This window comes from Spirochaeta isovalerica (assembly GCF_014207565.1).
Classification (GTDB): domain Bacteria; phylum Spirochaetota; class Spirochaetia; order DSM-2461; family DSM-2461; genus Spirochaeta_F; species Spirochaeta_F isovalerica.
The window spans coordinates 171,461-229,131 of the sequence record NZ_JACHGJ010000008.1 but is presented as its reverse complement, the minus strand read 5'-3'; the positions used below and the strand labels follow the sequence as shown (position 1 = coordinate 229,131).

Genomic DNA, 57,671 nt, shown 5'->3' with positions numbered 1-57,671 from the left:
GATGTATCATCACTGGTTTTTGATGAAATCGATACAGGTATTGGAGGAGAAGTCGCTCTTGCAGTCGGGGCTCATATGAGAGATCTTGCACAATATAAGCAGGTATTAAGTATAACTCATCTTGCATCTATTGCTGTATTTGCCGATAATCATATAATAGTGAAGAAAGATTTAATCGATGGCAGAACTGTCACATCTGTTTCCAATCTGGGAAAAGGAGAAAGAGCCGGTGAGATTGCACGGATGTTGTCCGGTGATCGTGACGGTACGGCATCTCTATCTCATGCGGAAGAGATGCTTCGAACATACGGTTCTGTTTAAGGTGTTGTAGATGGCAAGAGTCAGTGAGGAAGCGAAGAGGAAATACTCTGAGAAAATTAAAGTCTATAAAAAGAAAATCGATGATCAGCTTCAGAGTGAACAGCAGATTCTTCAGATGCTCAAAAGTGATGATAAAGGTGCCGGCTACAAGAAACTGATGCTGGCTAATGAGACTCTCAATGTTGTCTCCTACTATCTTTTAATGAATGAATTGTCCCTGGCTCTTCTAGGGATAAAAAATGATGCCTATATAAATGAAGGGCGAAAAGCCTGTTTTAAAGCGCTTATCTATCTCGAGGAAGTATTTTCCGATTACCTCGACGTTCCCTATTCGGAATATGAAGATAAACTGGAGGAGGTCTCCGGATTTTCCGATGATGACCGATTCAACCTTATCCGCAAAATAGGTTTTTCCATTGATGCCATAAACACTGCATTCGGCGAAGGTTCCAAATGGAAGTGGTCCTTTGTCGATATGAACGGAAGGCTCGCTGTAGTCGCAAAAAACTGTATGGACCTAAAGAAGATGGCCGCCGGTATGGATCCCAGGGTCCCCGGTTACCAGACACGGCTAAAACAGCTGAATCTGACGAGAAGGCTCCTTCAGCAATCTGCCGATGATTTTAGAAAAAAATACGAGTTGTCCACCTTTCGAATCGATGATTTTAAAAGGGCTATCGGTTTTCTTGCTTCATTAAAGAGATTATCTATTGTTTTGAAACGGAATAGTGATGTTGAGGCTCTTAAGAAGAAGATCGATATCTGGAAACAAAAAATGGATACGGATCTGAAGCGGATGGAAGACAAGCAGAAAAGGGCCCGTCTCGAAGCCGGCCCTTCTGAAGAATCCTGATTTCTTATTGATCCCTTAATTCATCAAGCGCGTTGTATGGAAACAGTTCCCCAATCGTTGACTCTGTGTAATTCTTGTCGTTTCCTGAAAAGAATATTGGAAAATCGCTTTCTGTGAATTCGCTAATGACCTGACGGCATGCTCCACAGGGGCTTACGGGATAATCAGCATCGGGACAGTGTATTGCCAGTGCTTTAAACTCTTTCTTGCCTTTAGACAGAGCTGTAAAAATGGCGCTTCTTTCGGCACAATTCGTCAGCCCGAATGATCTGTTTTCAATATTCGCACCGGTTATGATTTCTCCATCAGCACAAAGAAGCGCGGCTCCGACTCTGAACTTTGAATAAGGTGAATAGGAGTAATTGGCAGCTTTCTCAGCTTCAGAAAATAAGATATCTTTATTCACAGATGACTCTCCTTTTCTCTGTTTGACAGTTTAACATCTTGTTGATACTATAAAAGCTACTAATAATAAACAATTACGGGTCTATTGTACATGGGAAAAAAAGGCTATTTCGCGACACTTTTCGTATTACTGCTGCTTGTTTTCTTTCTTTTCCCGGCTTCTTCAGGGGAAGAGCGGTTCCTTGTTCCTCAGCAGGTTTTAGATCTCCAAACCCCCGGCAGCCTCGAGTTCAGTCGCAATTCCGGCAGAACATTTGCTTTCTCTCTGGGAAGATATTTCGGATATTTTACAAATGATCTGGATTTGTCCTATGCCGCCTCCAGTGATTTCGGAGTTGCTATTGGAGATGAAGCATTTATTAATTATAGCAAAGTACCCGGGATTCTCGATATTCAGGACAGCCTGGGAGAGGGCCGGGCTATTATTGAAACAACAGGTTACCCTGTCATCGAACAGAACCGGGTTGTCGTTCTTTCCGAGGATTATATCAGCCTTTTTGATCTGGATGGTAACCAGTTCTGGAAAAAGGAAATTCTTTCTTTTGTCACATCTCTTTCGATTATAGATGATCTGGTTCTCATCGGTTTTCTGGACGGATCATGCGAATTGATTTCCGATTCGGGAGAAACTGTTTTAAATTACCGCCCCGGAGGAAGCAGGATTGAAGCCGTTTATTCGGTCGCAGTATCTCCGGACGGTCAGACTATTGCGTTGATTTCCGGTCTTGATCCTCAGAGATTTGTCATTCTGGAAAAGAGGAAAAATGAGTATAAACCGGTTCATCATTTCGAGTTGAACTTTCAGTACAGACGAACTGTTGATATGTTTTTTTCTTCTGACAGCAGCAAGGTCTTTTTTGAGAATCCCCAGGGGATTAATGTCTATAATGTCATGTCCCAGGAGCTTAAAACCATCGGTGGATCCGGAAGACTCGAGAATATTTTCGTTGATGAGGAATCGGGATTCTTTTCTATGATGCTGAAAGAGGAAAATTACGCTGCTTTACGGGTTTTGACTCCGACAAATCGCAGTTTGCTGGAGCGGGATATACCGGGAGAGGATTTTTATTTCCGCAAAGAAGGTGACAATTATTATATCGGTTTTAATTCGAAATTGATGTTCCTGAAGATGGAGAATCTCTGATGCGAAAAGTATTGTCTGTTCTTCTATTTCTTGCAGCTTCGTCTCTTTTTGCATATCAATGGCCAATAGCTGGAGGGTTTTTAACGGCTTCATTCGGTGAAAACAGCAGCGATTCGTTCCTGAAGGGAATTCGTATCTCCGGTCCGGGCAGTATCGTCTCTCCTTTTCTTAAGGGAGAGCTGATCTATTATGGCAATGAAGAGGATCAGCAGGCTCCTGTTCTGGGAAATGTGAAGGTTCTGCATCATGAAAACGGTTTCAGGTCGATTTACGGACATCTCAAACCTTTTTTCGGAGAGCAGAAAGTTTTTCTGGAAGAAAGAGACCAACTCGGTCTTGTCGGCGATTCCGGTCGTACCGATGAGAAAAACCTGTTTTTTATGGTATACGATTCTGAAATGAATCAGTATGTCAATCCTCAGATAATACTTCCGCCGTCAGGAGATTCCGCTCCCCCGCGTATTGAAACCGTCACATTGAAGTCCGATAATAGCCTTATCCTTCTCAGTAAGAGCAACAGGCTTAACGCCGGAAGAGTGCAGGTCTATGTTGACGTTCTCGATTCCGATGGAAATTCTTCCCGGAATATCGATACCGTTCCCTACAGCATCACCATGTTTTATCTGGGTAATGAAATAAATCAGATCAAGTTTGACACACTGAAAGAGGAGAACGGAAAGCTGGTGCTCAGAGGTGGCAATCCTGTTTCGTTTAATGACCTTTACAGCGATGGTTCCCTATATCTGGGAGAGATATATCTCAGTAGCGGAGTCGCCTTTCTCGAGATTAGCGCTTCGGATATTAGCGGTAATAACAGTATCAGTACTTTCCAGCTGAATATAGATTGATGAAAACATTTTCCATAGTTCCTGAAAATAATGAAAAATCCGCAGAGATTCTCTGTCCTGTTTGCGGAGGCGCGAAATTTGATAGCCTGTGGGATTGTGACGGCTTTTCTTTTAAACAATGCCTTTCCTGCGGTTTGTTAATGCAGAATCCACAGCCATTATTCGAAGCTCTCGATAAAAGATATGATGAAGAATATTTCCGGTATGAACAGGAAAATGATCAGATATTTTTTGAACTCATGCTGAAAGGATTGTCTGATATAGGTTTTGATTCTCTCTATTCAGATCGCAAAGATAGTATGAGTTTTCTCGATATTGGCTGTGCGACAGGAGTTCTTGTTCGGCATTTTCAGGATCGGGGATGGATTTCCCGTGGTGTCGAGCTGTGCGGTCCTGCCGCAGAATGGGGATCGCGGGAAAGAAATATAGAAATTTTCAGCGGCACAGTCGAACAGGCTTCATTCGAGGACAATTCTTTTGATGTCGTTCATTGTTCTCATTTGATTGAACACCTTAACGACCCCTCGGCGTTTCTCGATGAAGTGTTCCGTATTCTCAAACCGGGAGGGCGGTTTATTTGCACGACACCCAATGCGTCGGGCTTACAGGCCCGTCTGTTCAAATCTAAGTGGCGTTCCGCTATTGCAGATCATATGTTCCTTTTTTCTGTTAAAACACTCTCCGGACTTTTAAGAGAAAAGTCATTTACAGTCGAGACAGTTAAAACCTGGGGCGGGCTCGGAAGAGGCTATGGTCCTGTATTATTAAAATCCATTCTCGATTATCTCGCTAAGAAACTGAATTTTGGAGATGTAATGATAATTTCATCACAAAAAAGATGAACATCTTCTTTTTTCAATGAAGCGGCGGTCTGTCTACCCCCTTGACTCATACCCCTGATTTTAACTAGGATAACATATTGAATAAAGTTAAACTGAGTTTGTTGAGGTCTGTATGACGAAAGAACGTTTGCAGTCGCTTTCTTATAAATCACTTCTGGAAATCGCAGAAAGAGACCATCTGGCTTACGACGAGGGAATAGAAAAAGAAGAGTTAATCGCTCTTGTTCTCGATTCGCTCGAAGAGGAGAGGCTGGATAGAGAAAGGCTGAATAATCTTGCAGTAAGAATTGAAGCCACTAAATACAATGTGTCACTTGATGAAGAATTCGACTTCAGCTCCGCTGAGGAGATCAATCTGCCTGAACGATACAATGAAACCAAGATAATGCTTATGCTGAGAGAACCGACTTGGGGTTTTGTGTATTGGGATTTGAAATTCGATACTGTCAAGGAACTGGAGAATGACCCTTCATTTCAAGGTCTTTTTCTGAGAATGGTGGAACTCCCCGAAGCTGTTTACTCCAAAGATGATATCCTCGATTACTTTGATATTCCCGTCAATCTTACCGACAGACGGCGATATATCAAATTCCCCACGGAGGATTCCTTTTATACAATCGAGCTTTTTTCCATTCACAATGAAGAGGAGAAGCTTATAATACGGTCCAATTTTATTGAGACTTCCCGGAATTATATCCTTCCTTCCAGGAATGCCGAAATGAACAACAGCGATGAGCTTGTGAGGCTATCAGGTTTTTCTTCGGAATTCGGAGCTGCAGTTCCTGTGGCATCCTATATAAAAATACCTCAGCGAATTTTACCTTTAGATGCTGAAATCTCTGAAGAGGATTATTAATGATCGATAGTTATACAGATAAAAAAGGTTTGATTTCCATGGTTCTCCATGCTCATCTGCCCTTTGTAAGACACCCCGAATACGAAAGTTTTCTTGAAGAAAGCTGGCTGTTTGAGGCTCTGTCCGAAACCTATCTGCCTCTGCTGAGAGTATTTCGTTCTCTTGAAAAAGATTCCGTTCCCTTTCGAATGGTCATGTCGATTTCACCCACCCTGGCTTCTATGCTCAAAGATGATTTTCTTCAGGAGCGTTACATCGCCCATTTGAATAAAATGCTTGAACTGGCGGAAAAGGAAGTAGAGTTTACAAAGACCAATGAACCGGAATCACATGAACTGGCTCTGATGTACAGAGAGCTTTTCGCCAGAAATCTGAAAGATTATACAGAGGTATATGACAGAAATCTGATAAGGGAGTTTTCCTATTTTCATAAGAAAGGCAACCTGGAGTTGATGACGACAACAGCAACCCATGCCTTTTTGCCCTGTTTCCGTGAATATCCCGAGATGATAAAAGCCCAGATTCTTACTGCGGTTGAATCGCACGACAGAATCTTCGGCGTCATGCCTGATGGGCTCTGGCTTCCGGAGTGCGGTTATTTTCCCGGTTTGGAAGAGTTTATCAAGCCGTTCGGCCTGAGATATTTCGTCTCATCTTCCCATGGAATCCTCTATGCTGACGATAGACCGGAGTACGGCGTCTACGGACCTCTGAGTTGTCCCAACGGTGTACATGTCTTCGGCAGGGATAAAGCCTCTTCACGGGCTGTCTGGAGTACTGAAGACGGCTATCCCGGGAATGAAGTTTACAGAGATTTTTATAGAGACATCGGTTTTGACCGGCCGAGGGATTACATCGATCCCTATACGAACGCTGGAAACCGTGTAAATACAGGTTTTAAATATTATGCTATTACTGACAAGGAAGATCTTGGCAACAAGAAATTCTACGATATCTCCGTAGCTGAGAAACAGGTTCTAGCCGATGCCGGTGATTTTGTACAGAAACGGGTCGAGCAGGTCGAAGTCCTGTCCGGGCTGATGGATCGCAAACCTGTAATCCTCTGTCCCTATGACGCCGAACTTTTCGGGCACTGGTGGTTTGAAGGCCCCCGCTTTATCGAAGAGGTTTTCAGGGGGATTGCAAAAACAGAACTCGTGGCAGCTACACCTCTCGATTATCTTGAAATGTATCCTCACAATCAGAAAGCCACGCCGGCTTTTTCCAGTTGGGGCGATAAAGGATACGGCCAGGTGTGGATTGACGGATCTAATGACTGGATCTACCGGCATCTTCATAAAGTTATCGAAAGGATGATGGAGCTTGTTGAGCGTTACCCCGATGAATCCGGATTGAAAGAGAGAGCGCTGAATCAGGCAGCGAGAGAGGTCCTTCTCTCTCAGGCTTCTGACTGGCCTTTTATAATGAAGACCGGAACAACAGTTCCCTATGCTGTGAAACGGGTGAAAACCCATATTCATAACTTTAATTTTATATATGATTCTCTTTGCAGGAATGTGGTTAAAACCGAATGGTTGACCAAGCTGGAAAAGCGGAACAATCTTTTCCCCGGAATCAATTACCGGATGTTCGGGAAGGAATATTTATAGAAAGCGGGCCCGGCCCGCTTTTTTTTTGCTTTTTTTCCGGCACTTAAGTCTTTTTTTTACTTCACTGTGGAAAATTTCACTAATCTCACAATTAAGGCATACATGCGTATAGTGTATTCGCTCGAATTTTCATAATGGCTTCTTAGAATCTCTTTTCATTGTTGACAATGGAATTTACGAATCTTAATATGGTAATATTAGTGGGATAAAGTGGTAAATTGTAGGTATTTGTGGAAATTAGTGGTTTAAGTGGACAATTTAACAGTACTCTGGATGAAAAAGGGAGAATCCTGTTGCCTTCGAAGCTGAGAGAACAGCTGGGAGGGTGCTCTTTGGTTTTAACCCGCGGAGTCGATAAATGTCTCTGGCTTTTTCCCGGAGAAGAGTGGAGTAAAGTCTCAAAGATTTTACTGGAAAATTCCTCTCTGTTCCGTGCCCGTTCCCAAATGATTCAAAGACGCCTTCTGGCTCCGGCAACCGACCTGGCTGTCGATAAGAACGGTCGGATAAATATACCGTCATCGCTGCAGAAATCGGCTGGTCTGGTGCGGGATTGCATCTTCATCGGTCTCGATGATCATGTGGAGATCTGGGATGAGGAACTTTATCTCGAATTTGAAGAGAAATGCGAGCTTGATATCAAGGATGCCTGGGAAGAGCTGGGCAGCCTCGGGGATTTGGGCTGATTATGGATATTGTTCATTATTCGGTTCTGAAAGAGGAAGTCTGTGATTATCTGAAGCCCGATAAACCCGGCCAGCTTTTTATAGATGGAACCATGGGAGAGGGTGGACACTCTGAGATGTTCCTTTCCCGCTTTGATGATTTGAAGGTTATCGGTCTGGATGCGGACCGTGAGATACAGCAGATAGCTATGAAAAGACTGGAACCTTTCGGAGATCGGGTCGGTTTCAGGCACACATGGTTTAATGAATATTTTCGGGAATATCCCGAAGAGGAAAAACCGGACCGGATCCTTCTCGATCTGGGTATTTCCGTTTTTCACTATGAGAAAAGCGGCGCCGGGTTTTCTTTTTCCCGCGATGAGAAGCTGGATATGAGGCTGAACCGTGAAGCGGGGCTGTCGGCTGAAGACGTTGTCAATGATTTTGATGAGAAAGAGCTGGCTGATCTGATTTATGAACTCGGTGAAGAGCGCTTGTCCCGAAGAATTGCCGCCGCTATCTGCCGGGAGAGGAAACAGAATCGTATAACTTCTTCGCTGCAGCTGGCGGAGTTGATCAAGGGTGCCGTTCCCTCTTCATATCGGCACGGAAGAATCCATCCGGCGACCAGAACTTTTCAGGCGATCAGAATCGCCGTAAATTCCGAACTGGACAGGCTTGCTGATGTGATGATGGAAGCTCTGGATGTTCTTAAGGTCGGCGGAAGGCTGGGGATCATTACTTTTCATTCTCTTGAAGACAGAGCTGTTAAGCTTTTTTTCAGGGAAATGGGAAAGAAATGTGTTTGTCCGCCCGAACTGCCCCGGTGCGAGTGCGGCGGAAAACCGGTTGTCGATGTGTTGACGCGCAAACCTGTTGTTCCGACCGAGGAAGAGATCAGGATGAACGCTCCGTCGAGAAGTGCCAAGTTAAGGGTCGTTGAGAAGCTGCGTGAAGTCGGTGAGAGGAGAGGTGTTCAGTGAAAAGGCTTCACTTTATCACGGCTATGGCTGCTGTTGTGCTGGCTGTGGGTATGCTCTTTCTCAATGTCTGGCAGTCCTTCCGGTATAACCGGATAGTGGATGAAGTCGCGGCCCTGGAAATGGAGCAGAAACGGCTTCTCGAGCAGAATAAAAGATTAATCGCCGGGACGGCTGTTTTGAGTTCGCCCGGAAGAATAGATGAAATAGCAAAGGATGAATTGGGATTGGAGAAACAGGACCCGACAGATATAATCCGGATCGAACTTCCGGAGGAGCGTCCTTAGTGGACAGAATATTATTTACAGCTGAAAAGATCAGCGAGGTCCTGGGGCAATCCTGGGTAGGATCCCCCGTAGAAGGGGTGGAGAATGTACAAATTGATTCCAGAAAGTGCGGGAGGGGCACTTTATTTGTTCCGCTGAAGGGAGAGCGCACCGACGGCCATCTGTATTTAAAAGATATTGCCGGCGCCGGTACGAAACTCTCTCTGGTGGATCATAAGTGGTATTCGGAGAACCGCGGTCTGGTGGAGGAGCTTGTCAGCCAAAGGGACATGGCTTTTCTGCCGGTTGCGGGGACTCTGGAGGCTATGCAGCAGCTTGCTGTGTATCACATGAGTCTTTTTCCCGATTTGACTGTCGTGGGGATTACGGGCAGCAACGGGAAAACGACGACGAAAGAGATACTGGGAGCTATACTCTCTGAATTTGCGGAGACTGTGGTGAATGAGGGGAACCTCAATTCCGACATCGGACTGCCTTTATCGGTTTTCCGGGTGGAGGAGAGGCATGAAATCGCTGTCTTTGAAATGGGGATGAACCGGGAAGGTGAAATGGATCTTCTCGCGTCCATCGTCAAACCCGATTATGCGGTCATTACCAATATCGGCACGGCTCATATCGGAATGCTGGGCAGCCGGGATGCTATCGCGCAGGCGAAAAAACAGATTTTCTCCTGCTTTGACGGTAAACAGACTGCCATCATACCTGCTGATGATTCCTACAGTGATTTTCTCGCTGAAGGTATCAAGGGGCGTGTGGTTTTTTATGGCCCGGAAGTTTCCGGGCCGGTAAGACTTGTATCCGGCTTTTCCATCGAAGGCTGTGATCTCGAGATAGAAGGCCGCCCCTGCCATTTCAGCCTGCCCGGCGAGCATAATCTGGCCAATGTCAGGGCCGCCGTTGCTGCAGCTGTTGAGATGGGCGTTGATTCCGCTCTGATAGCCCGGGGAATCGACAGCATGAAGCCTCTGTTCGGCAGAGGCGAGTTGATCAAGGGTGATATCACCGTTTTGAGGGATTGCTACAATGCCAATCCCGATTCGACGGAACAGTCGCTTAAGTTACTCCGGTTCTGGGAAAACCGTTCCGTTGCTGTTCTCGGTGATATGCTCGAGCTGGGAGATGCCAGCAGGGAAGAACACCGCCGTATCGGGGGAATTGCGGCGGAAAGCGGGGCCGAGGCTCTGTTTCTTTTCGGCAAAGAGATGGAAGAGGCTTTCGAGGCCGTCCGGACATCAGGGTATCCCGGATATTCGTTCTGGACAATTCAATACGAAGAGCTGGAAGCCGCTGTGAAAGAATATGTGAAGAAGGGTGACCTTGTTCTGCTTAAGGGATCGAGGGGCGTCGCTCTGGAAAGACTGACGCCGCTGCTGACCTGATACTTATTTAAAAACAACAGTGCCGCCGGGGAAAATGCGGCGCGAAAAAATGGGAGGAAGACATGTTCAAAGCCTTATTTTACCCTTTGGTAAAATATTTTTCTTTTTTTAATATCTTTCAATACACAACTTTCAGGGCGGCCTATGCCGCTGTAACGGCTTTGCTTATCGCTTTCCTTTTCGGTCCGGCTGTGATCAAGATGCTGACCAGGCTGAAGCTCGGGCAGGAAGTCCGGCAGGACGGTCCCGAGACGCATCTTTCCAAAGCGGGAACGCCGACTATGGGCGGCCTTCTGATAATTATCTCCGTTGTCATTTCGGTTCTGCTCTGGCAGGACCTTTCGCAGTTTTATACTTGGGTTCTGCTGATTACTATTGTCGGTTTCGGAGGAATCGGTTTTATTGATGATTATCTGAAGATTTCCCGGAAGAGTTCCGACGGGCTGCAGTCCCGTTTTAAGTTTTTCGGCCAGATCGCCGTAGCGCTCCTGGTCGTTCTTCTGCTCTATTACAACCGGAATGATCATACGACGCTGCTCTATGTTCCCTTTTTGAAAAATCCCCTGTTCGATATGTCTTATTTTTATATCCCCTTCGGCGTATTGACTATTGTGTCTTTTTCCAATGCTGTAAATCTGACCGACGGACTGGACGGACTCGCCACCGGGCTCTTTCTTATGGCGACTATCGCATTCACGCTGATTGCCTATCTGACCGGGCATGCTGTTTTTGCCGATTATCTCCAGATCCCTTTTCTGAAAGGTTCGAGCGAGGTCGTTATCCTCTGCATGGCTCTTCTGGGAGCCAGCGTCGGTTTTCTCTGGTTCAACTGCCATCCCTCGGAGATTTTTATGGGCGATACGGGCAGTCTGGCTCTGGGAGCCGTAATGGGAGCTCTGGCGCTTGTGCTGAAAAAAGAAATACTGACAATTATAATCGGCGGCGTTTTTGTTATGGAAACTCTGTCGGTCATAATTCAGGTGGTTCATTTCAAAAGAACAGGGAAGAGGGTTTTCAAGATGGCTCCTCTCCATCATCACTTCGAGCTCATAGGCTGGGCCGAAGGTAAAGTTGTCACAAGGTTGTGGATTGTCGGCGGGATGTTTGCCATTATCGCCCTGTCCACATTGAAAATAAGGTAGGGTATGAGCGGGTACTCCATTCAGGGCCGACAGGTGGTCAATAACAGTTTTTCTGCTCAGAAAATCAATGAGCCGGCATTTGATGCCGTTTTTCTCATATTAATTGTCCTGCTGTCGGGAATGGGGCTCACTGCGCTCTTTTCATCATCCTATCATTTCGGAGAAGCCGTTTTCGACTCTCCCTTTTATTTTGTCGTAAAGCAGTTGGTCTGGCTGTCCCTGGGGACGGGTGGAGCGGTTGTGGCTTCGCGGATACCTCTGGATTTTCTCAAGAATTATATTCCGGCCATTATGTTTGTTTCCATCGGAATAAACCTGCTCCTTTATGTTCCCGGCCTGGGGTTTGAGTCGGGCGGAGCGAAGCGGTGGCTCGAGCTGGGCGGCGTAACTTTTCAGCCGTCGGAGCTGATCCGCCTTTCTTTAGTTCTCTACATCGCTAAAATGCTGGAGAAGAACAAAGGGCGGATGAAGGATCTCAGTAAGGCGATCGTGCCTCAGCTGCTTGTTATTGTCGTCTCGACTCTGGTGGTCTATTCCCAGAATGATTTCTCTTCTGCCGCACTTATTTTCGCCGTGGCATTTCTTATGCTTATCATGGGCGGGATGAGTCCCGTATTCATTCTGATTATGGGAGCTATCGGATCTCTGGCTGCTTACATCATGCTGAAATCAAAACCCTACAGGATAAACAGGGTTCTCTCCTGGCTGAATCCCGAATCGGATCCTTCCGGAGCCGGATACCAGGTCCTGACGGCCAGAAAAGCTTTGCAGGCCGGCGGTCTCTGGGGCAAAGGAGCGGGGCAGAGCACAATGAAGCTCGGCGCTCTGCCTCAGGCCCATTCCGACTTCGTCTTCGCGATTATCGGTGAGGAAGCGGGATTCATCGGGATTCTGACTGTTTTCATACTCTTCGGACTTTTTGCCTGGAAAGGATACTCCATCGCTTTGAAGGCCGATAACGACTTTAAAAAGTATGCGGCTTTCGGACTCACTTCAGCGGTGTATTTTCAAGCCATGACCAATATCGCCGTCGTCTGCGGCTTTATTCCCGCGACGGGTATACCGCTGCCTCTTTTTTCGGCGGGCGGTTCCACATCTCTCATCACTCTTATTATCTTCGGGCTCCTTCTCAATATTTCGAGAAGGTCTCCGGATAAGTCGGGAGGTGAGGCGTGATTGTACTGAATTCCAATGAAAGGGAAAGAATCAGAGGTCTGCTCAGAACGCTGATTATCCTTCTGATTGTCATTCTGGGGGCACAGCTTGTGTTCAAAATCGCTGTTGTACCCAATATCGTTCTGAAAAAAATAAAAGTTGAGAGCGATATTGAATTGAGCGACAGCGAAATCCGCTCTATCGCCGGGATCGAGACCGGCCATTATTACTATAACCTTGATACGGAAAATATTAGAGATAGACTGGAACATTATCCGCCGATCAGAAAAGCGTCAGTGGAAAAGATTTTTCCCGATAAGCTTCAGCTTTACCTTTTCGGAAGAAAAGCGGTGGCACAGTCCGTTCTGAATATCAATGAAAAATCGGTTCCCGTAGCCATAGACGGTGAGGGGGTCGTTTTCGAGAAAGGTGAGGATATGGATAACTGGGATCTTCCGGTTATTTCCGGCATCAACTTCTCATCGGTTCAGCTCGGCGATGGATTTCCTGTCCCTCTTCTTCCGCTTCTGGAGGATCTGGAGAATCTGAGGGACGGAGATAAGGCCCTCTACGATCTGATTTCAGAGATCCGGGTGGAAAAGCGGGGAGAGCAGGGATACGATCTTATATTGTTTCTTTATAATTATCCGCTGAAAGCCAGAACCGGCCGGAAACTGGACAGCGATGTTCTGAAAAATATAATTATGGTCTTCGATGTCCTGAAACAGCAGAAGCTGACGGAGAAAATCGGAGAAGTGGACTTCAGGTCCAAAGAGATCATTTATCGACTCAGGGAGGAAGTGTAGATTGACTTCAGATGATATTATTGTGGCCCTTGATATGGGGACCAGCAAAATCTGCGCTCTTATTGCGGAATTTGATGAAGAGGGTGATCTCACTGTCGCCGGCGTGGGTACCGCCGAGTCGAAAGGACTGAGGCGCGGTGTCGTCATCAATATAGAAGCGGCCATGAAAGCTGTCGAGGAAGCCATCGATATGGCGGAACAGCAGGCGGGCCGGACGGTGGAAACCGTATTGGCGGGAATCGCCGGAGGGAATATCGAGGGAATCAATTCCCGCGGTGTGGTGGCTGTTACCGGCAAGGGCCGGGAGATCAACCGCAATGACGTGGAGCGGGTTATTGAAGCCGCGAAAGCCATTGTTATGCCAATGGACCGGGAAGTCCTCCATGTGATCCCCCAGGAATATATTGTTGATGATCAGCCGGGGATAAAGAATCCGGTTGATATGATAGGGGTCCGCCTCGAAGCGGAAGTGCACATCATTACTTCAACAGTTTCAGCATCGAAAAACATTATCAAATGCATTAACAGAAGCGGTTACAAGGTCGATGAGATCGTTCTTGAATCAATAGGGGCCTCTTCATCCGTATTATCTAAAGATGAGAGAGACCTGGGAACGCTTTTTATCGATATCGGGAACGGGACGACAGATCTTCTGGTTCATCTGGGAGGCGCCCCGTATTACACCGGCGTTCTTCCCGTGGGAGCCCGGGAGGTGACCAACGATCTGGCTATCATGCTCAATATTCCTTTCGAGGAGGCTGAGAAGATCAAGTTGCAGGCGGGATGCTGCTGGGAGGAACTGATCGACAGAAATGAATCAGTGATTATTCCCGGCATCGGGGGAAGGCCGCCTGTATCGGTTCCGGAAATGCGAATCTGCCGGATTTTACAGCCCAGAATGACCGAATTGTTCATGCTTGTGAAAAAGCAGCTGGACGACAAGGGATATCTTAAGCGGTTGGGCGGCGGTGTCGTTATCACCGGAGGAGGCTCTCAGCTTCCCGGAGTGGCCGAACTGGCGCAGGAAGTTTTCAGGATGCCGGCGAGAATCGGTTATCCGCGACAAATAAAGGGGTTGGAAGAGCGGTACCGCAGCCCCGAATATTCGACTGTGACGGGACTTCTGCTCCACAGAGCCCGGCAGGTGGAAGAAGAGGGGCTCGTTGTCGATACCGGCCCCCGGAGCAGCGGAGCCGCAGAGATACTCAGGAGATTAGGCTCCTGGTTTAAAGAGTTTATTTAGGAATTATTAAGTGATTATCCTTAATGGGAGGGGATATGGATATTGAATTAGTTGAATCGAAAAACAGTGCCGGAACGGTTATCAAGGTAATCGGAACGGGTGGCGGAGGAAGCAACGCGGTCAACCGGATGATCGAATGCGAACTCAAGGACGTCCATTTTATCGCCTGTAACACGGATCAGCAGGCGCTGAACAAATCAAAAGCTGACGTGCGTGTTCCTCTTGGATCGAAACTGACAAATGGCCTCGGTGCGGGCGGTAAGCCTGAAATCGGTGAGAAAGCCGCCGAAGAGGACCGCGAGAACATCAAAAAGCTCCTTGAGGGCTCCGATATGGTGTTCGTCACCGCCGGGATGGGCGGGGGAACCGGAACAGGTTCTGCTGCGGTTATCGCTTCGGTCGCCAAGGAAGTGGGAGCCCTGACAGTGGCTGTCGTGACTAAGCCATTCGGTTTTGAAGGGAAAAAGAAGATGGCTCTTGCCGAGGAGGGGATCGCCAAGCTCCACGAGCATGTGGATACGCTGATCACCATTCCCAACGAACATCTTCTGAAAATTGTCGATAAGAGAACACCGATCCGTCAGGCTTTTCTGAAAGCCGATGATGTGCTGAGGATGGGAGTGCAGGGAATTTCCGATCTCATCACTCTCCACGGTGATATCAATATAGACTTCGCCGATGTGAAGACGGTTATGGAAGGCCAGGGCGATGCTCTGATGGGAATCGGTTTCGGTCAGGGGGACAACAGGGCCGTCGATGCGGCGACAAGTGCTATTAATAACCCCCTGTTGGAAGATGCTTCCATCGAAGGGGCGAGAGGGCTTCTTGTCAACGTTACGGGTGGAGCGGATTTCTCTCTTTCCGAGTATAACGAGGTTATGGAGATCATCAGCTCCAACATCGATCCCGATGCCATCATAATCGCCGGAACGACTATCGACGAGACTCTTGATGATGAATTGAAAGTAACGGTTATCGCTACGGGATTTTCCCACGGCGCCGTGGAGGAGGAAGTGGAGACCATGCCGGCCACCACAATGGATTCCGATAAGAACGAAATCCTCTCTTTCAAGGACTGGGAAGCTTTGAGCACGGGCAACGATTTGTCGGAAACGAAAAAGAAGCCGGTTGATTTCCTTTTTGGTCATGATGACCCCCTCGGCGATGATCTGTATGTTCCCACGATTATGAGGGATAGAACCAAATTGATCGGAGGGAAGAGAAACTGAAAATGACAGGGGATCAGTGGACCGAAAGGGCATTCGAAGATTATTTGAATATTGAACTCCGCATGGCCGCCAACACGGTGGAAACCTATATGCGCGAAGTGAGAGAATTCATTCTCTGGCTGGCTCAGGAAGGATTCCGTGCGGCACAAATCAGCGCCGAAGAAGTTTCGGGCTATATCATATTCAGACAGTCTGTCGATTCCTCTTTGTCGGCGCGGACTGTTTCCCGTATCATCAGCACTCTCAAATCCTATTTCGAGTTCATCATCCAGTCTGGACAGAGAAAGGACAATCCGGTCCGGCTTATCGATATGCCGCGGCTGGCGCGGCACCTTCCCGAAGTCATGACGATTGAAGAGGTCGATCTCTTTCTTCAGGAGATTGATTGTACCTCTGTGTCGGGATTGAGGGACAGGGCGCTTTTCGAATTGATTTATTCCTGCGGGCTGCGGGTTTCCGAAGCCGTGGGGCTCGAAGTGTCCGATCTCTATTTTGAAGAGGGGCTCATCAAGGTTACAGGCAAGGGAAGCAAGGAAAGACTTGTTCCCCTGGGGGAAAATGCCGAATACTGGCTCAAACTTTATCTGGAAGAAGGCCGTCCCGGTTTTATCAAACCCGGCAAAGTGACGGGAGCGCTGTTCCTCAATCGCCTGGGAAACGGTCTTTCGAGGAAAGGGATGTGGAAGAGGTTCCGAGAAACGGCGGAAAGGGCCGGTGTGTCCGGGAAAATCCACACACTGCGGCACTCTTTTGCCACCCATCTTCTCCAGGGCGGCGCCGATTTGAGGAGCGTCCAGGAACTCCTCGGCCATTCGGATATAAGCACGACCCAGATTTATACGCATCTGGACAACAGCGATCTTCAGACCGCACACCGGGAATATCATCCTAGAGGATAGAATATGATGAAAGGACGAAAAGTAAAACGGACAATGACAGGCAGTCTCATGCTTCTTTTAACTCTGATTCTTATCATGTTTTCGTCCTGTAATCAGACCGATACCGATTTGCTTCAGAGAATGGCGGCCATGGAGAACGGAGCGGATCCGGAAACTGTTCTGGAAGGTGATGAAAACTACGCAAAGCTGAAGAAGGATATTGCCGTATTCCGGAAGATACTCGATGAAAAGGTCGATGCCGCGGAGAAGCTCGGAACATATTACAAGCTGATCGGTCTGAAATATGTGGACTACGGCATGTACGGCCTGGGGCTGGAGGCTTTTCAGGAAGCTCTGGCTATCTACCCGGAAAACCCCAATGTTCTCTACTACGCCGGTTTGTGTTCCGCCCGTCTCTATAAGACCGAAGGCTCTGTTGTGAAATCGGGACAGTACCTCGATCAGGCTGTCCGCTATTACGAAGCCTCCCTGGCTGTGAATAACCGCTTTTCCTCTCCCATGTACGGACTGGCGGTGCTCTATGTTTACGAATTGAATATGCCCGAACTGGCGATCCCGCTGCTGGAAATGTACAACACAATCCAGAAAAGCAGTATAGACGGTAGGTTCCTTCTCGCGGCGGCCCATTACGCTGCGGGAGATGAAGATGAAGCCGTCGATCTGTACAATGACATCATCGATAAAACTGATGATCCGATTCTTCAGGAAGCAGCGAGGAATAACCGGAATGAGATTTTGAGAGGAGGCAGTAATGAGTAGCGATCTTCTCTGGAAACTGGCGGTCCAGCGGATTTCTTTTCTGAAAACCGATGAGAAGCGGAAAGTTCTGGCCTATTGCATCAATTCGGGCCGGATGCCGGAACGCAAGACTCTTGTCGATTTGATAAGAAGGGATTTCCGGTCGTCCTATAAAAAAGAATCCATACTTCATGAGGCTGAAAACGACCTGTCTCTGATGATCAAACAGGGGATATTCACCCTTTCCGTTGATGATGAAGCTTATCCGGAAAAACTCCGTTCCATACACAATCCTCCCTTTCTTCTATACGGGAGGGGGGAAACTCTTCTGTCCGATGTCCTGAATATTTCCGTTGTGGGTACCAGAAAAGCGACAGGTCTGGCTATGGAAAAAGCCTTTGCCCTTTCTTTTCATCTGGCCCGGTCCGGGGCTGCTGTCACATCCGGTCTGGCTTCGGGTACCGACAGTGCGGCACACAGTGGCGCATTGGCGGGAAAAGGGTACACTCTCGCAGTTTTCGGATGCGGTATCGACAGGATTTATCCCTCATCGAGTAAAGATCTTGCAGCCAGGATCCTCGATGAAGGAGGAACTTTATTGAGTGAATATCCTCCGGGAATCCCGCCAGTCCGCTATAATTTCCCCGAAAGGAACCGCATTGTCAGCGCCTTGAGCGAAGCTCTGGTCGTCGTGGAATCGCCAGCCCGGTCCGGAGCTCTGATAACGGCAGATTTCGCTCTGGAGCAGGGGCGGGACGTCTTTGTCCTCAACGCAGCCTCTCCGTCACCTTCAGCCGGAGAGGGAACGAACTCCCTGATCGAGGACGGGGCGGTTGTCGTGGAATCCGCTGATGATGTCCTGAGAGAGTTGTCCTACAGTGTAAAAAGCAGAGACCGATCGCCTGTTCTCTTATCCCATAGCGGCAGCCGCGCCACGGGGCGCTTTCTCGCTGACCGGTTCCGGGCTGAACTGGAAGAACGGGAAATTTCCAGAGAAGGAGTGTACTACAGCTTATGATGGAAGAGTATCTGAAGTATCTGGAAAATGTGAGAAAACTCTCGGACGCTACTTTGACTTCCTACAGGAAAGATCTCTCTGTCTGGTTCGATTATCTCGAGGAATGGGAGATAGACGGAAGTGATGTGGATAAGAACGTAGCCCGGTCATTCATCGGACAACTGTCGCGCGATGGGCTGGCATCATCTTCCATCAATAGAAAGATATCTTCTCTTAAAGGTTATTATGATTTCCTTATCAAGCGGAAGATCAGTCCGTACAATCCTTTCGCGGGGATAAAATCGATGAAGCTGCACCGGACCCTTCCGGTCCATCTTTCGGACCGTGAGATCACACAGCTAATCGAGATGACCGATGATGATTTCTCCGGAACCCGCGACCGACTACTCTTCGAACTTCTCTATTCGACGGGCTGCCGTGTGAGTGAGATCTGCAATATGAAATGCCACGATTTGCTGAACAGTCACCCCGTCGTTCGCGGAAAAGGGGGAAAAGACCGATGGGTTTTTGTGGGAAGGGAAGCCCGGAAAGCTCTTTCCGACTATCTTCCGCTGAGAAAAGAGCGGGCCAGGGACAATAAAAATGACAGTCTCATCCTCGACGCGGCGGGAATTCCCATCACGGCGCGGGGAATATATTATATTATAGAGAAATACACGCTTAAAGCCGGATTCCCCAAGAAAGTGACACCCCATACATTCAGACACAGTTTCGCCACGGGACTGGTCAATGAAGGGGCGGATATCAGAGTCGTTCAGGAGCTGTTGGGTCATGCCAGCATTTCCACGACCCAGATCTATACACACACGGGAATCGAAAGGCTGAAACAGGTTTACCGCAGTTCTCATCCCCACGGGAGGAACGGCGGATCCAAAGCGGAAAAAGAGGTGATAACCTATGAAAATTGAAGGAACAACCATACTGGCCGTAAGGAAAAACGGCCAGGTCGCCATAGCGGGAGACGGACAGGTCACAATGGGAGAGTCGGTCATCATGAAAGGCAATGCCAGAAAAGTGCGGACCCTTCTGGGCGGAAAAGTCCTGACGGGATTTGCCGGCTCGACAGCCGATGCCTTTACCCTGATGGAACGGTTTGAAGCCAAGCTGAAGGAGTTCGGCGGAGATTTGACCAGAGCAGCCGTCGAACTGGCTAAAGACTGGCGGACAGACAGGGCTTTGAGAAAGCTCGAAGCGATGCTTCTCGTCGCCGACAGGGAGAAGACATTCGTTTTGTCCGGTACAGGAGATGTTATAGAGCCTGAGAAAGGCGCCATAGCCATCGGTTCCGGCGGAATGTACGCCTATTCGGCTGCTCTGGCTTATCTGGACGGCTCGGAACTGACCGCCAGGGAGATTGCTGAGCGGTCTCTGGGTATCGCAGGTGATATCTGCGTCTTTACCAATAAAAATATTATTGTGGAGGAATTAGCTTAATGAAAATCGATCTGGATAAACTGACACCCAGAGAAATTACAGCTGAGCTTGATAAATATATAATCGGACAGGAAAACGCGAAAAAATCCGTTGCCATCGCCTTGAGAAACCGGCTGAGACGGTCCCGGCTTCCCGATGATATCAAGGATGAAGTGGCGCCGAAAAACATCATTATGATCGGACCGACCGGTGTAGGGAAGACAGAAATCGCCCGCAGGCTGTCCAAGCTGTCTGGTGCTCCTTTTCTTAAAGTGGAAGCCACCAAATTCACGGAAGTGGGATATGTGGGGCGGGACGTCGAGTCTATGGTTCGCGATCTTACAGCCTCTGCGGTCGCCATGGTGAAAACGGAACTGCAGGAAGGGGTTCAGGAGGAAGCGGAGAAAGCGGCCGAGGAAGCTCTGCTGGATATACTGCTTCCCGCCTCGAAAAAAGTGGAACCCCAGAAGCCCGGATTCAACACATCGGGAGGGGAAGAGCCTCTGGTCATTACTGACGACAACTCGACAAGAGAAAAATTCCGGCAGATGCTGAGGGATGGGAAACTCGATGACCGTCCGGTGGAAGTATCGGTCAGCAAACAGAAAGGCATGCCGTCTATCGAAATCTTTTCGGGCAACAACTTCGAGGAGATGGATTTCAATATGGGGTCTCTCTCCAATCTTTTTGGCGGGGGAAAGAAGAAAAAGAAAGTCACAGTAAAAAAAGCGAGGGAAATCCTCCTGGCCGAACATCAGGAAAAACTGGTCGATTCTGAAAACGCTGCCGACATGGCCCGGGAGAGGGTGCAGAATATGGGGATCATCTTTATCGATGAGATCGATAAAATCGCCACCAGACAGAACCGCGCCGGAGGGCAGGATGTTTCCCGGGAAGGTGTTCAGAGAGATATTCTCCCCATTGTCGAGGGAAGTAAGGTGAACACCAAGTACGGAATCATCGACACGTCCCATATCCTTTTTATTGCCGCCGGTGCCTTTTCAATGAGCAAGCCCTCGGATCTTATTCCTGAGCTTCAGGGCCGTTTCCCTCTGAGAGTGGAGCTTCAGGATCTGAACAAAGAGGCTTTCAAGACCATACTGACCGTGCCGAAAAATGCTTTAACCAAGCAATATGTGGAACTGCTGAAAACCGAAGATGTCCACCTGGATTTCCGGGAGGACGCCATAGACAAGCTGGCGGAAATAGCCGAGGAGGTCAATCAGCGTACCGAGAACATAGGAGCCAGAAGGCTGCACACTATCATGGAACTGCTGCTGGAGGAAGTTTCCTTTAACGCGCCGGACCTGAAGGGGCAGACGATAACCATTACGGCTGATTATGTGGATGAAAAATTGAAGGATATTGTAGAGGACAGGGATCTGAGCAGATATATTCTCTAAAAACACTAATATGAGAAAAAAAAAGGCCGATTTTAGAAGGTAAGGACCAGATTTAAAGGAAGTTTTAAATGTTTACTAACAATTCTTTTGGAAAAACAGTCGATATTCTCCAGCGGACAATGGATGTCAGTCTGGTTAGAAGAGAAGTTATCGCCAACAACATAGCCAATGCGGAGACACCCAACTTCAAGAGAACCGATGTGAACTTTGAGGCATCTCTGGCCAGAGCTCTGGCTTCCGAGAAAGAGCCGCAGGGACTGGAGGCGAAGATGTCCAGTACCAGGCATATTCCTTTCAACAGGCCGGTGGATTATAAATCGGTTCAGCCGAGATTTGTTCTCGACTACCTGACACAGAGCAATAACAACGGAAACAATGTGGATATTGAGACGGAGACCATGGCGGCTACGGAAAACCAGATGATGTACGAGCTTATGACATCGGCTCTTTCCAGCCAGTTCAGCCGGATCAATATGGTCCTGAGATAAGAGGGTAATAAGAAATGGGATTGTTCAATTCGATAAATACAGCGGCATCGGGATTAACAGCGGAAAGGCTGAGGCTTGATGTTATAGCAGACAATATAGCCAATGCCAACACGACCAGAACAGCTGACGGCGGCCCTTACAGAAGAAGCCGGGTCATCTTCCGCCCCAGAGTGGAGCAGCCTTACTGGAGAAGTCCTTTTCTTCCCGATTCTCTGGACAATAACATCGGAAAGGGCGTTCGCGTAGCGGAGATAGAAAAAGACTACGATTCGGAGCTGAGACTGGTTTACGACCCGACTCACCCCGATGCGATAAAAACGGGACCGAAAAAGGGGTATGTCGAGTATTCCAATGTCAATACGGTCAGCGAAATGGTGGACATGATTGCCGCATCGAGAGCTTACGAAGCCAATGTGGCCGTTATGGACGGCAGTAAAAGTATGTTCAGGAAGGCACTTGAAATCGGGAGGTAAATCATGAGTCTTATGAATCTGGTCGGAGCTGATTCGGCTTTCGGCGATGTGGTACAATTAAAGAGGAGCCGTCCGAGGCATTTGAATGAAGAGGGGCTGATGACCGAAGCACCGGCAAAAACGGGGAAATTCGGTGAAATGGTTGTCGACGCCCTTAACAGCGCCAATAATGCGGAGCAGGACAGCGCGGGACTCATGCAGCAGATGATTACCGATCCTGATTCCGTTGATGTACACGACGTAACCATAGCCATGGCTAAAGCTGAAATGGCTGTGAATCTGACAAAGTCCGTTATAGACGGAGCAGTTAAAGCTTATAAGGAGATTATATCCACGCGATAGGTCTTTAATATAGCGGTTTCTTTCTTGGGAGGGGAGAAATGAACGAATTTTTTAAACGTATAGCAGAGCAGCTCAAGTCCTTCTGGACGAAATGGTCGGTTGTTCAGAAAATTATCTTTTTTGCCATTGTGGTTGTGACGGTTGTCGGACTGGTTTTTCTGGTCAGCTTTTCCGCGTCTCCATCAATGGTTCGTCTCATCAACACGCCGATTACCGATGTTCAGCAGCGCGATAACATTATCGTAAGCCTCACGGAACAGAATGTCGACAGCAAGATTACCACTGACGGGTACATTATGGTTCCCGATGAAAGCACGGCGAAAAAGATGCGTGCCATTCTCATTCGCGACGGTATCATCACCGATGCGACCGATCCCTGGGCCCTTTTTGACGAGGACCGGTGGACGCTGACCGACTTCGAGCGGAATGTAAATCTCAGAAGGGCCATTATCGGCTCGATGGAACAGCATATCGAAGCGCTCGATGATGTGGATTCGGCAAAAATCACTCTGGTTATGCCCGAGAAAGAACTCTTTACGGATCAGCAGGATCCCGTGACCGCTTCGGTCATCATCACTCCCAGACCGGGCAGCGATATCTCTGAAAACAGGAAGAAAGTCGAGGGAATCGTCAAGCTTATTCAGTTCGGCGTTCAGGGGCTGCTTCCGGAAAATATAACGATTATGGATTACTCGGGGACTGTTCTCAATGATTTCGAAGGGCTGGAAGACGCGACACGGCTTACCATAGTCGAACGGATGCTCAACCAGAAAAAACGGCTGGAAGCTCAGTATATGAGCAAAATCCTAAGCTCTCTCAGAAATATCTATTCTCCCGAAAGAGTGGAAATCCTCAATATCGAAATCGATCTGGAGTTTATCAACAAGCAGGTCGAGACGGAAGAGCATTTTCCCATCACCATGAGAGAAGATGACCCCAATACTCCCTACAGTGAATACGAGGGAGTCCCCTCCATTCTCGAGTCGTCACAGACGGAAAACGAACTGTTCGAGGGGACGGGATTCAATCCCGAGGGGCCTCCGGGTCAGGAAGGCCAGACTCCTCCCGCCTATCAGGATCTCTCCTCACTGGTCGGCAAATATCAGAAAGATAACGAAATCCAGAACTACGTGGTCAACACGCGCAATATTTCGGAAGACAGCAATCCCTTCCAGATCTCCCGGATCAGCGTCGCCGTGGCCATTGACGGTATCTGGAAAAAGAAATTCGATGACGGTGGGAAACTGGTCATAACACCGGAGGGCAGCATCGACAGAACCTATGTCCCGGTCAGCACTGAAGATTTGACCATATCCCGTGACCTGGTGGCTACGGCGGTAGGGTATAATAGGGGTAGAGGTGATGAAGTTACGGTTTCCCATATACCTTTCGACAGGACTTCGGAACACGAGTCGGAGGATGCCGAGTACAGAAGGCGGCAGCAGATTCAGCAGACTGTGCTCTTCTCGCTAATCGGCCTGGCCATTTTCGTAGTGGCCGCAGTCGTTTTCAGAATTATCTCCAAAGAACTGGAGAGAAGACGGCGCCTGAGAGAGGAAGAGCTGTCGCGACAGCATCAGGCTATGAGAGAAGCGGCGCTGAGAAGTGCCGAGGAAGAGGGAATCGATGTGGAAATGTCAGTTCAGGAACGGGCCAGAATCGAAATGCAGGAGAATGCAATCAATATGGCAAGAGAGCATCCTGAAGACGTGGCGCAACTAATCAGAACCTGGCTGGCGGAGGAATAGAATGGCAAAACAGGGTGCAACCCATAAAGAGGATTTAACAGGGCGGCAGAAAGCGGCCATCTTCCTCGTAACCCTCGGTTCGGAGATTTCCGCGGAGATCTTCAAGCATCTGAGGGAAGATGAGATTGAAACGCTCACTTTTGAGATAGCCCGTCTGGAGAATATCGATTCGGAGCAGAGGGATATGGTTCTTCAGGAGTTCCAGGAACTGATGATGGCTCAGGACTTTATCTCCTCGGGAGGTATTGATTACGCCAGAGAGCTTCTCGAAAAGTCGCTTGGAAACCAGAAAGCTGTCGATATCATCAGCCGCCTGACCAGTTCTCTCAAGACCCGTCCCTTTGACTTTATCAGAAGGACCGACCCGGCTCATCTGCTCAACTTTATCCAGCAGGAGCATCCCCAGACGATCGCTTTGATTCTGGCTTATCTGGAGCCGCAGAAAGCGTCGGTTATTCTCGGGCAGCTGCCCCAGGAGAAACAGTCCGATGTAGCCAAGAGAATCGCGACCATGGACCGGACTTCTCCGGAAGTTCTCAGAGAGGTGGAAAGGGTTCTCGAGAAGAAGCTCTCCTCGCTTTCTCAGGAAGACTACACGGCGGCCGGCGGTGTCGGCGCTATTGTCGATATTCTCAACCTTGTCGACCGTTCGACGGAAAAAATCATTATCGAGTCCCTTGAAGAGGACGATCCCGAACTGGCGGAAGAGATCAAAAAACGTATGTTCGTATTCGAAGATATCGTTATGCTCGACGACAGGGCTATTCAGAAAGTTATGCGCGAGGTCGATACGAACGAGTTGGCCAAAGCGCTCAAAGCCGTCGATCCCGATGTTCAGGACAAGATATACAGAAATATGTCCAAACGTGCGGCTGCTCTCCTTAAAGAGGATATGGAGTTCATGGGGCCGACGCGGCGGAAAGATGTTGAAGAAGCTCAGCAGAAAATCGTATCGATTATCAGAAAACTGGAAGAGCAGGGTGAAGTCGTCATCGCCAGAAGCGGCGAAGAGGATGTTCTGGTATAAAGCCGGTTTTCAGGAGGTGATTTGTGGCAAAAAGTGTATTCAGACCGCAGGAAATAGTGAATCTCACGCAGCAGAAGGTCAAAATAGAAGCCCCCGTTTTCGAAACGGAAGTGGAGGAAGTGGAAGAACTTGAGGAGTTTGAATACACAGGGCCCACAGCGGAAGACCTTAAACGGGAAGCCGATGCTTTCAAAGCCTCGTGGGAACGGGAAAAACAGGCCATGATCGAAGAGGCCCAGGCCCGGGCCGAAGCCATTATCCGGGAAGCCGAGGAAACCGCTTTCGAAGAAGTCCGCAAAAAAACCGATCAGGCTACGGCGGAAAAGCAGATAGCTGAAGAAGAAGCCTTGAAAACCCGGGAAACAGCCGAAGCTGAAGCAGCCCGGCTTCGCGACGATACGGAGCGGCAGATCGAGGACTTTAAAAAAGATGCCTATGACAAAGGCTACGAAGCGGGCCGGGAAGAAGGATTCAAGTCCGGCGAAGCGGAAGTGGCCCGGCTGATCGAAAGAATTCACACGATAATGAACAAGTCGATCGAAAAGAGAGTCGAAATTATCGAGGAAGCGGAATCCCAGTTGATCGATCTGGTCCTTCAGATCTCCCGGAAAGTTATCAAAGTCGTTTCGGAGAATCAGAAAAACGTTGTTATCAACAATGTCGTCCAGGCTCTGAGAAAAATGAAAAGCCGGGGAGATGTGGCCATCAAAGTCAATCTCGCGGATCTGGAAATCACCACAGAGCACACTCAGGACTTTCTGCGGATGGTGGAAAATGTCAAATCCATCACCGTTCTGGAGGATTCCTCCGTGGACAAGGGGGGGTGTATCATCGAAACGGACTTCGGTCAGATCGATGCGAGAATCTCCTCTCAGCTTAAGGAAATCGAAGAGAAAATTCTCGATATCGTGCCTATTAAGACGGGAATTGAGTCTTAAGGGGGATATATGCAGATTCTTGAGAAGTATTTTACAGTTCTCGACTCAATGGATTCCATTAAATGCACCGGAACAGTTACGAAAGTTCAGGGTGTAATAATCGAGAGTCTCGGTCCAGTGGCCGCTGTAGGCGAGGTCTGCAAAATCGAGATACCCCGCGGGAATCGGGAAGTCTATGCGGAAGTGGTCGCATTGAAGGGAGACGCTGTCCAGCTGATGCCTTACGATGAGATGCACGGCATAGAGCTGGGCTGCAAGGTTATCGCCACCGGGGAAATGCTCAGCGTCAATGTTTCCGAAGATATGCTGGGACGCGTTCTCGACGGCCGGGGAAACCCCATCGATGACAAGGGACCCATTCCCTGTTGCGATGTCTATCCCGCCATGAACCTTCCCCCTGACTCCATGAAGAGAAAAATGATAAAAGAGCGGATCGTTACAGGTGTCCGGGCCATAGACGGGCTGATTCCCGTGGGAAGAGGCCAGAGGCTGGGGATATTCTCCGGCTCCGGCGTCGGAAAATCGACGCTGCTCAGTATGATCGCCCGCAATACCAATGCGGATATCAACGTGATCGCCCTTATCGGTGAAAGAGGCAGGGAAGTCCGGGAGTTTATTGAAAACGACCTCGGAGAAGAAGGTCTCAAGCGTTCGGTCGTTATTGTTTCGACTTCCGATACACCGGCCCTCTCCCGTGTTCGCGGGGCATTTGTCGCCACGGCGGTCGCCGAGTATTTCAGGGATCAGGGAAAGGATGTTATGCTCCTTTTCGATTCCGTGACCCGTTTCGCCATGTCCCAGAGAGAAATCGGCCTGGCCATCGGTGAGCCGCCGGCCTCAAAGGGGTATACGCCGAGCGTGTTCACACTTCTTCCCAAACTGCTTGAGCGCTCGGGAACATCGGATAAAGGGTCCATCACGGGAATCTATACGGTTCTGGTTGAAGGAGGCGATATGGATGACCCCGTAGCGGACTCAGTCCGCGGTATTCTCGACGGTCATATCGTACTTTCCAGAAAATTGGCCGAGAAATATCACTATCCGGCTATTGATGTACTCAGTTCCATTTCAAGGCTGGAACCGGCGATTACCAATCCCGCCATGCGCAAGGGCTTTGGTAATATCAGGCGGATGCTGGCTCTGTATACGGAGAAAGAAGATCTTATCAATATTGGAGCCTATGTCAAAGGCAGTAACGACGAGATTGATGAAGCCATAGATAAAATCGCTGAAATCAATTCATTTCTGCGGCAGGGAACCCATGAGAAAGCGGAACTGGACAGAACCATGGATCTGGGTGCGGATATTTCCGGTATTGATCTTTTCCCTGAACGGATAATCGATGAAGAGGTTTGAATTTTCCCTCGAAACCGTATTGCATCTCCGGGAAAGCCAAGAGCGGGAATGGGAGAATAAACTCGCTTCAGTTACCGGCGAGTGTGCCCGCCTGCGCAGAGAAATCGGCGGATTCAAAGAGGAAAAAAGCCGTTGCGCCCTTGAAAACACTCTACGCGATGTTAACAGCCTTATGGCTGTAGCCAATTATCAGGCTCTCATGGACAGGAAAGCCGATGAAGCGCGACGGAAGCTCTCTCTGAAGGAAAAAGAGAGGGAAAGAGTTCTGAAAGATTTTATAGAAGCTTCCAAAAAAAGGAAAATTCTGGACAAACTGAAAGAGAAACAGCACGATGAATATCATCATGAACGGAATAAATACGAAGAAAAAATGAACGACGACCTGAATATCTCCCGCAGAGCCAGGGTAAACGGAGGATGACATGGCAAGTGCAGCCGGCAATGTATTGAAAATCTTTCTGCTTTTGCTTCTCATAGCAGTACTGATTGTGGGAGGAGCTATCTGGTTCGATTACCTGGGGGTTATCGATGCCAAGGAACAGTTGTCTCCCGTCACTTCTCTGTTGGGACTCAAATCTCCGGAAGTTCTCGAAGAGGTCTCTCAGCCTATTGTTCTTGACCGGGAGAGAATGAATATGCAGATCGAAGCTCTGAACCTGCTCCGCGATGAACTGGCTAAAAGGGAGGCCGCAGTCGATTTGGCCGAAGCGGAAATCCTCCAGAAACAGACGGAACTGGATGAAAAGGAAAAGGCGCTCGTCGAAAAGGAGAAATCCATAAATGACGCGCTGAACCGCTATAACAATAAGCAGACTAACCTGGAGCAGAATGCCCGTTATCTGGAAGGTATGCCGCCGGAAGACGCGGTAAGCATCATGATGAACATGGAAAATCTCGATGTCGTCGATGTTCTGAGAACAGCAGAAAGGCTGGCGCAGGAAGAGGGGAGAAACTCACTGGTTTCCTACTGGATTTCTCTTATGACTCCGGAAAAAGGCGCGGCGATTCAGAAACTGATGGCAGATGAGCCCACGGTAAACTGATTCAATCATATCAATGTTTATCTATTGTCAGAGAGCTGCTGAAAAGCGGCTCTCTTTTTATATCAATTCCCTAATCTTGTTCAATTTCACTTAATCAACTTTAAAAATGGTCGAAAATTAAAGGGAGTAAACATCCTGGAGGATTTATGACCTCAACGATTAACGCTCTTATCCAATCCGGACCACCGGATCAGAAGAGCCGGACTACCAGAACGGAGAGCCCCCCTTTGCAGGACGGTTCCGATTCCCGTTTTAAAGATTCTCTTGAAAAAGCCATGAAAGGCAATGAAGCAGCAGAATCCGAAAAGAGCAGAAAAAGTGCGGAAAGTGCTGCAGCTCGGGGTGAAAAGGAAATTCCCGAAGGCAGTAAAAAGACAAAATCTACCGCAACTGAACAAAAAATCTCCACTGCAAAAACTATGGAGAACCGGGAAGGAATCAGAAAACCCGGGTTGAAACTGAAGACAGAAGCTGTTCCGGTTGAGGAAGGGGAGATTTCTTCTGATAAGTCTGCATCTGTTATCTCTGAAGAGGGAGAGCAAAAGAAGGCAGGCTCTTTCATCTCTAAATCTGCATCGGAGAATTCCCGGCACATAGCCAAAAAAGATTTGAAACCAGCTGCGTCGGATGAGAATGATAAAACTGCCGAGCAAGCTGCAGCCGCCGGCTTGTCCCTTGCTGTTCATGATAAGGAAAATCCCGGGAAAATACTGAATAAGAAAGAATCCGGGGAAAAGACTGAGGATTCTGACAATAACAATGATAATGTGATCATTCCCTTTCCCAGGTCGGGAGATGGAAAAATGGCTGAAGCAACAGTTTCCCAGGCGATTCATTCTCCAAAAGCCGATATCCCGGCCAAAGAGGCTGTTTCCTCCCGCAAAAAAGGGAAAGAACAGCCGGTCTTAACCGTAGTGGATAGCAGGACGAAGAATAGCGAACACCGCGAGAGCGCCCAGGCTTTGAGCAAAGCGTCGGCTTCTATGGAAACGGCTGATCAGACGTCGAAGGAATCGAATCAGATTGTTCTTGGTGAGCAGAATCTTGATCGGGCAGCCGGTGAAGAAAGCAAATCCTTTCACAGCCGTTTCAGCGAAAACAGGGAAGTTATGCTGGCCCGAGAACTGCGTGAAACGGGAAACGATCAGATTGTTAAAAAAGCTTCTTTCGTTCTCAAGGACAATAATCAGGGCGAGATCAAGCTCATCCTCAAACCGGAGGCTCTGGGGCGGGTCAAAATTCATCTGGATATGAATGAAAACAATTTAGTCGGAAAAATTATTGTCGAGAATAGTAGAGTAGGGCAGATATTCGAGAACAATCTGAGCAATCTGTCCAAAGCCTTTGAGGAAGCGGGAATCAGCAGCTCATCCATTGAAGTGACAGTGGGAGACGGAAATGGCAACCGCGAGGGAAACCAGTCCTTCCGTGATGATCAGCCCTTCTTCAGCGAAAGACTGAAAACCCTCGATGATGCGGTTCCCTCGGTCGATCGAATGGCTGCCGGTCAGGGCACACAGCATATCAATCTGGTCGTATAGGAATAAGGAGATTTCATGGATTTTTCAACATTGATGTCATCGACAGATCAATCCAAAGTTTCAATGCAGGTCGATGCATTCAACAAAACCATTAATGAGGGGAGAGTCAAGAAAGATGGGCTTGATAAAGATGATTTTCTTAAGATCCTCATTTCCCAGCTCTCCAATCAGGATCCGACCAAACCTTTGGAAGATAAAGAGTTCATTGCCCAGATGGCTCAGTTCTCCTCATTGGAGCAGATGACAAATATGAGTAATGAGTTTACAAAGGTCGCCGACAGAATCCAGTCCTCCCAGGCTCTGGGAATGCTGGGCCGTACGGTGGAAATTGCCGAAGGCGACAATTTGATAAGCGGAAAAGTCGAGGCTGTAACCGGTGGAGATTTCCCCAACATCCTCGTCGATGGCAGATATTTCGGTCTGGAAAGCGTTTCCAGGATAAGAGAATAAAGAGGAGATTGTAAGTTATGATGCGATCACTATACTCCGGTGTTTCCGGACTTCAGAATCATCAGGTGAGAATGGATGTTATCGGTAACAACATCTCCAACGTCAATACAATCGGTTTTAAGAAGGGACGTGTCAATTTTCAGGACATGATCTCCCAGAGTATGGGCGGTGCCGCGAAACCTACGGAACAGCTTGGCGGTGTAAACCCCAAACAGATCGGTCTCGGTATGGCTGTCGCTTCTATTGATACCATTCATACTCAGGGATCCCTGCAGACAACCGGAAAGACGGACGACGTAGCCGTTCAGGGCAATGGATTTTTCATTATGAGATCCGGAGCCAAAGAATATTATACGAGAGCCGGTGCTTTCGGACTGGATTCAGACGGAATGCTCGTAAATCCCGCTAACGGAATGCTCGTTCAGGGATGGTCTGCCGAAGTTGTCGACGGACAGAGATTTATCAATACCGCTTCCGATCCGGGAGATCTGTACATTCCCATCGGAGGAAAGGATCCCGCTTCGGCCACGACGGAAGTCGAGTTCGCCTGTAACCTCGATAAGAGAATGCCCGAGATCGCCGATGGCGCGGGAGCAGCGGAAACCAGGGAGGGAACCTGGTCCATCGATAAAGATATCTATGACACATTCGGAAATGTTCACAAACTGAACATAAGCTTTACCAAAGTGCCGGGAGTGGCCAATCAGTGGGAAGCGACAGTAACGGTGGACGGTGATGCGGAAGTGGACACCAACACGCTGACCAACATCGGGGCAGAGGGGAATGGGACAAACACGTTCCTTCTCAATTTCGATAACCTCGGATCTCTTGCATCGGTTGAAGATGCCCAGGGCGATGCTATAACGGAAGGCGCTCTGCTCATCCCCATAGCTTTCGATGTGCCCGACACCACTCCCGACGGAGCGGGAAACCAGATCAGACAGTTATTCAATCTGAACCTGGGAGATGTGGGCAGTTATACAAACTCTATCACTCAGTTCGCCGAGACATCGTCCACAAAAGCTTTCAAGCAGGATGGATACGGCATGGGGTATCTCGATACTTTTAAAATCGATCAGAGCGGAATCATAACCGGTGTCTACTCCAACGGAACTAACCGGGAGCTCGGACAGATTGCCCTGGCATCATTTGTTAATCCCGGCGGACTTGAAAAAGCCGGAGATACGACATTCGTCGTTTCCAACAACTCGGGCGATCCCAATATCGGTCCTTCCGGAATCGCCGGTAAAGGTAAGTTCATCGCCGGTGCTCTTGAAATGAGTAACGTGGACCTGGCGGAACAGTTCACTGATATGATTGTAACGCAGAGAGGTTTTCAGGCCAACAGCAAGACCATTACGACATCGGACCAGATGCTTCAGGAACTGCTGACACTGAAAAGGTAATAGGTAATTGATCGGGTTGGAGAGGCTTTCATGCAGCCTCTCAGCCCTATTTATAAACAAACCGTCCGATAACAGTACGGGGAGATAAAATTGGTAAAAGTCACCATGATGGGTAAATACGGCAGAGAATTCTATGTAAATCCCCATCAGATAGAGTATATTGAAAACAATCCCGATACCACCATTGTTATGCTTTCGGGCAAAAAGCTGGTAGTCCAGGAGGAGTATTCCGTCGTTTTCGACCGCATTGTCGAATACCGGAGGCTGATCGGCGCATTCAAGAATGAGGAGTAGGTTTTAATGGATATTGCTACAATAGGCGGATTCGCGGGGGGAATGATCCTTCTCGTATTGAGTATCATAGTCGCGGGTAACTCTCTAGGCCTTTTCATTGATGCGGCTTCATTTCTTATCGTAATCGTCGGATCCCTTATGGCTCTGATGGCTGCCAATCCGCTTGCCCGTACCCTGGGGATGATGAAATTCCTGAGCAATGCCTTTAATCTCAAAGTCTACAATAAAGATGAACTGATCCGTCAGCTTGTCGCATTTTCCGAAAGCGCCCGTAAGGAAGGGCTTCTCTCCCTTGATGACGCCTTGAACGATGTGGAAGATGATTTTATGAAAGGCGGCATGCGTCTCGTCGTCGATGGTACGGACCCGGATGTTATTAAAAAAGTGCTTTATACCAATCTCAATCAGATTGAAGCGAGGCATCAGAAGGGAATTGATTTCGTCGGAGGATGGGGGACTCTCGCTCCGGCGTTCGGAATGATCGGAACACTTCTTGGGCTTATCGGTATGATGGCCAACCTGGAGGATACAGCTTCGGTTGGTCCCAATATGGCCGTTGCCCTCATTACGACACTATACGGTTCGCTTTTCGCCAACCTCTTTCTGGCGCCGTTGAAAATGAAGCTTGAAGACAGAAACGCCGACGAAATGCTGGTCAAGGAAATTATGATCGAGGGGATTCTGTCTATTCAATCGGGAGACAACCCGAGAATCCTCGAACAGAAACTCTATACGTTCCTACCGCCTTCCGAAAGACCTTCGGGCGGCGGCGGAGAAGAGTAAAGGGATAGCCTATGGCAGATGAACAGCAGAAATGCCCGAAATGTGAAGAAGGCGCACCGGAGTGGATGACCACCTACGGGGATATGGTTACCCTGCTTTTGTGCTTCTTCGTAATACTCATGAATCCCGAGGCTATTGACGGGCACCGCCTGGATATGATCATGCAGTCCTTTAACGGGCTGGGCGTACTTCAGGGAGGAAACACTCTTTCGGTCGGAGAATTAACCGAATTGGGGAATAACATACTCTCCATGCCTTCTCAGAGCAGAGGGACGGGGCTGGACAAGGCACGGCAGAGTGCCGTTTCCATGTTCAAACCTGAAATCAAAAGTGAAAAAGTTAAAGTCACCGAGGATGAAAGGGGGTTAATAATATCGCTTGCCGGCGATATGCTGTTCAGGCCCGCTTCCGCCGAAGTGAACATAGAGGAGTCGAGGGTGATTCTTCAGAAGCTGGCGCGGATACTCAGCAACCCCGAGCTTTCCGACCGGTCTTTCAAAGTAGAAGGCCACGCCGATGAAGGTCCCACCGATCCCGACGGTCCTTTTCCGACAAACTGGGAGTTGTCCACAGCCCGCTCGGCCAGTGTTCTTCACTACCTTGTGGATTTCGGGGCCGATGAGAGACAGTTCCAAATCAGCGGTTTTTCTTCCATGAGGCCGGTTGCGCCGAACGATAGTGAAGAGGGAAGAGCCTTCAACCGCCGGGTTGATGTCGTCATTTTATCAGAAGGCCACCTGTAGCGCCTGATGACAGGCGCGAACAAAGGCTGCGATCTTTTGAGCAGCTTTCCGTTGAACACTTTAAAATTAGATATATTTGCATATTTGGTGCAATTCTGGTAATATTACAATAGATAACTGGGGAAACAGGGGAATTATGTCAGACGAAGATGTTGGAAACGCTATTGAGGAAATGGGTGACGAGGGTTTTAAAGAAGCCGCGGAAACCAAATCGAGCAAGGGTCTTTCCAAAACACTTGTAAAACTTCTCACTTATATTGTCGGTGGAATCATCGGGATCATTCTCGTTGTCACCATCGTCGTCATTACGGTCAAATTTCTCGACAGGGGAGACAGAGCCCAGACATTCAAGGAATTCTCCGAAGAGTATCAGGGAAAAACGCCTCCTTACATTTATTTCGGTATGATCGATCAGATCCGGACGCGTACGGCTGATAAGGCACCGCATTCCGTATCGGTAAAAGTGGAAATCGGTTATAACGAGGGTGATGAAAAACTGGCCACCGAACTGACAGCGCGAAACCCGCAGCTGACCGACCTTGTCCGGACCTACTTCGGCAGTAAAACGGCGGAAGAGCTGCTCACCGACGAGCAGGCCATTAAAGACGAGCTGAAAGAGCGAATCAACGCCGTGCTGACCAATGGTAGGGTGGAAAGCATCATTTTTCCCGAATATCAGGTTTTTGAATTCTAGCATGGGTTAATATTCGGATTAAGGTGATCATCCTTTTTTCCCGAAATTCTAATAGAGGAATTGAATGACAGAAGTTTTATCGCAGGATGAAATAGATCAGCTGCTCACGGCCATATCCACGGGGGATATGGACAGCGAGGATACCCAGCAGGTCGCGGACCGGAAAAACATAAAGATCTATGACTTCAAGAGACCGGACAAGTTCTCCAAGGAACAGATCCGTACGGTTTCCATCATGCACGAAACTTTTGCCCGTTTGACGACAACATCGCTTTCCGCTCAGCTGCGATCTCTTGTCCACGTACATGTGGCATCGGTAGATCAGCTGACTTATGAGGAGTTCATAAGGTCTATTCCTTCTCCTACGGCGCTGGCTGTCATCAATATGGATCCCCTCAAGGGATCGGCGATTCTGGAAATTGACCCCGCTATTACTTTCACCATTATCGACCGTCTGTTCGGAGGAACAGGAGAAGGTTCCAAAGTGAACAGGGAGCTTTCGGAAATAGAGCAGTCGGTAATGGAATCGATCATCGTCAGGATCCTGGGAAATATGCGGGAAGCCTGGTCGCAGGTTATCGATCTGAGACCCCGTCTCGGTCAGATAGAGACGAACCCCCAGTTCGCCCAGATCGTACCTCCTACGGAAATGGTCGTTCTGGTTACGCTGGAAACCAAAGTTGAAGATGTCGAGGGGATGATGAACTTCTGTATCCCCTACTTAACCATAGAGCCGATTATATCAAAACTATCCGCACAGTACTGGTATTCATCGGTCCGCCGCGGCGCCACCACTGAAAACCTCAATATTCTGAGGGAAAGGCTGGCTACAATCGGCGTGACCATGGTTGCGGAAGTCGGCAGTATGAATCTTCCGGTCCGCGATGTCCTTTCGCTGACCCAGGGGGATATCATACGGCTTCAGAACACCAGGGTTACTGACCCGATGGTTCTGAAAATCGGTAACCGGCCCAAGTTTGAATGCCGGCCCGGTGTTGTCGGCAGCAAGGTCGCTGTCCAGATAACGAAGAAACTGGAAGATGTGCAGCAGGACGATTTTGAAGAACTGACTGTAGAAGGAGAAGAAGAATGAGTGATGGTTCCCTCTCTCAGGATGAAATAGATGCCTTGTTGTTAGGCGGTAGTGTGGATACGCCGGCAGCCGGTTCCTCCGGCGGCGGTTCTTCTCTTTCTCCTTCCGAGGAGAATGCTCTGGCTTCATTGTTGCAGAATGCCAGTGAATCCCAATCGGGAACTCTGTCCGGAATGATGGGCTCTTCTGTTTCAATCGGAGCTCCCTCTCTGGAAGTCGTGTCGAAAGATGCCCTCCAGGGGTCTTTGAGCGATGAGACGGTTGAAATAAAAATAGATTTCAAAGACGGTGTGCCCGGTGAACACCTCTATTATTTCTCACCTGATGACGCGCTGAAACTGGCCGGTCCCATGATGGGGCAGGATGATGTGGAACTCAATGCAACCGCCATATCGGCTATCGGAGAAGCCATTTCGCAGATTACCGGCGCGGCTGTTACAGTCATCGGTGATAAAATCGGGAAAACGATAATGCCGGATTCCCCCGATGGGCAGAGTATTCCGAAGACCATGGTCAGAGCTCCTCAGGGAGAGATGGTCAAAGTCAGCTATAATGTTTCTATCGATGGCGGAGATAGTTTTACTCTTATTGAAATCTTCGAAATATCCGTTGCCAAGAAAATAGCCTCTCTCGCAGGTGGTTCCGATGCATCGGACATGATGTCTGATTTCGATTCCATGACCGGAGGTGCCTCCGGTGGGATGGATATGATGGGCGGAATGAATGGTATGCAGAATGGAATGGGCGGTCAGATGGGCGGCGGCATGGGCCAGATGGGCGGCGGTATGGGCCAGATGGGCGGTCAGATGGGCGGTCAGATGGGCGGTCAGATGGGCGGCGGCATGGGCCAGATGGGCGGTCAGATGGGCGGCGGAATGGGTCAGATGGGCGGTATGAACATGGGTATGGGCGGCATGGGCATGGGCGGTATGATGGGCATGGGCCAGCAACCGCCGAATGTGCAAGGTGTCCAGCTTCCTGATTTCGGAGCGTCCGTATCGCCTACGGAACAGCGGAATATCGGTCTGCTCATGGATGTTTCCATGGAGCTTACTGTAGAGCTGGGCCGTACTAAATGGCAGATCAAAGATATTCTCGGAATGGGCGAAGGTACCATTATCGAGCTTGATAAACTGGCCGGTGAGCCGGTGGATATTCTGGTTAACCACAATCTGATAGCCAAAGGCGAGGTTGTTGTTATTGATGAAAACTTCGGAGTCCGTGTAACGGAAATCGTTTCCAGTATGGATCGGCTTCAGAAAGGATAGTAAATAAACCGTTTTTTCGGTGATATGACATAAGTACTATAAAGTGTGCTTTGGGAGGGGAACACTTTGAACAGACTGGCAATAATGCTGGCGGCAGGGATATTCGCTTTGGCGAATCTCTCTCTGGTTGCTCAGGAGAATGGGGAAAATTCATCCGGGCAGACGGAAGCCGCGCAGGCAGTAGACGAAACCACTCTATTAATCAATACAAATGACACACCCGGACAGGATATCCCCGAGGTCAGTCCTTCGGCTATAGGTATCTCCGATCTTGTGAGGACAGTCGTTGTCCTTCTTCTTGTAATCGGAGCGATTTATCTTGTCATGTATCTTCTCAGACGTTTTTCCGCTTCGACAGTAGACGGCAGTTCGCTGATCAAAGTCGTCGGATCGAAAGGGCTGATGAAGGACTCGGCGGTACATCTGCTGGAAGTGGGGAATCAGGTTTTCCTGGTCGGAACCGGCAACAGTTCGGTTAATCTTATTTCCGAGATTACAGATCAGGAAACCATTGACAACATAAGGCTGAATCTGTCGGAAGGGAATGGGCAGACCACATCTTTCTCACAGAGAATCGCCTCCAATCTCGGAATCGGCCGGAGTAAACCGACTGAAAGGAAAATTTCCGATGCGGAAGGTTTTATCCGCAGCCAGCGCGAAAGGTTGAAGGATCTGTGATGAGAAAAACACTTTTCGCCCTGATAATTTTGTTTGCTCTGGCTTATCCGGCTTTCACTCAGGAAACGGAAGGCGAGGCCGTCGCCCAGATAATCGAAGAAGCGCAGAATTCGAACTTTCAAATACCTTTTCTCAATCTTCAGGTGCGGGAACCTCAATCCAATAATGAAGTGGCTCTGTCCATTCAGCTCATACTTCTTCTGACTGTTCTTTCTCTGGCACCTTCTATCGTCATTCTCATGACATCGTTTCTGCGGATTTCCATTGTTCTGGACTTCATCAAGCGCGCCATGTCCCTCCAGCAGGTTCCCCCCTCCAACGTGCTTATGGGAATAGCGCTGTTTCTCACTTTGTTTATCATGTGGCCGACTTTCGATGAGATCTACGAGAATGCTTTCAAGCCATTTGCAGACGGTCAGATCGGATTTGAACAGATGTACGATGAAGGTGTCCGGCCTCTCAGGCTTTTTATGTTCCGGCAGCTCGACGGCAATCACGATACGATTGCTCTGTTCATGAATATGAGCGGACTGGAACAGCCTCAGACTTTTGCCGATGTCCCCACTTATGTCGTCATTCCGGCTTTTATCCTCAATGAGCTGACTCTGGCATTTAAAATAGGAATTCTCCTCTATTTCCCCTTTATCATTATCGATATGGTCGTTTCGTCCATTCTCATGTCCATGGGGATGATCATGCTTCCGCCGGTAATGATCTCCATGCCGTTCAAACTTATACTATTTGTGCTAGTGGACGGTTGGGGACTGGTTGTGCGGCAGCTAATTCTCAGTTTCTTATAGGAGGGATGATTTATGACAACAGGTTTTATCGTCAGTCTGCTTCGGAGCAGCATAATACAGACTCTTTCCATCTCAGCGCCGGTTCTTCTGGTATCCATGCTCATAGGTCTGATTATCTCCATATTTCAGGCTGTCACTTCGATTCAGGACCAGACGCTTACTTTCGTACCTAAAATCGTCGCAATTCTGACAATTATCGGTCTCTTCGGCGCCTGGATGATGAATTCCATGGCGGCCTTTACAACGAATCTCTTCGAAATGATACCGAATGTAACGGGATGATAAATGAATTTTGACCTGCTGCTGACGGACGGACAGATTTTTCTCCTCATTTTTGCGCGGATCATAGCTTTGATGCTGCTGATTCCCATCATGTCCTCCACCGCTTTTCCCGGTGTGGCCCGGGCCGGTCTCGCCTTTTTTACAGCCATGGCTGTTTTTCCCATGGCAAAGAACCTTGGTTTTATTATCCCCGATACGGGGCTTTTATACGCCTTGCTTGTAATCGGCGAAGTGCTGATCGGCGTCCTTTTAGCCTTTATCGTACAGCTCGTGTTCACTGTTTTTCAGCTGGCGGGGCAGATGTTTTCCATTCAGATGGGTTTCGGTGCCTCCCAGGCCTTTGACCCTCTGGCCCAGATTCAGGTTCCTCTACTCGGTCAGTTTCTCAATCTCGTAGCCATGCTTGTTTTCCTCGTAACCGGGGGAATGAAGAAGATTTTTCTGACTGGAATTTACCAGTCCTTTGTCGCCGTAAAAGCTTTGGATGTTTTTGCCCAGCGGGATATGCTGGTAACTTATTTTGCCGGAGTTCTGGGACAGTTGTTCGAGCAGGCCATCATCATCGCCATCCCCATAATGGGAACGCTCATTCTCCTTTCGGTAACAATGGGGCTCCTGGCTAAAGCGGCTCCCCAGATGAATCTTCTCATGGTAGGGTTCCCCATTCAGATCAGCGTAGGATTTATCATGATGCTGGCGGCCATGCCTTTCCTTATAGAAAAATTCACAATAATAATCGACGCGGGATTCGGTCAGATTCTCACGATTCTCGATACGGCATACAGGGGGCGTTTATGAGCGATACCCTGCTGAAAGAGCGTTTTCTCCGGAACGACGAATATGATCTTCTGCTCCGTTCAATGGATCTTCAGTGGTTTGCCGCCGAAGACGAGGGGCGGACCGAAGACCCGACTGAACAGAAGAAAAAGAAAGCCAGAGAAGAGGGGAAGGTTGCCAAGACGCAGGAATTGACAGCATCCCTTGTTATGCTTTTTCCCCTTGTCGCCATCGGCGTTCTTTCTGGATACATGATTAACCAGCTGGCCCAGATGATCAATTTTTTTCTGAAAAACAGCACGGTTATCGATGTCGCCGGCAGTGGATTGCCGTGGCGGGCTTTTCTCGGATATTTTCTTAAACTCACTCTTCCCATCTGGGGAATCGCCTATGTGTCGGCCTTTCTCGGCAATGTCGTTCAGGTCGGTTTTAAATTCACTCCCAAAGCGATAAAACCGGATTTCAAGAAAATCAAACCCGATATAATCAACTGGGCTAAAAAATCTCTGTTTTCACTGGAAGCCCTGTTTAATTTTACCAAATCGATATTGAAAATTATTATAATCGGCGTCGTTTCCTACCTTGATGTGAGGAAAAACGGACCCCAGCTGGCTAATCTGACTAATATTCCTCTGGGTGAGAGCTTCAGCTTCGTCGCGGGAATCGCCTTCGGCCTGGCTGTGAAAGCGGCACTGATTCTCATGGCTCTGTCACTGCCCGATTACCTCTTTCAGAGAAAACAGCACCTCGATTCTCTGAAAATGACAAAGCACGAAGTGAAGGAAGAGCACAAACAGATGGAAGGAGATCCTCTGATCAAAAGCAGGCTCCGTCAGAGAATGCAGGAAATCCTCACTTCCAACATGATACAGAATGTGCCACAGGCCGATGTGGTCGTCACAAACCCGACCCACTTCGCCGTGGCGCTCGAATGGAACAACGAGACAATGATCGCTCCGACCGTAACGGCCAAGGGGCAGGATCATATCGCTTTCCGCATAAGGGATGTCGCAAAAGAGAATGATGTTCCTGTTATCGAAAACAAACCTCTGGCCAGGGGGCTCTACGCCGCCGTGGAGATCGGAGAGATGATTCCCGAAGAGTACTGGGACATCGTGTCCAGAGTTCTGGCCGAAGTTTACCGCATCAGCGGCAAAATGGCCGGAGAAATGTAATGGAGATGTTTTATGGCTGATATACAGAAAACACTGAGAAGCGCATTCGGAAGGGAGAAAACGGACCTTCTCATAACGGTCGGAGTTCTGATGATCGTTATGATGCTCATTGTCCCTCTTCCCACATGGATCCTCGATACGATGATGTCTGTAAACCTCATGCTGGCCATCATGATCATTCTCATCGTTCTTTTTACCAATGATCCCCTGGAGTTTTCACTCTTCCCGACCATTCTGCTCGTATCAACCGTTTTCGGACTGGCTTTGAATGTTTCGTCGACAAGGCTGATACTCGCAAAGGGAGAGGAATTTGACGGAAGGATCGTCCGGGCTTTCGCCACCTTCGTCGTCGGTGCCGAAGGGACTCAGGGAATCGTCATCGGAGCGATTATTTTCATAATCATAATTGCTGTCCAGTTTCTCGTTATTACCAAAGGGGCGACGAGAGTTGCCGAAGTTGCGGCGAGATTCACTCTCGACGCTCTTCCCGGAAAGCAGATGGCCATCGACGCGGAATACAATTCGGGGCTTATCACAGACGATCAGGCGCGGAAGAAAAAGTCCGACCTTCAGAAATCTGTAGACTTTTACGGAGCTATGGATGGTGCCACGAAATTTGTCTCCGGTACGGTGCAGGTGGGAATCGTCATTACCCTGATCAATGTTATCGGCGGAATCATCGTCGGTGTAACCATTCATGGCGAACCGGTTACCAATGCCCTCAATACTTACACTTCCCTGACAATCGGAGACGGACTTGTTTCGCAGCTCCCGACGCTTATCATCTCCGTTTCAACGGGTCTCATAGTAACCCGTTCTGTTTCCGACGGATCTTTCGGAACAGACGTGAAGAAGCAGTTCTCCGCCCAGTCCCGGATTTACTGGATCACGGCGGTTTTTCTCTTTTTCCTCGGTGTGCTTCCGGGCTTTCCCTGGTATCTCCTCTTTCCCCTGTCAGCCATGACGGGCTTTATGGCGTACCGATTGACAAAACGGAAGATGATTGAAGAGGAACTGGCCAAGACGGCAGGAGAACAGGAAAAGGCCGAAAAGGATACGCCTGCGGAAATGTCGCCCGTTGTCCCCCTCGATCCCCTGTCTCTCGAACTCGGTTACGGGCTCATCCCCCTTGTCGATCAGGACAATGGCGCAGAACTTCTCGACAGATTGACCAGGATACGGCGGGAGGCGGCTCTCGATCTGGGGCTTGTCGTTCCAAGGATCCGTATCATAGACAATATGCGGCTTGAACCTTCGGAGTACTGCCTCAAGATAAAAGGGGTCGAAATGGGCCGGGGCGCCATCCGCATGGGACATTTTCTGGCCATCAATCCCGGCGGGGAGAGGGAGACTCTGGAAGGGGAGAAAACGACAGATCCCGCATTCGGCCTTCCGGCTATCTGGATTACCGAAGCGAACAGGGAGAAAGCAGAGAGAAACGGCTATACGGTCGTCGATCCCCCGTCAATTGTCGCGACACATCTGACAGAGATCATAAAGAAGCATTCTTCGGAGATCATCGGCCGTCAGGAAGTCCGTTCCATGCTCGATACCCTCAAGGAGAATTATCCCGCGGTTGTCGAGGAAGTTTCCAAGGTTTTCTCGACCGGGGAAATTCAGAAAGTCTTTCAGGGGCTGCTTAAAGAGCAGGTTTCCATCAGGAATCTCGTCGTCATTCTCGAAACTCTGGGCGACTACGGATCGGTCACGAAAGATACGGGATTTCTCATTGAAAAAGTCAGGCAGGCACTGGGCAGACAGATATGTTTACAGTATGCTGAAGAGGATAATATGCTCCGCGTTCTTACAGTCAATCCCGAGATAGAGCAGCGCATTGTAGATTCCAGAATGGAGTCGGCGACAGGTGTTGTCGCGGCTCTTGATCCCCGTTTTCAACGGCAATGGATCAACGCCGTGCTCAATAGTGTCCAGGAAGTTCAGAATCTGGGATATTATCCTCTGATACTCTGCAGTGAAGCCGCCAGAGCTCTCGTCAGGTCATCGACCGAAAGGGATATTCCCGATCTTGTCGTTCTATCCGTACCGGAGATAGCGCAGAATATATCGATAGAATCGCTGGGCGAAATATCATTTGAATGGAAGGAATCGTAATGGAACATTTTACCGAAAGGGGAATCAGCCATCTTGAAGTGCTGGACAAAATCAGCACCAAATATGGAAAGAACGCTAAAATCCTCACGAGAAAAAATATCACGATGGGCGGTTTCCTCGGTCTGTTCAAAAAAGAAGGAGTCGAATATACCGGTTATGTTTATGATAACGTGATTCAGGACCGGGCGACGAGAGACTCCTTTGAGAAAAAAGCCATTCTGAATTCCGTGGGAAAAACGGAAGCGGCTCCTCAGCCGGTCAGGCCTGCCAGCGATCCCCTTGCGGAAGAGGTTAAAAGTCTGACCGAAGTGGTAAAGAACCTCATTGAGAAAGGGCCGGCCAACCATGAACCGAAAAAACACGAAAACCTGGTAAAACTCGAGGAGGTTCTGGAAGAAAACGATTTTTCCCGGGAATTTATCCGCGATATGGTCGACCGCCTTAAAAGAGAGCTTTCTCTGGAGGATCTTGACGATTACTCTCTTGTTCAGCAGTCTGTGCTGGAATGGATCGGCGACAAAATCAGCCTCTTCAGAGAAAAGCCTTCCCGTGTTCCCCGCGTATTCATTCTTGTCGGTCCGACCGGAGTCGGCAAGACCACGACTATCGCCAAACTGGCAGCCATAAAGGGAATTGCCTCGGGAGATCAATCTCCCCTAAGCGTTCGCATGATAACGATCGATAATTATCGTATAGGTGCAAAAAAACAGATTGAGACCTATGGAGATATTATGGGCATTCCCGTGGCCTGTGTGGAGACATTCAGCGATCTCGAGAAGAAAATCCAGCAGTATAGCGATGCCGATCTGATTCTGGTCGATACGATCGGCAAGAGTCCGAGCGACTTTATGAGGCTGGCGGAGATGAGAAAACTCCTGGCTGCCTGCGGCAGCAACAGCGAGGTTCATCTGGCGGTGTCTTCAACAACCAAAACCCGTGATATCAAAGAGATCCTCAGTCAGTTCGAACCTTTTAAATATCAGTCGGTCATACTGACCAAACTCGATGAGACCTCCCAGGTGGGAAATCTCATCAGCCTCTTATCGGAAGCGGGAAAGTCGCTCTCATATATTACCGACGGACAGGTCGTGCCCCAGGATATTGAAACAGCGACGGAAATCAAATTACTTGAAAAGCTGACGGGCTTTTCCGTGGACAGGGAAAAACTGTTGCGGAAATTCCCCATTTACAATTCGGCAATCTGGAGATAAAAGTTGGAAGATCAGGCAGAGAAACTTAGAGAGATCATGAAAAACAGGCAGTCGCCCGAAAGCCCGAACGAAATTCAGGGTGTTTTTGGAAAGAAAACGAAAATCATTACCGTTGCGAGCGGGAAAGGGGGAGTGGGAAAGACTAACGTCTCCACAAATCTGGCTCTCGCCTACGCGAAAATCGGGAAGAAAGTCATAGTTCTCGATGCGGACCTGGGACTGGCCAATGTCAATGTCGTTATGGGGATGATCCCCAAATACAATCTCTATCATGTCATCCGGAAACAGAAAACAATGAAGGAAGTCATCCTCGATACGGATTACGGCATACAGATTGTAGCCGGAGCTTCGGGGTTCAGCAAGATTGCCAATCTGACTGACGAGGAACGCGAATCCTTCATTACGGAACTTACCGAACTGTCTTCAGCGGATATTATCATTATCGACACGAGCGCCGGAGTTTCCAGCAACGTTCTCTCCTTCGTGGAAGCCGCCGATGAAGTGCTTATCGTAACGACGCCCGAGCCTACTGCCATTACCGATGCCTATGGAATCATCAAAATAATCTCCACGGAAATCGATGACCTCGATCTCGACCTGAAACTGATCATCAACAGGGTCGCTTCGGTTACGGAGGCGAAAAAGATTTCCCAGAGAGTGATCAACATAGCCGGACAGTTTCTCAACCTCAAGGTGGATTATCTCGGGTTCGTTTATGAAGATCCCTCTGTGCCCAGTTCTGTGCGCAAACAGATTCCCTTCATGGTTGCCGATCCGAACGGAAAGGCGGCGGGCTGTATCCAGCATATCGTGGGGCGTTTGGAAAATATCGAATACAGGGAAGGCGGCGGCGTCGGGAAATTTATCAGGAAACTGCTGGGAAAAGAAGGCAGCTTGACTACTTGAGTTTATTGACCTAATCTGAATATGGGAGGGAAGTGACTCTGTTCTGGGAGAAGCTCAACTGGAAATATATAGCAATCTCAGCTCTTGCCGCAGTTTTCATTTCCGTTCTGAGCGGTCTTGTCGGCGGAGTCGATGCCGCGTCTGTGCTGCTTCGCGCAGTTGTCGTTCTGGTGTTGTTCGCCCTGTTCGCCTCAGCTGTTAATTTTGTAGCCGTTTCTTTTCTTGTTTCAGGTGAAAACCCTTCCGGCGGCGATTCGGAAACCGATGATTCGGCCGGAGGTTCCCGGGTCAATATTGTTCTCGACGAAGACGATAACCCGATTCCCCTCCAGCCCACTGATGATGATGACGAAGAAGCTGAGGATATCTCCGGTGACGATGGGGACGAGGAGTCCGGCGGCAGGTCATCGCAAAAGCTCGGTGAGAGGAGTAAGCAGGTCGATCTGGAGATGAAAACTTCTGTTGACATAGACAGTCTTCCGGATTTGGGTTCATTTTCTTCAACTTTTTCCACTTCCGAACCTGAAGAAGAAAAAAAGACTGATTCAGGCGAAGAAAACGAGTATAATAAAAGTGAATCCTTCAGCTCGGGGCATCGCTTGAGTCCGGAAGGAATCGCCGGCGTTATTGCTGAACAGAACAGTCCTGAAGATTTAGCGAAAGCAGTAAAAACTGTTATGAATAAGGAGACCAAATAGGATCGCTTATGGCTGACAATATTATAAACGGCGTTCCCGAAGCGGAATTGTGGAGCAGATACAGAAAAACCAGAGATGCCGGAATCAGAGATGCGATTATCAAGCAGTATGCCCCGCTGGTAAAATATGTCGCGGGCAAGGTCTCCATTGGAATGCCCCATAATGTGGATTTTGACGATCTTGTCGGGTTCGGCGTTTTCGGTCTTTTTGATGCTATTGAAAAGTTTGACCCGGAAAAGCATGTCAAATTCAAAACATATGCCGTTACCAGAATCCGCGGTTCCATTATAGATGAACTCAGATCCATAGACTGGGTGCCCCGTTCTGTAAGACAGAAAAGCCGGGAGCTCGATGAAGCCGTTCAAAGGCTGGAGTCGAAACTGGGAAGAGCCGCTTCTGATGAGGAAATCGCCCGGGAAATGAATCTTGATCAGAATGATTTCAACAAGGTGATGCTGAAAGTCAGCGGAACCTCTCTTCTGTCTCTCAACGATATCTGGAACAGCGGCGATGAAAATGATAAAGTCTCTCTGGTTGATACGATCGAATCGCCTTCCAGTCTCCAACCCGAAATGATCGTGGAAAAAGATGAGATAAAGAGAGTCATCGTCGAAGCGATTCAGAATCTCCCTGAGAAAGAAAAAAAAGTGCTCGTGCTCTATTACTATGAAGATCTCACCCTGAAAGAGATCGGGAAAGTTCTGGAAGTCACGGAATCCCGGATTTCACAGCTCCATACCAAGGCCATTTCCCGGCTGAGAGCTAAACTGACAAATGTGAAAAAAGGAATTATGTAAACAGAGGTCAATATGGTTTCCAATGAGCAGATCCGTGAATTTATGCTCCGTCAGATTGAATTGGATAAAGAACGGACCTCAGTTCACGTCACGGGCAAAAATGTTGAGGATGCTCTGCTACAGGGGTCTATCGAATTGGGCATCCCGATGAGAAAACTCGAATATGAAGTCCTGGACAAAGGAAAGCGTGGCGTTTTCGGAGTCGGCCATAAAGACTGTACTCTTATCGTATACGAAGCAGAGAAGGCCTTCGTTGATGACAGTTCCGATATGGATGATCTGGATCATCTTGTTGATATCGATGAGGGCGGAGAAGTTATCCACGATGACAGGAACGGAGAGTTCTCCCTTCGCTTGAGCCGCGACGGCTATGCCTATCTTAAAGTGAGAAAGCCTTACGGATCGGGAGAGCCTGTTGCCTCGGAAGAAGTCGAAGCCGAAATATTCAATCGCGCTCTCACATCTTATGATATGAAGACAGTTGAAGAGGTCGTCAGCCGCGCTGACGATATGTATGTCAAAGTCGGTGAGTTTTCCTATAATCCGGTCAATGATCCCCTGATGTCCATTGAAGTGGATGATGAGGAGATGACCGCTTCCATCTATGTCTCCGAACCCGGACCCGGAGGCGCCAATCTGACAGTTGATGATATCAAAGGATTTCTCAAGAATAACAGGGTTATCGCCGGCATCGATGAAGAGCTTCTGCAGGCTTTTGAGGAAAATCCCCTATACCGGCAGTCTTATGTCGTGGCCAGAGGAATTGAACCGGTTAACGGACAGGACGGATACATAAAATATCTTTTTGAAACCGACCCTCATAAGGTCAAACTCAAGATCAAAGATGATGGAAAAGTAGACTTCAAAGAACTCAATCTTATACAGAACGTTATCAAAGGTCAGCCCCTTGCTAAAAAAATACCTCCGGAACTGGGTAAGAACGGTAAAAACATCTACGGCACGCCCATTAAAGCCCGGGACGGTAAAGATATTCAGATCGGCCTGGGTAAGAATGTGACCATCGCTCAGAACGGTGAGATCGCCGTCGCTGAGGAAAGCGGACAGGTTCTTCTCAGCAAAGGCAAAATAAGTGTCGAGACGGTTATGGTCGTTTCGGGAGATGTGAATACTTCCACAGGGAATATCAATGCTCTGGGGACAGTCGTTATCAAAGGTAATGTAGAAGACGGCTTCGAAGTTACGGCCCAGGGAACGATTGAAGTTCTGGGGTTTGTCGGTAAATCCAAACTCACCTCCGGTGGTGACATTGTTGTTAAGCAGGGGATCAACGGAGGTGAAGGCGACGAATCGGGAATGATAAAAGCCCAGAAAAGTGTATGGGCTTCTTTCATTACAAACGCGACTGTCGAATCAGGCAGCAATGTCATTGTCAGTGACGGCATTGTCAATTCAAAAGTCGATGCCAATGCCAAAATTCTCTGCCAGGGTAAACGGGCGAAGATTGTCGGGGGTCATGTTCGGGCCGCCGAAGAAGTCAATGCCGCCGTGCTGGGGTCGCCCCATGGAGCGGAAACTCTTATCGAAGTCGGATACGATCCGAAAACGAAAGAGGAATTAGAGCATTTCGAAGCTGAACAGAAAACCATCGAGGAAAAACTCGATGAGCTAAGCCGCAATATTCAGGGCCTTCTCAAGCAGAAGAAGATTATGAAGGATAAATTCCCTTCTCAGAAAGTACAGGCTCTTATGAACCAGAAAAAGATGATGAACAAGCTGTCGCTTGAGAAAAACAAGGTTACGGCCGAAATTGAAAGAAGACTGGATTATCTGGAATCGCTTAAAGTTTCAGGTAAGATAAGTGCGGCGAAAACGGTACATCCCGGAGTCAAGATCTTCATCAAGGATGCGGCTCTCGATATCACCAACCCCTATGATTCGGCTGTTACGTTCGTCGTTGAAAATGGTTTTATAACCACCACCGCTTATGAGGAAATCGCGGAGGAACTGATCCGGAGGGATTAATGGCTATTACGCCCCTCGACCTGCAGACTATGTTTGTGCGGTTGAATGAAGTGGGAAAAGAGCAGAATCATCTCAAAGAAGCTGTCGCTTCACAACAGGCAGCGGGAGCCAAAGAGCTTAAGGAACAGGAACTTCAGCAGGATAAATCCGTCAATAAAACGGAAGAGGACAAGGAAGCCCAGAAACTGAAAGATGAAGGCGGCGGAGCGAATGCCGGATCCGGTTCTCAGGAAAACGAAAAAAAAGACTCCGAAGCGGAACGCCCCCCTAAAAAAGTATTCAGCGATCCCGATATGGGATCTCATATCGACATATCAGGTTAATCTATGACAACAGCATTTACGGTTGCGGGAATTTGTCTCCTGGCCATCTACTCTGTCTATTTTCTTCTTAACAGAAGAATCACCAGAATACTCAACTCGGAAAAAATACTCTCGAGAGTCGATGAAGAGGTAAACTCTCTCATTCTGGAGCTGAATCAGACAACGGAAAGGAATATACTTCTAATTGAAGACCGTATAAAAAAACTTACGGCGCTTATGGAGGATGCCGATAAAACGGTCCTTCGCCTTAACAGGGAGCTGAACAGGAAAAAAGATGAAACCGAGGGTTATTCCCATTTGTCAAGAATGAGAAAAATTCCCGTCCCTGCTGATGAAATGGTAAGGGAGAGTGAGAAAACTGACGAAAATCTAAGTGAAAAAAACAGAATACTGGATATGTATAATCAGGGGCTGACTCCTGAATTAATCGCTTCCCGGACCGGTACTTCCATCGGAGAAGTGGAGTTGATTATAACTTTGAATTCCAGAAAGGGCTGATTGCTTGAAACACATTATCGGTATCGACCTGGGAACCACCAATTCCTCGGCGGCATTTTACGACAAAAGAGAGCTGACTATAATCCCCAACAGCAGAGGCCGGAGAATTACGCCTTCAGCTGTGGCGATTGATCCATCGGGGGAAATCCTTGTGGGAGAGTCTGCCAGAAACCAGGCACTCATCAACAGGAGCGCCACAGTTCTCAATGTCAAACGCCGCATGGGTTCCGATCATATCTATACCATAAACGGCAAAGGTTACAGTCCCCAGGAGATCTCCTCCTTTATTTTGAAGTCTTTAAAAAAAGATTGTGAGAACTACCTCGGTGAGGAAGTCTCCGAGGCCGTCATCACCGTTCCGGCTTATTTCAATGAAAGGCAGAGAAAAGCCACCATTGAAGCGGGAAGGCTCGCCGGTTTGAAAGTCCGGAAAATCATTAACGAACCCACTTCGTCAGCCCTTATATTCGCGGACAGGAAAAAAGAAGATCGCACGCTCCTGGTGTACGACCTCGGCGGCGGTACATTCGATGTGTCTCTTCTCCGCAAAGAAGGGAACCGCTTTATCGTTATCGCTTCAAACGGCGAGTCGAGACTGGGGGGAGTGGATTTCGACAATCTTCTTTACAAAAAAGTTGCCGCTTATTTTTCCGCTAAGGCGGGAATTTCTGTCAACGATGACAGTTTGCTCGTTCAGCACCTTCGCAACAGAGTGGAACAGGCCAAAATTGAATTGTCGACCAGGGAAAGCGCAACCATCTCGCTCCCCTTTATCTCAACAGGCAAAGGCCCGGTTCACCTGACTTACAGAATTACAAGAGACGAATTCAACCGAATGATAAGACCGCTGGCCGAGCGGACAATGAATCTGCTCGATAAGACTTTAAGGGAATCGCGCATAAGCCGGAACAGAATCGATAATCTGGTCCTCTCCGGAGGTTCCAGCCGCATACCCCTGATCCGGGAGTTACTGCAGAGCCGCTTCGGATTCACTTTGGAGAAGCAGGTAAATCCCGAAGAATCTGTTGCTCTCGGAGCGGCGTTTCAGGGATATCTTCTGGAAAAAGGCGAAAGAGAAATCGAGATTCAGGATGTGACGTCCCATAGCCTTGGGGTGGAAATAGATGACGGAACTTTCATTCCCATAATCAGAAAGAATTCTCCCCTGCCGTCCATACAATTCAAGACTTTTACGACTGTAGCGGATAATCAGAGATCAGTGGAAATAAAAATCCTGGAAGGTGAAAACCGCCAGGCGGCCCTCAATTCTCCCTACGGCCGTTTTCTTCTTTCCGGCATCCGCCAGGGCAGAAGAGGCGATGCCCGAATAAAAGTGGCATTCAAAGTCGATACGGACGGGCTGCTCCATGTTAAAGCCAAAGATATGGATACGGGAATCCGCCAGAACATCATCTTTACTTCTTCTGTTATGGACAGCGGAAGCCGGACGGAAGATGAAGAGAGAATCATTCTGGAGAAAAGGGTCCATTCTCTGATTAACCGGGTTCAGGGATTGAACAGAATGTCGCCTCTGTCCTATGACTTCAATTTCCAGTGCGAAATTCGGGAAGTGCTTTACAGCGCCGAACAGTCCCTTAAAGAGCGCGACTATGAGGGATTGTGGGAAGCAAAAACAGCCCTCGAGTCCATTACGGCCGAGCTTAATGCCATTCTCGACGGGGAGGTTCAGGCTGTATGACTGTCAACGATTGCTTCCGGATACTGGAACTGCCCCGGACAGCCGGGTTGGATGATTTGAAATTCGCATACCGGACTATGGCTAAAAAGTACCACCCCGACAGAAAAGGCGGAGACAGCAGGAAATTTACCCGGCTTCATGAAGCTTACGAACTGCTTCTCGATTACGGTCCTTTCAAGAGCGGTTACGCATTAAAGACCAATTATTCCCCATTCCGGGAAACGGAAAGGAAGGAATGGGAAGAGAGGAAAAAAAAGGAAGAAGAGGATGCCGCCCATCGAGCCGCTGAAGAAATCCGCCGCCGGACTGCCGATGCCAGGAAAAGGCGTGAAGCTGAAGAGTCCCGCCGCCGCGCTGCTGAAGACAGGAAGAAACGCGAGGCCGAAAGGAACCGTCGTCGTGCTGCCGAAGAAAGGATAAAACAAGCTGCCGAAGAGGCCAGGCATTCCGGGCATCAGTCCGACCCCGTCCATCAGGCCCGCCTGGCGGGAGAGATCCTGCAGGGGAAGAAATCCGATAGGGAAAAGCTGAAAGCCATCGACAATCTGATCAGTCTAAAGCGGAAATCCGTCTATCCTTATCTGAAAAACGGTTTCTATAACTCATCTGATAAAGTTACGGCTGCTTCAATCAGAGCCGTCGGCGCTCTTCAGATCGTTCAGGCCGGTCCTGAGTTAAGCTCGCTGATGTGTTCCGGATCTACCGCAATCCGCAGAGCTGTTCTGGATGCCGTCGCTTCATTCCGGAATCCCAGGCCTTTCAGCAGCATTATCGAAATGGGATTGAATGACCGGGATAAAAATCTGAGAGCTCAGTCGGAATTGCTGCGGAGCCGTATTTGATGGATAGCGCAACAGCTCATACCGACGAATTTCTTCGCAATGCCGAAGAGATCATGGGGTCTCTTCTCCGGGATCTTGATGAGTGGAAGAACGACCCCTATAACCGGCACCTGATCGATCGCATATTCCGGTATATGCATTCTCTGAAATCGGGAGCCGCCTTTCTGGAAATGACCACTCTCGAATCTCTTGCCCATTCCCTCGAATCACTCTTCGACAGCTATCGGAAGGGCGCAGAAACAGATGAAGAGACAATAGAGAAGATAATGAAAGCCGTTTCCATAATGAACCGTGAACTCGACAGGCTTATGGAAGAGGAGCTTCCGCCGTTGATAGAGTTTTCATCGGAGCGGGAGGAACAATCAGAAGAAGAAAGGCCCGTTCGGAAAAGAGACCTCTTTTCCCCCTTTGAAAAGGAGCTGCTCTCTGAAGCTTCGAGGAGAGGCGAGAAACTGTACAGGATAATCTGTCATCTCGACGAGTTTCCCCAGATGCTTTATGCCAGGGCTTATCTGCTTATGAATAACCTGGAGCTTTCGGTAAATGTCATTACCACAGACCCGCCCATGGACGACAGACAGGCTGATTTTACCAGATTCACTGCCTATATTACGACTGATCTCGATGTAAGCGGAATCTATAAGGCCGTCAATGTCGATTCCATCGTCAGAGTTGATCTGATAAGGCTGGATTACGCATCCTATCTGGAAAGGGAAGATGATGTTATCAATCTCAATTTCGATGAAGGGAAAACACACCCCACCGGTTCGTGGATCAGAGTCGAACAGAGGAAGGTGGATGAGTTGGCCGGTTATATCGATCAGCTGAAAGTGGCAACCGGACGTTTTTCCTCATACAGGACCAAAATGGACGATCTTCATCAGCTGGCCCGAGGGATGGAAAGAGTTCTTCTCAATGTGACCATGGTGCCGCTCAATACGCTGCTCAAAGGTTTTCCCCGGTTTGTAGAGGAACTCTGCCGGAAAACAGGCAAATCGGCGGAGCTGTTGATGAGCGGAGAATCCTGTGCGGTGGACAGGACAGTTTTCGATATAATCTCAGAGACTCTTCAGCACCTTATACGTAATGCTGTCTATCACGGACTGGAAAGCTTCGATGAGAGGCGGGCAGCCGGAAAGAGTGAATCCGGTTCTCTGGTCATTCATACGGAAATGGCCGATGAGCGCATACATATAACCTTGAGCGACGATGGCAGGGGCATAAACCGCCGAGCCGTTCTGGAAAGAGCTTCCCGCCTGGGGTTGAAAGACAGCGGAGAGGGGGATCTCCTTTCCATTCTGGCCAAACCGGGGTTTTCCACGGTGGAGGAAGCCGATTCTCTTTCAGGTCGGGGAGTCGGTCTCGATCTTGTTATTCACAATATTCAGGACAAACTGAAAGGTGAAATCCATCTCATCAATGATGAGGGAAAGGGCGTCACCTATAAGATTGTCATCCCTACATCACGAGTCATGACAAAAATCCTGCTTATGAGAAGCGGCGGCCGGACTATGGCCTTTCCCGCCAGGAACGTGGAAAGCACTGAGCCTTTCAGTGCCCATTCGCTGATCGGAGACAGAGATGATTTCCTCTTTTACAGGTTCAAGGAAGAGGAGCTCCCGCTATTTACCGAGTCGGGCCGGCTTCACAAGGTTTCCGCCGGTTCTGAAGGAGGATATGTCCTGATTGTCACTTATCTGGGTCTTAAAGCCGCGATTTATACGGAAGAGCTGTTGATGGAGAAGGAAATCCTCTCGGATAACCTGAGGCTCAATGAAGAAGCGGAGCCCTTTCTCTACCAGGCTGTTCTTTCCGGAGAAGATTGTCTTTACCTCTCTCCCTCTATTATCAGTATCTGATCTTTTCTGTCATTATTTGTGCAAAATTAAATTGATTCTCTTATAATTACTTAAATAGTATCAATACTGTATCCGGAGGATTAATATGGCCTGGAAAGATGTGAAGGTTCAGCGTAAGTTTGCAATCGGTTTTGGTTCCATTATCCTTATGCTGATCGGCTCGAGCCTTGTATCCATTCTTCTCATTCAGCAGATAGTCAAAGATGCAGGTCAGGTTATCGGTGGCAATAAACTGAAGTCGGAGATCATTCAGAAAGAGGTCGATCATCTCAATTGGCAGGGGGCTCTGTCTCTCTATGTCAATGACAATAGGGGAACCATCGAGTCGGTCGAAACCAATCCCGATAATTGCCGATTCGGCCAATGGCTGAACAGCCAGGAGAGACAGGATGCCGAGCTTCTGGTCCCGACCCTGACTCCCATTCTCACATCTCTGGAGACATATCACGACGATCTCCACAACAGTGTTTTGAAAATTGAACAGACTCACAGGATCGTCGATCCTGAAATGGGAAATTACCTCAGAGAACGCAAGCTCGACCACATCAGCTGGAAACTCAATCTCCTGGATTACATCACTGATGACCGGATGACCGAAAATCCCGTACAGATGGATCCTGAAAAATGTGCTCTCGGAATCTGGCACGCATCGGATGCGGTCAGGAAGCTATCGACGGAAAATAGTCATATAAGCTCCATTATCTCCCGTCTCGTGAGTTCCCATGAAGCGGTTCATAAAGGGGCTTCTGTCATAGAGCAATATCTTCAGGAAGGGGAGAAGGAAGAGGCTTTATCCTACTTTCACGAGGATCTCGAGGAAGATATGACAGCGACTCTCAACTATTTGAATCAGTTGATTGACTGGCATGACAGTGAGATGATCAAGCAGAACCGGTCGAGGGAGATTTTTGCCACCGAGACGCACAGCGCCCTTGTTCAGGTTCAGGATCACTTCCATCAAATGGTGGATACGGTCTCCTCCAGCATTTTAACGGAAGACGCCATGCTCGATGCAGCTGAAGCCGGATCCCGGACATTGTTAATCAGCAGTCTGATAATCGTAATCGTCGCGATTGTGACGGCTGTCATACTGACTTTATCTTTGCTCAGGCCGATAATTAAATGCGTCGTTTTTGCCGATCAGGTGGCAACAGGAGATCTGAAAGCCTCTCTGGATATCGATCAGAAAGATCAAATCGGGGAACTGGCGGAATCGCTCCGGCGGGTTCTCCAGGGATTCCGGGACAAGGCTATGGTCGTCGAACACTTCGCCGAAGGAGATCTTACAGCGGAAGTGACGACCTTATCCGATCAGGATGGTCTGGGTTTGTCTCTCAGAAAAATGAAAAAAGATCTCAATGAGCTGATCGGACAGGTCGTTGCGGCTGTGGATCAGATTTCCTCCGGAGCCGAGCAGATTGCCCAGGCCAGCCAGAGCCTGTCCGAAGGGGCGGCGACTCAGGCCAGCAGCACAGAAGAGGTTTCAGTCATGGTCAATCAGATTTCCGGTCAGGCTGCTCAGAATGCCGATAACGCTTCCCAGGCGAAGAGCATTTCTGAAAAGGCCACCATGGATGCGGAAAAAGGGAATGAGAGCATGACCGGTGTCGTGTCCCTTATGGAGAAAATCAACAGCGGGGCTGATGAGACAAAGAAAATCGTCAAAGTTATCGACGATATCGCCTTTCAGATAAATCTTCTCGCCCTCAATGCCAATGTGGAAGCGGCCAGGGCCGGGAAATACGGGAAAGGGTTTGCCGTCGTGGCCGATGAGGTGCGGAATCTTGCAGTGAAGAGCGCCCAGGCTGCCAGGGAAACTTCCGATATGGTTGAGGAGTCAATCGGGAATATACAAAATGGATATGCGGCGGTGCAGAAATCAGCGGAACAGCTTCGGGAAATCGTTGAGGGCTCCCGACGGGTATCGGAAATTCTCGAGGAGATAGCCGCCGCCAGCAGAAACCAGGATGATGGTATTTCCCAGGCAACCGGGGGGCTGGATCAGATTGACAAGATCACTCAGGAAAATACGGGTAATGCGGAAGAAACCGCTTCCGCATCGGAAGAGCTTTCCAGTCAGAGCCTTCAGCTCAAAGGTCTGGTTGACCGTTTCAAACTGGAAAAAGATGAACATGCGAAAGCCCTTCCCGGCCGGCCGGCTGGACGGACGGGATACAAAAAGGCATTCCTGGAAAGAAAGCCCTCTGATTCGTCTTTGAAAAGCGGAGAAAAAACGGGTTTTAACAAACCGGCATCAAATAAAGAGGAAAAGCTTTCCGAAGAAAAAAGGTTCTTCACCAAACCGCCGGAAGGTTCGTTCTCGACGGGAATAAAACCGGTTAATCCTTCGGAAGTCATTTCTCTGGACGATAACGATTTCGATCAGTTTTAACGGAGGCGGAAAACCAGTGAGTTGAACTCCTCTTCGGCCATGGCAAGAGGCTTTTCTTCAAAGGAGTTTCTTGTCGCCGAGTATATTGTTCCGTCGGGGCCGCTGATGATAAGGCTTATATTGTTGCCCTGCTCATCGTACTCTTTGACTGTTTTCTCAGTGAGATCGTTTTCATAGTTATAGACGGCTCTTTCCCTTTCATTACCCTGTTCATCATAAAGGACTTCGGTATAGTCGCTGCGGTCTCCGTACTGGTTGTAATTGCTTATAAGAACCGGTTGCCCCCGGTCGTTCAGCTCGTAAACCGTGCTGTAGAGAACCGTTCCTTTTTCGTCAAGAATATCGCTCTGAACCAGAAAACCTTCTGCGTAGGTGTTAATCAGCTGCTGATCGATTAATCCTTCCGGGCTGTAGATGGTATAGGAAAGTTCATTTCCCTCTTCGTCGTATTCCGAAATGCTGTAGTAAATCGGTTCTCCCGACGGATCGACTTCCGTTGTTTTGACAACACGGTCCTTATCGTCATACTCAACGAGAAAATGAATGTCCTGTGATGCTCTGCCGGTACTGGAAATCCATTCAACGGGATTGCCCCTGGAATCGTTTGTATAATCGGCCCGGTTGAGAACCTTTCCCTCTTTATCGCTTGTGACAATGGAAACGAGATAATCCGATTCGTCATAATTGTATCGGCTCAGGCTGTAAGCTGTATAAGCCCCGCTGTTTTCAATGGAAGAAACTTTTCCGGTTTCGCTGTAGCTTATCAATCTGAGGCCGACTTCGTTCCCCTCGCTGTCAGTCATGACAATGGACGCCGGTTTATCTGCCTCCGAATAGGTGATATCCACTTGCTGTATGAGTGTCTCTTCGCTGTCGAAAACAGCAAAAGATGCCAATCTGAAAGGGGAGAACTCCGGCGGTTTGTTTGTTGTGGCGCAGGATAAAATCATTGCGGCGAAAAAAGCGGCAAGAGATAATTTTAAAACATGTTTCATTTAGTTATCCTCAGTAAGTTTAATAAGCAAGTCATCGAGAAAAGGCTGGATCTTTTTCCGGGAAAAGTGTGGATCCTTTTGATAAAATCTCATAAGACCTTTCTCCGGAAGTTCCCGGGGGATAAATAGCCCGGACGATGCCAGCCCATCGATCAGTTTCTCTCTGAAAGGGCAGGGATCCTGACAGATGACCGTCAATTCTCTTTTAAGTATCGGCTCTTTGTTAAAATGCATCAGAAAAAGAACAGGGAGATTTCTCTTTTTCATAAATGAGCCGACAGCGCTCTGGTCGGCTTTCAACAGCTCGAAAAAAGTATCGATATCACAGTGAATGGTACTCATTCCATAGGTGAGGGATGGTAAAGTCCAGAACTTGTAGTCCTTTTCAAGATAGTCATCTATGGCAAAGCCGCTGAAATCCTCTTTTTTATTATGCAGTTCCAGGAGAAAGCCTTCTTCTTTTTTTACGTTTTTTTTCAGCTTCTCCAGAATCCCTCTGTCTTTATTCAGGTTATACTGCTTCTCATCAGTCAAATGGTCCGTGTCCATACGGATGGTGAAATAGAGCATTTCACTGAGAGATATTATTTTTTCCCGGCTGAAAAGCCCGGGCTTCTCCGCTAGAGCATGAAAGAGCTCTTCCGCCAGAAGAGTCGAACAGGAGCCGGTATTTTCGATCCGTTTCACGGCTTTCTGCGGCATGTTCCCGGAGATTCTGTGG

Annotated in this window: 60 protein-coding genes (2 of these 60 running past the window's edge); 57 read left to right on the top strand and 3 right to left on the bottom strand. The window is 48.6% G+C overall.

Annotated elements, in window-relative coordinates; translation table 11 throughout:
- Both recN and HNR50_RS18165 read left to right on the top strand, forming a co-directional pair.
- Positions 1-321, top strand: partial view of a DNA repair protein RecN gene (gene recN / locus HNR50_RS18170; protein ID WP_184748216.1) — the 3' end only. It extends 1,368 nt beyond the left edge of the window; 321 of the gene's 1,689 nt are visible here — the last part of the coding sequence; its start codon lies beyond the left edge, outside the window; it ends in the stop codon at positions 319-321.
- 10 nt (positions 322-331) lie between these two features.
- Positions 332-1,174, top strand: coding sequence for a hypothetical protein (locus tag HNR50_RS18165; RefSeq protein WP_184748215.1), 843 nt, complete (start codon positions 332-334; stop codon positions 1,172-1,174).
- 4 nt (positions 1,175-1,178) lie between these two features.
- Here the strand turns inward: HNR50_RS18165 and cdd are convergent, their stop codons facing one another.
- Positions 1,179-1,580 carry a cytidine deaminase gene (cdd, locus tag HNR50_RS18160; RefSeq protein ID WP_184748214.1) on the bottom strand — a complete coding sequence of 134 codons (402 nt, stop codon included), beginning with the start codon at positions 1,578-1,580 and terminating at the stop codon, positions 1,179-1,181.
- 90 nt (positions 1,581-1,670) lie between these two features.
- Between cdd and HNR50_RS18155 the strand changes: the two genes are divergently transcribed.
- From HNR50_RS18155 to HNR50_RS17885, 55 genes are all read left to right on the top strand, one after another.
- Complete coding sequence (locus HNR50_RS18155; protein ID WP_184748213.1) at positions 1,671-2,723, top strand: hypothetical protein; 1,053 nt, start codon at positions 1,671-1,673, stop codon at positions 2,721-2,723.
- On the top strand, positions 2,723-3,571 hold the full coding sequence (locus HNR50_RS18150) for a peptidoglycan DD-metalloendopeptidase family protein (protein ID WP_184748212.1): 849 nt from the start codon (positions 2,723-2,725) through the stop codon (positions 3,569-3,571). Before HNR50_RS18155 ends, HNR50_RS18150 begins: the two co-directional genes overlap by 1 nt.
- Positions 3,571-4,413: a class I SAM-dependent methyltransferase gene (locus HNR50_RS18145; protein ID WP_184748211.1), complete on the top strand. Its 843-nt coding sequence runs from the start codon at positions 3,571-3,573 to the stop codon at positions 4,411-4,413. Before HNR50_RS18150 ends, HNR50_RS18145 begins: the two co-directional genes overlap by 1 nt.
- A 112-nt stretch (positions 4,414-4,525) precedes the next feature.
- The gene (locus tag HNR50_RS18140) at positions 4,526-5,269 is read left to right on the top strand and encodes a DUF4912 domain-containing protein (protein WP_184748210.1); all 744 of its coding nucleotides are present in this window, start codon (positions 4,526-4,528) and stop codon (positions 5,267-5,269) included.
- The gene (locus tag HNR50_RS18135) at positions 5,269-6,879 is read left to right on the top strand and encodes a glycoside hydrolase family 57 protein (RefSeq protein WP_184748209.1); all 1,611 of its coding nucleotides are present in this window, start codon (positions 5,269-5,271) and stop codon (positions 6,877-6,879) included. Before HNR50_RS18140 ends, HNR50_RS18135 begins: the two co-directional genes overlap by 1 nt.
- A gap of 230 nt (positions 6,880-7,109) precedes the next feature.
- Positions 7,110-7,565: a division/cell wall cluster transcriptional repressor MraZ gene (gene mraZ / locus HNR50_RS18130; protein ID WP_343060235.1), complete on the top strand. Its 456-nt coding sequence runs from the start codon at positions 7,110-7,112 to the stop codon at positions 7,563-7,565.
- 2 nt (positions 7,566-7,567) lie between these two features.
- Complete coding sequence (rsmH, locus tag HNR50_RS18125; RefSeq protein WP_184748208.1) at positions 7,568-8,527, top strand: 16S rRNA (cytosine(1402)-N(4))-methyltransferase RsmH; 960 nt, start codon at positions 7,568-7,570, stop codon at positions 8,525-8,527.
- Positions 8,524-8,811 (top strand): cell division protein FtsL, encoded by a 288-nt coding sequence (ftsL, locus tag HNR50_RS18120; RefSeq protein WP_343060233.1) that lies wholly within the window; start codon positions 8,524-8,526, stop codon positions 8,809-8,811. Before rsmH ends, ftsL begins: the two co-directional genes overlap by 4 nt.
- Positions 8,811-10,190 (top strand): UDP-N-acetylmuramoyl-tripeptide--D-alanyl-D-alanine ligase, encoded by a 1,380-nt coding sequence (locus tag HNR50_RS18115; protein ID WP_184748207.1) that lies wholly within the window; start codon positions 8,811-8,813, stop codon positions 10,188-10,190. Before ftsL ends, HNR50_RS18115 begins: the two co-directional genes overlap by 1 nt.
- Positions 10,191-10,252: 62 nt before the next feature.
- The gene (gene mraY, locus HNR50_RS18110; protein ID WP_184748206.1) at positions 10,253-11,332 is read left to right on the top strand and encodes a phospho-N-acetylmuramoyl-pentapeptide-transferase; all 1,080 of its coding nucleotides are present in this window, start codon (positions 10,253-10,255) and stop codon (positions 11,330-11,332) included.
- A 3-nt stretch (positions 11,333-11,335) separates the two neighbouring features.
- Positions 11,336-12,508: a putative lipid II flippase FtsW gene (gene ftsW, locus HNR50_RS18105; protein WP_184748205.1), complete on the top strand. Its 1,173-nt coding sequence runs from the start codon at positions 11,336-11,338 to the stop codon at positions 12,506-12,508.
- Positions 12,505-13,293 (top strand): FtsQ-type POTRA domain-containing protein, encoded by a 789-nt coding sequence (locus tag HNR50_RS18100; protein ID WP_184748204.1) that lies wholly within the window; start codon positions 12,505-12,507, stop codon positions 13,291-13,293. The genes ftsW and HNR50_RS18100 overlap by 4 nt, the downstream gene beginning before the upstream one ends.
- Before the next feature lies 1 nt (position 13,294).
- Positions 13,295-14,536: a cell division protein FtsA gene (ftsA, locus tag HNR50_RS18095; RefSeq protein ID WP_184748203.1), complete on the top strand. Its 1,242-nt coding sequence runs from the start codon at positions 13,295-13,297 to the stop codon at positions 14,534-14,536.
- Positions 14,537-14,571: 35 nt separating this feature from the next.
- Positions 14,572-15,765 (top strand): cell division protein FtsZ, encoded by a 1,194-nt coding sequence (ftsZ, locus tag HNR50_RS18090; RefSeq protein WP_184748202.1) that lies wholly within the window; start codon positions 14,572-14,574, stop codon positions 15,763-15,765.
- A 2-nt stretch (positions 15,766-15,767) separates the two neighbouring features.
- On the top strand, positions 15,768-16,664 hold the full coding sequence (locus HNR50_RS18085) for a site-specific tyrosine recombinase (protein WP_184748201.1): 897 nt from the start codon (positions 15,768-15,770) through the stop codon (positions 16,662-16,664).
- 3 nt (positions 16,665-16,667) lie between these two features.
- Positions 16,668-17,423: a tetratricopeptide repeat protein gene (locus HNR50_RS18080; protein WP_184748200.1), complete on the top strand. Its 756-nt coding sequence runs from the start codon at positions 16,668-16,670 to the stop codon at positions 17,421-17,423.
- A complete protein-coding gene (dprA, locus tag HNR50_RS18075) occupies positions 17,416-18,420 on the top strand; it encodes a DNA-processing protein DprA (RefSeq protein WP_184748199.1) in 1,005 nt (334 codons plus the stop codon). Before HNR50_RS18080 ends, dprA begins: the two co-directional genes overlap by 8 nt.
- The gene (gene xerA, locus HNR50_RS18070; protein ID WP_184748198.1) at positions 18,417-19,328 is read left to right on the top strand and encodes a site-specific tyrosine recombinase/integron integrase; all 912 of its coding nucleotides are present in this window, start codon (positions 18,417-18,419) and stop codon (positions 19,326-19,328) included. The genes dprA and xerA overlap by 4 nt, the downstream gene beginning before the upstream one ends.
- Positions 19,318-19,854, top strand: a complete 537-nt coding sequence (gene hslV / locus HNR50_RS18065) for an ATP-dependent protease subunit HslV (protein ID WP_184748197.1) — start codon at positions 19,318-19,320, stop codon at positions 19,852-19,854. Before xerA ends, hslV begins: the two co-directional genes overlap by 11 nt.
- Positions 19,854-21,236, top strand: a complete 1,383-nt coding sequence (gene hslU, locus HNR50_RS18060; protein ID WP_184748196.1) for an ATP-dependent protease ATPase subunit HslU — start codon at positions 19,854-19,856, stop codon at positions 21,234-21,236. Before hslV ends, hslU begins: the two co-directional genes overlap by 1 nt.
- A gap of 68 nt (positions 21,237-21,304) precedes the next feature.
- Positions 21,305-21,724 carry a flagellar basal body rod protein FlgB gene (gene flgB / locus HNR50_RS18055; protein ID WP_184748195.1) on the top strand — a complete coding sequence of 140 codons (420 nt, stop codon included), beginning with the start codon at positions 21,305-21,307 and terminating at the stop codon, positions 21,722-21,724.
- A 14-nt stretch (positions 21,725-21,738) separates the two neighbouring features.
- On the top strand, positions 21,739-22,197 hold the full coding sequence (gene flgC, locus HNR50_RS18050) for a flagellar basal body rod protein FlgC (RefSeq protein ID WP_184748194.1): 459 nt from the start codon (positions 21,739-21,741) through the stop codon (positions 22,195-22,197).
- Between the two features lie 3 nt (positions 22,198-22,200).
- Complete coding sequence (gene fliE / locus HNR50_RS18045) at positions 22,201-22,539, top strand: flagellar hook-basal body complex protein FliE (protein WP_184748193.1); 339 nt, start codon at positions 22,201-22,203, stop codon at positions 22,537-22,539.
- A 38-nt stretch (positions 22,540-22,577) separates the two neighbouring features.
- On the top strand, positions 22,578-24,287 hold the full coding sequence (fliF, locus tag HNR50_RS18040) for a flagellar basal-body MS-ring/collar protein FliF (protein WP_184748192.1): 1,710 nt from the start codon (positions 22,578-22,580) through the stop codon (positions 24,285-24,287).
- Between the two features lies 1 nt (position 24,288).
- A complete protein-coding gene (fliG, locus tag HNR50_RS18035) occupies positions 24,289-25,314 on the top strand; it encodes a flagellar motor switch protein FliG (RefSeq protein WP_184748191.1) in 1,026 nt (341 codons plus the stop codon).
- 23 nt (positions 25,315-25,337) lie between these two features.
- The gene (gene fliH / locus HNR50_RS18030; RefSeq protein ID WP_184748190.1) at positions 25,338-26,252 is read left to right on the top strand and encodes a flagellar assembly protein FliH; all 915 of its coding nucleotides are present in this window, start codon (positions 25,338-25,340) and stop codon (positions 26,250-26,252) included.
- A 9-nt stretch (positions 26,253-26,261) separates the two neighbouring features.
- Positions 26,262-27,608 carry a FliI/YscN family ATPase gene (locus tag HNR50_RS18025; protein ID WP_184748189.1) on the top strand — a complete coding sequence of 449 codons (1,347 nt, stop codon included), beginning with the start codon at positions 26,262-26,264 and terminating at the stop codon, positions 27,606-27,608.
- The gene (gene fliJ, locus HNR50_RS18020) at positions 27,595-28,029 is read left to right on the top strand and encodes a flagellar export protein FliJ (protein ID WP_184748188.1); all 435 of its coding nucleotides are present in this window, start codon (positions 27,595-27,597) and stop codon (positions 28,027-28,029) included. The genes HNR50_RS18025 and fliJ overlap by 14 nt, the downstream gene beginning before the upstream one ends.
- Before the next feature lies 1 nt (position 28,030).
- Positions 28,031-28,651, top strand: coding sequence for a periplasmic-type flagellar collar protein FlbB (locus HNR50_RS18015; RefSeq protein ID WP_184748187.1), 621 nt, complete (start codon positions 28,031-28,033; stop codon positions 28,649-28,651).
- A 146-nt stretch (positions 28,652-28,797) separates the two neighbouring features.
- The gene (locus HNR50_RS18010; RefSeq protein WP_184748186.1) at positions 28,798-30,192 is read left to right on the top strand and encodes a flagellar hook-length control protein FliK; all 1,395 of its coding nucleotides are present in this window, start codon (positions 28,798-28,800) and stop codon (positions 30,190-30,192) included.
- Positions 30,193-30,207: 15 nt separating this feature from the next.
- Positions 30,208-30,642 (top strand): flagellar hook assembly protein FlgD, encoded by a 435-nt coding sequence (flgD, locus tag HNR50_RS18005; RefSeq protein WP_184748185.1) that lies wholly within the window; start codon positions 30,208-30,210, stop codon positions 30,640-30,642.
- A gap of 17 nt (positions 30,643-30,659) precedes the next feature.
- Positions 30,660-32,048, top strand: coding sequence for a flagellar hook protein FlgE (flgE, locus tag HNR50_RS18000; protein WP_184748184.1), 1,389 nt, complete (start codon positions 30,660-30,662; stop codon positions 32,046-32,048).
- A 90-nt stretch (positions 32,049-32,138) separates the two neighbouring features.
- Positions 32,139-32,342, top strand: coding sequence for a flagellar FlbD family protein (locus tag HNR50_RS17995; protein WP_184748183.1), 204 nt, complete (start codon positions 32,139-32,141; stop codon positions 32,340-32,342).
- Between the two features lie 6 nt (positions 32,343-32,348).
- On the top strand, positions 32,349-33,125 hold the full coding sequence (locus tag HNR50_RS17990; RefSeq protein ID WP_184748182.1) for a motility protein A: 777 nt from the start codon (positions 32,349-32,351) through the stop codon (positions 33,123-33,125).
- Positions 33,126-33,136: 11 nt separating this feature from the next.
- Complete coding sequence (gene motB, locus HNR50_RS17985) at positions 33,137-33,868, top strand: flagellar motor protein MotB (protein ID WP_184748181.1); 732 nt, start codon at positions 33,137-33,139, stop codon at positions 33,866-33,868.
- 136 nt (positions 33,869-34,004) lie between these two features.
- Positions 34,005-34,562: a flagellar basal body-associated FliL family protein gene (locus HNR50_RS17980; protein WP_184748180.1), complete on the top strand. Its 558-nt coding sequence runs from the start codon at positions 34,005-34,007 to the stop codon at positions 34,560-34,562.
- 64 nt (positions 34,563-34,626) lie between these two features.
- Positions 34,627-35,655 (top strand): flagellar motor switch protein FliM, encoded by a 1,029-nt coding sequence (gene fliM / locus HNR50_RS17975; protein WP_184748179.1) that lies wholly within the window; start codon positions 34,627-34,629, stop codon positions 35,653-35,655.
- The gene (gene fliN, locus HNR50_RS17970; protein ID WP_246434071.1) at positions 35,652-36,923 is read left to right on the top strand and encodes a flagellar motor switch protein FliN; all 1,272 of its coding nucleotides are present in this window, start codon (positions 35,652-35,654) and stop codon (positions 36,921-36,923) included. Before fliM ends, fliN begins: the two co-directional genes overlap by 4 nt.
- Positions 36,924-36,989: 66 nt before the next feature.
- Positions 36,990-37,601 (top strand): flagellar biosynthetic protein FliO, encoded by a 612-nt coding sequence (locus HNR50_RS17965; protein WP_184748178.1) that lies wholly within the window; start codon positions 36,990-36,992, stop codon positions 37,599-37,601.
- Positions 37,601-38,401, top strand: coding sequence for a flagellar type III secretion system pore protein FliP (gene fliP / locus HNR50_RS17960; RefSeq protein WP_184748177.1), 801 nt, complete (start codon positions 37,601-37,603; stop codon positions 38,399-38,401). Before HNR50_RS17965 ends, fliP begins: the two co-directional genes overlap by 1 nt.
- Before the next feature lie 12 nt (positions 38,402-38,413).
- A complete protein-coding gene (gene fliQ, locus HNR50_RS17955; RefSeq protein WP_184748176.1) occupies positions 38,414-38,683 on the top strand; it encodes a flagellar biosynthesis protein FliQ in 270 nt (89 codons plus the stop codon).
- A 3-nt stretch (positions 38,684-38,686) separates the two neighbouring features.
- Entirely contained in the window at positions 38,687-39,481 is a 795-nt protein-coding gene (gene fliR / locus HNR50_RS17950) for a flagellar biosynthetic protein FliR (RefSeq protein ID WP_184748175.1), read from the top strand.
- Positions 39,478-40,635, top strand: coding sequence for a flagellar biosynthesis protein FlhB (gene flhB, locus HNR50_RS17945; protein ID WP_184748174.1), 1,158 nt, complete (start codon positions 39,478-39,480; stop codon positions 40,633-40,635). Before fliR ends, flhB begins: the two co-directional genes overlap by 4 nt.
- A 12-nt stretch (positions 40,636-40,647) precedes the next feature.
- Complete coding sequence (gene flhA / locus HNR50_RS17940; RefSeq protein WP_184748173.1) at positions 40,648-42,747, top strand: flagellar biosynthesis protein FlhA; 2,100 nt, start codon at positions 40,648-40,650, stop codon at positions 42,745-42,747.
- Positions 42,747-43,958 (top strand): flagellar biosynthesis GTPase FlhF, encoded by a 1,212-nt coding sequence (flhF, locus tag HNR50_RS17935; protein ID WP_184748172.1) that lies wholly within the window; start codon positions 42,747-42,749, stop codon positions 43,956-43,958. The genes flhA and flhF overlap by 1 nt, the downstream gene beginning before the upstream one ends.
- Positions 43,959-43,961: 3 nt before the next feature.
- On the top strand, positions 43,962-44,864 hold the full coding sequence (locus HNR50_RS17930; protein WP_184748171.1) for a MinD/ParA family protein: 903 nt from the start codon (positions 43,962-43,964) through the stop codon (positions 44,862-44,864).
- A gap of 32 nt (positions 44,865-44,896) precedes the next feature.
- Positions 44,897-45,562, top strand: a complete 666-nt coding sequence (locus HNR50_RS17925; RefSeq protein WP_184748170.1) for a hypothetical protein — start codon at positions 44,897-44,899, stop codon at positions 45,560-45,562.
- 8 nt (positions 45,563-45,570) lie between these two features.
- Complete coding sequence (gene whiG / locus HNR50_RS17920; protein WP_184748169.1) at positions 45,571-46,359, top strand: RNA polymerase sigma factor WhiG; 789 nt, start codon at positions 45,571-45,573, stop codon at positions 46,357-46,359.
- A gap of 12 nt (positions 46,360-46,371) precedes the next feature.
- Positions 46,372-48,342 carry a FapA family protein gene (locus HNR50_RS17915; protein WP_184748168.1) on the top strand — a complete coding sequence of 657 codons (1,971 nt, stop codon included), beginning with the start codon at positions 46,372-46,374 and terminating at the stop codon, positions 48,340-48,342.
- Entirely contained in the window at positions 48,342-48,665 is a 324-nt protein-coding gene (locus HNR50_RS17910; protein ID WP_184748167.1) for a hypothetical protein, read from the top strand. Before HNR50_RS17915 ends, HNR50_RS17910 begins: the two co-directional genes overlap by 1 nt.
- 3 nt (positions 48,666-48,668) lie before the next feature.
- Complete coding sequence (locus HNR50_RS17905; RefSeq protein WP_184748166.1) at positions 48,669-49,163, top strand: DUF6115 domain-containing protein; 495 nt, start codon at positions 48,669-48,671, stop codon at positions 49,161-49,163.
- A gap of 4 nt (positions 49,164-49,167) precedes the next feature.
- Positions 49,168-50,862: an Hsp70 family protein gene (locus HNR50_RS17900; RefSeq protein ID WP_184748165.1), complete on the top strand. Its 1,695-nt coding sequence runs from the start codon at positions 49,168-49,170 to the stop codon at positions 50,860-50,862.
- A complete protein-coding gene (locus HNR50_RS17895) occupies positions 50,859-51,704 on the top strand; it encodes a J domain-containing protein (protein ID WP_184748164.1) in 846 nt (281 codons plus the stop codon). The genes HNR50_RS17900 and HNR50_RS17895 overlap by 4 nt, the downstream gene beginning before the upstream one ends.
- Positions 51,704-53,563, top strand: a complete 1,860-nt coding sequence (locus HNR50_RS17890; RefSeq protein WP_184748163.1) for a chemotaxis protein CheA — start codon at positions 51,704-51,706, stop codon at positions 53,561-53,563. The genes HNR50_RS17895 and HNR50_RS17890 overlap by 1 nt, the downstream gene beginning before the upstream one ends.
- Before the next feature lie 85 nt (positions 53,564-53,648).
- Positions 53,649-55,955, top strand: a complete 2,307-nt coding sequence (locus tag HNR50_RS17885) for a methyl-accepting chemotaxis protein (RefSeq protein WP_184748162.1) — start codon at positions 53,649-53,651, stop codon at positions 55,953-55,955.
- Here the strand turns inward: HNR50_RS17885 and HNR50_RS17880 are convergent.
- A complete protein-coding gene (locus HNR50_RS17880) occupies positions 55,952-56,950 on the bottom strand; it encodes a hypothetical protein (RefSeq protein ID WP_184748161.1) in 999 nt (332 codons plus the stop codon). The two genes, HNR50_RS17885 and HNR50_RS17880, sit on opposite strands and share 4 nt — an antisense overlap.
- Positions 56,951-57,671 carry the 3' portion of a DHHA2 domain-containing protein gene (locus tag HNR50_RS17875; protein ID WP_184748160.1) on the bottom strand. 341 nt of this gene lie beyond the right edge of the window, so the window shows 721 of its 1,062 coding nt (coding positions 342-1,062); its start codon lies beyond the right edge, outside the window; its stop codon occupies positions 56,951-56,953.

Excerpts from the sequence above, each read along its gene's own strand:
- xerA (WP_184748198.1), top strand. The coding sequence starts at position 18,417 with ATGATGGAAGAGTATCTGAAGTATCTGGAAAATGTGAGAAAACTCTCG.
- HNR50_RS17915 (WP_184748168.1), top strand. The coding sequence starts at position 46,372 with ATGGTTTCCAATGAGCAGATCCGTGAATTTATGCTCCGTCAGATTGAA.
- fliN (WP_246434071.1), top strand. The coding sequence starts at position 35,652 with ATGAGTGATGGTTCCCTCTCTCAGGATGAAATAGATGCCTTGTTGTTA.
- HNR50_RS17905 (WP_184748166.1), top strand. The coding sequence starts at position 48,669 with ATGACAACAGCATTTACGGTTGCGGGAATTTGTCTCCTGGCCATCTAC.
- HNR50_RS17980 (WP_184748180.1), top strand. The coding sequence starts at position 34,005 with ATGTCAGACGAAGATGTTGGAAACGCTATTGAGGAAATGGGTGACGAG.
- fliM (WP_184748179.1), top strand. The coding sequence starts at position 34,627 with ATGACAGAAGTTTTATCGCAGGATGAAATAGATCAGCTGCTCACGGCC.
- HNR50_RS18015 (WP_184748187.1), top strand. The coding sequence starts at position 28,031 with ATGGCAAGTGCAGCCGGCAATGTATTGAAAATCTTTCTGCTTTTGCTT.
- HNR50_RS18140 (WP_184748210.1), top strand. The coding sequence starts at position 4,526 with ATGACGAAAGAACGTTTGCAGTCGCTTTCTTATAAATCACTTCTGGAA.
- fliR (WP_184748175.1), top strand. The coding sequence starts at position 38,687 with ATGAATTTTGACCTGCTGCTGACGGACGGACAGATTTTTCTCCTCATT.
- HNR50_RS18025 (WP_184748189.1), top strand. The coding sequence starts at position 26,262 with ATGCAGATTCTTGAGAAGTATTTTACAGTTCTCGACTCAATGGATTCC.
- whiG (WP_184748169.1), top strand. The coding sequence starts at position 45,571 with ATGGCTGACAATATTATAAACGGCGTTCCCGAAGCGGAATTGTGGAGC.
- flhF (WP_184748172.1), top strand. The coding sequence starts at position 42,747 with ATGGAACATTTTACCGAAAGGGGAATCAGCCATCTTGAAGTGCTGGAC.
- fliP (WP_184748177.1), top strand. The coding sequence starts at position 37,601 with ATGAGAAAAACACTTTTCGCCCTGATAATTTTGTTTGCTCTGGCTTAT.
- HNR50_RS17890 (WP_184748163.1), top strand. The coding sequence starts at position 51,704 with ATGGATAGCGCAACAGCTCATACCGACGAATTTCTTCGCAATGCCGAA.
- HNR50_RS18010 (WP_184748186.1), top strand. The coding sequence starts at position 28,798 with ATGACCTCAACGATTAACGCTCTTATCCAATCCGGACCACCGGATCAG.
- HNR50_RS18150 (WP_184748212.1), top strand. The coding sequence starts at position 2,723 with ATGCGAAAAGTATTGTCTGTTCTTCTATTTCTTGCAGCTTCGTCTCTT.
- fliE (WP_184748193.1), top strand. The coding sequence starts at position 22,201 with ATGAGTCTTATGAATCTGGTCGGAGCTGATTCGGCTTTCGGCGATGTG.
- flhB (WP_184748174.1), top strand. The coding sequence starts at position 39,478 with ATGAGCGATACCCTGCTGAAAGAGCGTTTTCTCCGGAACGACGAATAT.
- HNR50_RS17990 (WP_184748182.1), top strand. The coding sequence starts at position 32,349 with ATGGATATTGCTACAATAGGCGGATTCGCGGGGGGAATGATCCTTCTC.
- HNR50_RS17910 (WP_184748167.1), top strand. The coding sequence starts at position 48,342 with ATGGCTATTACGCCCCTCGACCTGCAGACTATGTTTGTGCGGTTGAAT.
- flgD (WP_184748185.1), top strand. The coding sequence starts at position 30,208 with ATGGATTTTTCAACATTGATGTCATCGACAGATCAATCCAAAGTTTCA.
- fliF (WP_184748192.1), top strand. The coding sequence starts at position 22,578 with ATGAACGAATTTTTTAAACGTATAGCAGAGCAGCTCAAGTCCTTCTGG.
- ftsW (WP_184748205.1), top strand. The coding sequence starts at position 11,336 with ATGAGCGGGTACTCCATTCAGGGCCGACAGGTGGTCAATAACAGTTTT.
- motB (WP_184748181.1), top strand. The coding sequence starts at position 33,137 with ATGGCAGATGAACAGCAGAAATGCCCGAAATGTGAAGAAGGCGCACCG.
- hslU (WP_184748196.1), top strand. The coding sequence starts at position 19,854 with ATGAAAATCGATCTGGATAAACTGACACCCAGAGAAATTACAGCTGAG.
- HNR50_RS18145 (WP_184748211.1), top strand. The coding sequence starts at position 3,571 with ATGAAAACATTTTCCATAGTTCCTGAAAATAATGAAAAATCCGCAGAG.
- fliG (WP_184748191.1), top strand. The coding sequence starts at position 24,289 with ATGGCAAAACAGGGTGCAACCCATAAAGAGGATTTAACAGGGCGGCAG.
- HNR50_RS17895 (WP_184748164.1), top strand. The coding sequence starts at position 50,859 with ATGACTGTCAACGATTGCTTCCGGATACTGGAACTGCCCCGGACAGCC.
- HNR50_RS18155 (WP_184748213.1), top strand. The coding sequence starts at position 1,671 with ATGGGAAAAAAAGGCTATTTCGCGACACTTTTCGTATTACTGCTGCTT.
- flgC (WP_184748194.1), top strand. The coding sequence starts at position 21,739 with ATGGGATTGTTCAATTCGATAAATACAGCGGCATCGGGATTAACAGCG.
- fliJ (WP_184748188.1), top strand. The coding sequence starts at position 27,595 with ATGAAGAGGTTTGAATTTTCCCTCGAAACCGTATTGCATCTCCGGGAA.
- HNR50_RS17885 (WP_184748162.1), top strand. The coding sequence starts at position 53,649 with ATGGCCTGGAAAGATGTGAAGGTTCAGCGTAAGTTTGCAATCGGTTTT.
- HNR50_RS17880 (WP_184748161.1), bottom strand. The coding sequence starts at position 56,950 with ATGAAACATGTTTTAAAATTATCTCTTGCCGCTTTTTTCGCCGCAATG.
- hslV (WP_184748197.1), top strand. The coding sequence starts at position 19,318 with ATGAAAATTGAAGGAACAACCATACTGGCCGTAAGGAAAAACGGCCAG.
- dprA (WP_184748199.1), top strand. The coding sequence starts at position 17,416 with ATGAGTAGCGATCTTCTCTGGAAACTGGCGGTCCAGCGGATTTCTTTT.
- HNR50_RS18135 (WP_184748209.1), top strand. The coding sequence starts at position 5,269 with ATGATCGATAGTTATACAGATAAAAAAGGTTTGATTTCCATGGTTCTC.
- HNR50_RS18080 (WP_184748200.1), top strand. The coding sequence starts at position 16,668 with ATGATGAAAGGACGAAAAGTAAAACGGACAATGACAGGCAGTCTCATG.
- flgB (WP_184748195.1), top strand. The coding sequence starts at position 21,305 with ATGTTTACTAACAATTCTTTTGGAAAAACAGTCGATATTCTCCAGCGG.
- HNR50_RS18165 (WP_184748215.1), top strand. The coding sequence starts at position 332 with ATGGCAAGAGTCAGTGAGGAAGCGAAGAGGAAATACTCTGAGAAAATT.
- HNR50_RS18085 (WP_184748201.1), top strand. The coding sequence starts at position 15,768 with ATGACAGGGGATCAGTGGACCGAAAGGGCATTCGAAGATTATTTGAAT.
- rsmH (WP_184748208.1), top strand. The coding sequence starts at position 7,568 with ATGGATATTGTTCATTATTCGGTTCTGAAAGAGGAAGTCTGTGATTAT.
- flhA (WP_184748173.1), top strand. The coding sequence starts at position 40,648 with ATGGCTGATATACAGAAAACACTGAGAAGCGCATTCGGAAGGGAGAAA.
- flgE (WP_184748184.1), top strand. The coding sequence starts at position 30,660 with ATGATGCGATCACTATACTCCGGTGTTTCCGGACTTCAGAATCATCAG.
- mraY (WP_184748206.1), top strand. The coding sequence starts at position 10,253 with ATGTTCAAAGCCTTATTTTACCCTTTGGTAAAATATTTTTCTTTTTTT.
- ftsZ (WP_184748202.1), top strand. The coding sequence starts at position 14,572 with ATGGATATTGAATTAGTTGAATCGAAAAACAGTGCCGGAACGGTTATC.
- fliQ (WP_184748176.1), top strand. The coding sequence starts at position 38,414 with ATGACAACAGGTTTTATCGTCAGTCTGCTTCGGAGCAGCATAATACAG.